53 protein-coding genes, 2 tRNA genes and 1 pseudogene (1 of these 56 running past the window's edge) are annotated in these 57,671 nt (G+C 52.7%); 19 read left to right on the top strand and 37 right to left on the bottom strand.

The annotated features are described in order from the left end of the window. The 5 genes from agaE to ACWKXT_RS22520 form a co-directional block, all read left to right on the top strand. Nucleotides 1-599, top strand: partial view of a PTS N-acetylgalactosamine transporter subunit IID gene (gene agaE / locus ACWKXT_RS22540; RefSeq protein ID WP_454533422.1) — the 3' portion only. The gene continues 280 nt to the left of window position 1, outside the view; 599 of the gene's 879 nt are visible here — the last part of the coding sequence; the start codon falls outside the window, past its left edge; the stop codon is at nt 597-599. Between the two features lie 16 nt (nt 600-615). Then, nucleotides 616-1,050: a PTS galactosamine/N-acetylgalactosamine transporter subunit IIA gene (gene agaF / locus ACWKXT_RS22535; protein WP_454533421.1), complete on the top strand. Its 435-nt coding sequence runs from the start codon at nt 616-618 to the stop codon at nt 1,048-1,050. Nucleotides 1,051-1,327: 277 nt separating this feature from the next. Continuing rightward, complete coding sequence (locus ACWKXT_RS22530) at nt 1,328-2,476, top strand: SIS domain-containing protein (RefSeq protein WP_454533420.1); 1,149 nt, start codon at nt 1,328-1,330, stop codon at nt 2,474-2,476. A 12-nt stretch (nt 2,477-2,488) separates the two neighbouring features. After that, nucleotides 2,489-3,361 carry a tagatose-bisphosphate aldolase subunit KbaY gene (gene kbaY, locus ACWKXT_RS22525; RefSeq protein WP_454533419.1) on the top strand — a complete coding sequence of 291 codons (873 nt, stop codon included), beginning with the start codon at nt 2,489-2,491 and terminating at the stop codon, nt 3,359-3,361. A gap of 19 nt (nt 3,362-3,380) precedes the next feature. Beyond that, nucleotides 3,381-5,270: an enterotoxin gene (locus ACWKXT_RS22520; protein ID WP_454533418.1), complete on the top strand. Its 1,890-nt coding sequence runs from the start codon at nt 3,381-3,383 to the stop codon at nt 5,268-5,270. Between the two features lie 53 nt (nt 5,271-5,323). On the opposite strand, the gene rsmI is transcribed toward ACWKXT_RS22520, so the two are convergent. Continuing rightward, nucleotides 5,324-6,187, bottom strand: a complete 864-nt coding sequence (gene rsmI / locus ACWKXT_RS22515; RefSeq protein ID WP_454527629.1) for a 16S rRNA (cytidine(1402)-2'-O)-methyltransferase — start codon at nt 6,185-6,187, stop codon at nt 5,324-5,326. 62 nt (nt 6,188-6,249) lie between these two features. On the opposite strand from rsmI, the gene ACWKXT_RS22510 reads away from it, so the two are divergent. The 4 genes and pseudogenes from ACWKXT_RS22510 to dolP all read left to right on the top strand — a co-directional run bounded on the left by ACWKXT_RS22510 (nt 6,250) and on the right by dolP (nt 9,946). Further along, the gene (locus tag ACWKXT_RS22510; RefSeq protein ID WP_454533417.1) at nt 6,250-8,397 is read left to right on the top strand and encodes a penicillin-binding protein activator; all 2,148 of its coding nucleotides are present in this window, start codon (nt 6,250-6,252) and stop codon (nt 8,395-8,397) included. After that, nucleotides 8,355-8,749, top strand: a pseudogene (locus ACWKXT_RS22505) (YraN family protein). Before ACWKXT_RS22510 ends, ACWKXT_RS22505 begins: the two are co-directional and overlap by 43 nt. 21 nt (nt 8,750-8,770) lie before the next feature. Beyond that, nucleotides 8,771-9,361 carry a DnaA initiator-associating protein DiaA gene (gene diaA / locus ACWKXT_RS22500; RefSeq protein WP_003861754.1) on the top strand — a complete coding sequence of 197 codons (591 nt, stop codon included), beginning with the start codon at nt 8,771-8,773 and terminating at the stop codon, nt 9,359-9,361. A gap of 9 nt (nt 9,362-9,370) precedes the next feature. Then, complete coding sequence (gene dolP, locus ACWKXT_RS22495; RefSeq protein WP_014171764.1) at nt 9,371-9,946, top strand: division/outer membrane stress-associated lipid-binding lipoprotein; 576 nt, start codon at nt 9,371-9,373, stop codon at nt 9,944-9,946. Between the two features lie 49 nt (nt 9,947-9,995). Here the strand turns inward: dolP and ACWKXT_RS22490 are convergent, their stop codons facing one another. Together ACWKXT_RS22490 and ACWKXT_RS22485 are read right to left on the bottom strand one after the other, a co-directional pair. Beyond that, entirely contained in the window at nt 9,996-11,033 is a 1,038-nt protein-coding gene (locus ACWKXT_RS22490) for a permease (RefSeq protein WP_454533416.1), read from the bottom strand. Between the two features lie 40 nt (nt 11,034-11,073). Beyond that, the gene (locus ACWKXT_RS22485) at nt 11,074-11,718 is read right to left on the bottom strand and encodes an NAD-dependent epimerase/dehydratase family protein (RefSeq protein ID WP_454527632.1); all 645 of its coding nucleotides are present in this window, start codon (nt 11,716-11,718) and stop codon (nt 11,074-11,076) included. 128 nt (nt 11,719-11,846) lie between these two features. Between ACWKXT_RS22485 and ACWKXT_RS22480 the strand changes: the two genes are divergently transcribed. Continuing rightward, on the top strand, nt 11,847-12,365 hold the full coding sequence (locus tag ACWKXT_RS22480) for a type 1 glutamine amidotransferase domain-containing protein (RefSeq protein WP_063143565.1): 519 nt from the start codon (nt 11,847-11,849) through the stop codon (nt 12,363-12,365). Here the strand turns inward: ACWKXT_RS22480 and ACWKXT_RS22475 are convergent. Beyond that, nucleotides 12,345-12,779, bottom strand: coding sequence for a YhbP family protein (locus ACWKXT_RS22475; protein WP_454527633.1), 435 nt, complete (start codon nt 12,777-12,779; stop codon nt 12,345-12,347). The genes ACWKXT_RS22480 and ACWKXT_RS22475 overlap by 21 nt on opposite strands. A 14-nt stretch (nt 12,780-12,793) precedes the next feature. Between ACWKXT_RS22475 and ACWKXT_RS22470 the strand changes: the two genes are divergently transcribed. Then, nucleotides 12,794-13,123 (top strand): GIY-YIG nuclease family protein, encoded by a 330-nt coding sequence (locus ACWKXT_RS22470; protein WP_023309323.1) that lies wholly within the window; start codon nt 12,794-12,796, stop codon nt 13,121-13,123. On the opposite strand, the gene ACWKXT_RS22465 is transcribed toward ACWKXT_RS22470, so the two are convergent. Then, nucleotides 13,110-13,613 (bottom strand): GNAT family N-acetyltransferase, encoded by a 504-nt coding sequence (locus ACWKXT_RS22465; RefSeq protein ID WP_454533415.1) that lies wholly within the window; start codon nt 13,611-13,613, stop codon nt 13,110-13,112. The genes ACWKXT_RS22470 and ACWKXT_RS22465 overlap by 14 nt on opposite strands. Further along, nucleotides 13,607-14,131, bottom strand: coding sequence for a ubiquinone anaerobic biosynthesis accessory factor UbiT (ubiT, locus tag ACWKXT_RS22460; RefSeq protein WP_454533414.1), 525 nt, complete (start codon nt 14,129-14,131; stop codon nt 13,607-13,609). Before ubiT ends, ACWKXT_RS22465 begins: the two co-directional genes overlap by 7 nt. Nucleotides 14,132-14,342: 211 nt before the next feature. Between ubiT and ubiU the strand changes: the two genes are divergently transcribed. From ubiU to ACWKXT_RS22445, 3 genes are all read left to right on the top strand, one after another. Beyond that, nucleotides 14,343-15,338, top strand: a complete 996-nt coding sequence (gene ubiU / locus ACWKXT_RS22455; RefSeq protein ID WP_454527636.1) for a ubiquinone anaerobic biosynthesis protein UbiU — start codon at nt 14,343-14,345, stop codon at nt 15,336-15,338. A 7-nt stretch (nt 15,339-15,345) separates the two neighbouring features. Continuing rightward, the gene (locus ACWKXT_RS22450; protein WP_454533413.1) at nt 15,346-16,224 is read left to right on the top strand and encodes a U32 family peptidase; all 879 of its coding nucleotides are present in this window, start codon (nt 15,346-15,348) and stop codon (nt 16,222-16,224) included. Nucleotides 16,225-16,302: 78 nt separating this feature from the next. Next, a complete protein-coding gene (locus ACWKXT_RS22445) occupies nt 16,303-17,310 on the top strand; it encodes a luciferase-like monooxygenase (protein WP_454533412.1) in 1,008 nt (335 codons plus the stop codon). Between the two features lie 95 nt (nt 17,311-17,405). Here the strand turns inward: ACWKXT_RS22445 and mtr are convergent, their stop codons facing one another. The 12 genes from mtr to ACWKXT_RS22385 form a co-directional block, all read right to left on the bottom strand. Beyond that, nucleotides 17,406-18,650, bottom strand: coding sequence for a tryptophan permease (mtr, locus tag ACWKXT_RS22440; protein ID WP_454533411.1), 1,245 nt, complete (start codon nt 18,648-18,650; stop codon nt 17,406-17,408). Between the two features lie 142 nt (nt 18,651-18,792). Beyond that, complete coding sequence (locus tag ACWKXT_RS22435; RefSeq protein WP_454527639.1) at nt 18,793-20,688, bottom strand: DEAD/DEAH family ATP-dependent RNA helicase; 1,896 nt, start codon at nt 20,686-20,688, stop codon at nt 18,793-18,795. Next, the gene (gene yrbN, locus ACWKXT_RS22430) at nt 20,681-20,761 is read right to left on the bottom strand and encodes a protein YrbN (protein WP_100122156.1); all 81 of its coding nucleotides are present in this window, start codon (nt 20,759-20,761) and stop codon (nt 20,681-20,683) included. The genes ACWKXT_RS22435 and yrbN overlap by 8 nt, the downstream gene beginning before the upstream one ends. A 107-nt stretch (nt 20,762-20,868) precedes the next feature. Continuing rightward, the gene (gene nlpI / locus ACWKXT_RS22425) at nt 20,869-21,753 is read right to left on the bottom strand and encodes a lipoprotein NlpI (RefSeq protein ID WP_061096959.1); all 885 of its coding nucleotides are present in this window, start codon (nt 21,751-21,753) and stop codon (nt 20,869-20,871) included. A gap of 108 nt (nt 21,754-21,861) precedes the next feature. Next, nucleotides 21,862-24,000, bottom strand: a complete 2,139-nt coding sequence (gene pnp, locus ACWKXT_RS22420; RefSeq protein ID WP_454527640.1) for a polyribonucleotide nucleotidyltransferase — start codon at nt 23,998-24,000, stop codon at nt 21,862-21,864. A 242-nt stretch (nt 24,001-24,242) separates the two neighbouring features. Further along, the gene (gene rpsO / locus ACWKXT_RS22415) at nt 24,243-24,512 is read right to left on the bottom strand and encodes a 30S ribosomal protein S15 (RefSeq protein ID WP_003861789.1); all 270 of its coding nucleotides are present in this window, start codon (nt 24,510-24,512) and stop codon (nt 24,243-24,245) included. 154 nt (nt 24,513-24,666) lie between these two features. After that, nucleotides 24,667-25,617 carry a tRNA pseudouridine(55) synthase TruB gene (gene truB, locus ACWKXT_RS22410; protein ID WP_454533410.1) on the bottom strand — a complete coding sequence of 317 codons (951 nt, stop codon included), beginning with the start codon at nt 25,615-25,617 and terminating at the stop codon, nt 24,667-24,669. After that, the gene (rbfA, locus tag ACWKXT_RS22405) at nt 25,617-26,021 is read right to left on the bottom strand and encodes a 30S ribosome-binding factor RbfA (RefSeq protein ID WP_454533409.1); all 405 of its coding nucleotides are present in this window, start codon (nt 26,019-26,021) and stop codon (nt 25,617-25,619) included. The genes truB and rbfA overlap by 1 nt, the downstream gene beginning before the upstream one ends. 102 nt (nt 26,022-26,123) lie before the next feature. Next, nucleotides 26,124-28,811, bottom strand: coding sequence for a translation initiation factor IF-2 (gene infB, locus ACWKXT_RS22400; RefSeq protein WP_080328310.1), 2,688 nt, complete (start codon nt 28,809-28,811; stop codon nt 26,124-26,126). A 24-nt stretch (nt 28,812-28,835) separates the two neighbouring features. Then, nucleotides 28,836-30,338 carry a transcription termination factor NusA gene (gene nusA, locus ACWKXT_RS22395; protein ID WP_014885374.1) on the bottom strand — a complete coding sequence of 501 codons (1,503 nt, stop codon included), beginning with the start codon at nt 30,336-30,338 and terminating at the stop codon, nt 28,836-28,838. 28 nt (nt 30,339-30,366) lie between these two features. Further along, on the bottom strand, nt 30,367-30,819 hold the full coding sequence (rimP, locus tag ACWKXT_RS22390; RefSeq protein WP_032639709.1) for a ribosome maturation factor RimP: 453 nt from the start codon (nt 30,817-30,819) through the stop codon (nt 30,367-30,369). 207 nt (nt 30,820-31,026) lie between these two features. Next, nucleotides 31,027-31,103, bottom strand: a tRNA-Met gene (locus tag ACWKXT_RS22385). Between the two features lie 287 nt (nt 31,104-31,390). On the opposite strand from ACWKXT_RS22385, the gene argG reads away from it, so the two are divergent. Then, on the top strand, nt 31,391-32,737 hold the full coding sequence (gene argG / locus ACWKXT_RS22380) for an argininosuccinate synthase (protein ID WP_454533408.1): 1,347 nt from the start codon (nt 31,391-31,393) through the stop codon (nt 32,735-32,737). A gap of 152 nt (nt 32,738-32,889) precedes the next feature. On the opposite strand, the gene ACWKXT_RS22375 is transcribed toward argG, so the two are convergent. The 17 genes from ACWKXT_RS22375 to rlmE all read right to left on the bottom strand — a co-directional run bounded on the left by ACWKXT_RS22375 (nt 32,890) and on the right by rlmE (nt 50,654). Next, nucleotides 32,890-32,976: transfer RNA gene (locus ACWKXT_RS22375), tRNA-Leu, on the bottom strand. Nucleotides 32,977-32,985: 9 nt separating this feature from the next. After that, nucleotides 32,986-33,318, bottom strand: a complete 333-nt coding sequence (secG, locus tag ACWKXT_RS22370; protein WP_021242256.1) for a preprotein translocase subunit SecG — start codon at nt 33,316-33,318, stop codon at nt 32,986-32,988. A gap of 207 nt (nt 33,319-33,525) precedes the next feature. Beyond that, nucleotides 33,526-34,815, bottom strand: a complete 1,290-nt coding sequence (locus ACWKXT_RS22365) for a M23 family metallopeptidase (protein ID WP_454533407.1) — start codon at nt 34,813-34,815, stop codon at nt 33,526-33,528. Then, nucleotides 34,815-35,651, bottom strand: a complete 837-nt coding sequence (locus ACWKXT_RS22360; RefSeq protein ID WP_454533406.1) for a prepilin peptidase — start codon at nt 35,649-35,651, stop codon at nt 34,815-34,817. The genes ACWKXT_RS22365 and ACWKXT_RS22360 overlap by 1 nt, the downstream gene beginning before the upstream one ends. A gap of 152 nt (nt 35,652-35,803) precedes the next feature. Further along, nucleotides 35,804-36,832, bottom strand: a complete 1,029-nt coding sequence (locus ACWKXT_RS22355; RefSeq protein ID WP_454527645.1) for a type II secretion system F family protein — start codon at nt 36,830-36,832, stop codon at nt 35,804-35,806. Next, on the bottom strand, nt 36,816-38,354 hold the full coding sequence (locus ACWKXT_RS22350; protein WP_454527646.1) for an ATPase, T2SS/T4P/T4SS family: 1,539 nt from the start codon (nt 38,352-38,354) through the stop codon (nt 36,816-36,818). The genes ACWKXT_RS22355 and ACWKXT_RS22350 overlap by 17 nt, the downstream gene beginning before the upstream one ends. Further along, nucleotides 38,351-39,079 (bottom strand): hypothetical protein, encoded by a 729-nt coding sequence (locus tag ACWKXT_RS22345; protein ID WP_454527647.1) that lies wholly within the window; start codon nt 39,077-39,079, stop codon nt 38,351-38,353. The genes ACWKXT_RS22350 and ACWKXT_RS22345 overlap by 4 nt, the downstream gene beginning before the upstream one ends. Continuing rightward, entirely contained in the window at nt 39,067-39,981 is a 915-nt protein-coding gene (locus ACWKXT_RS22340) for a hypothetical protein (RefSeq protein WP_454533405.1), read from the bottom strand. Before ACWKXT_RS22340 ends, ACWKXT_RS22345 begins: the two co-directional genes overlap by 13 nt. Before the next feature lie 3 nt (nt 39,982-39,984). After that, nucleotides 39,985-40,527: a pilus assembly protein gene (locus tag ACWKXT_RS22335; protein WP_454533404.1), complete on the bottom strand. Its 543-nt coding sequence runs from the start codon at nt 40,525-40,527 to the stop codon at nt 39,985-39,987. 11 nt (nt 40,528-40,538) lie between these two features. Further along, nucleotides 40,539-41,996 carry a type II and III secretion system protein gene (locus ACWKXT_RS22330; RefSeq protein WP_454533403.1) on the bottom strand — a complete coding sequence of 486 codons (1,458 nt, stop codon included), beginning with the start codon at nt 41,994-41,996 and terminating at the stop codon, nt 40,539-40,541. Between the two features lie 13 nt (nt 41,997-42,009). Continuing rightward, nucleotides 42,010-42,432: a TcpQ domain-containing protein gene (locus ACWKXT_RS22325; RefSeq protein ID WP_454542698.1), complete on the bottom strand. Its 423-nt coding sequence runs from the start codon at nt 42,430-42,432 to the stop codon at nt 42,010-42,012. An 81-nt stretch (nt 42,433-42,513) separates the two neighbouring features. Further along, nucleotides 42,514-44,511: a type II secretion system protein gene (locus ACWKXT_RS22320; RefSeq protein WP_454533401.1), complete on the bottom strand. Its 1,998-nt coding sequence runs from the start codon at nt 44,509-44,511 to the stop codon at nt 42,514-42,516. Nucleotides 44,512-44,589: 78 nt separating this feature from the next. Beyond that, nucleotides 44,590-45,303 (bottom strand): type IV pilus major pilin, encoded by a 714-nt coding sequence (locus ACWKXT_RS22315; RefSeq protein ID WP_454527653.1) that lies wholly within the window; start codon nt 45,301-45,303, stop codon nt 44,590-44,592. 412 nt (nt 45,304-45,715) lie between these two features. Then, on the bottom strand, nt 45,716-47,053 hold the full coding sequence (glmM, locus tag ACWKXT_RS22310) for a phosphoglucosamine mutase (protein ID WP_454533400.1): 1,338 nt from the start codon (nt 47,051-47,053) through the stop codon (nt 45,716-45,718). Continuing rightward, entirely contained in the window at nt 47,046-47,894 is an 849-nt protein-coding gene (gene folP / locus ACWKXT_RS22305) for a dihydropteroate synthase (protein ID WP_454533399.1), read from the bottom strand. Before folP ends, glmM begins: the two co-directional genes overlap by 8 nt. Before the next feature lie 96 nt (nt 47,895-47,990). After that, the gene (gene ftsH / locus ACWKXT_RS22300; protein WP_013098921.1) at nt 47,991-49,925 is read right to left on the bottom strand and encodes an ATP-dependent zinc metalloprotease FtsH; all 1,935 of its coding nucleotides are present in this window, start codon (nt 49,923-49,925) and stop codon (nt 47,991-47,993) included. Between the two features lie 102 nt (nt 49,926-50,027). Continuing rightward, nucleotides 50,028-50,654 (bottom strand): 23S rRNA (uridine(2552)-2'-O)-methyltransferase RlmE, encoded by a 627-nt coding sequence (rlmE, locus tag ACWKXT_RS22295; RefSeq protein ID WP_003861812.1) that lies wholly within the window; start codon nt 50,652-50,654, stop codon nt 50,028-50,030. A 127-nt stretch (nt 50,655-50,781) separates the two neighbouring features. On the opposite strand from rlmE, the gene yhbY reads away from it, so the two are divergent. Next, complete coding sequence (gene yhbY / locus ACWKXT_RS22290; protein WP_003861814.1) at nt 50,782-51,075, top strand: ribosome assembly RNA-binding protein YhbY; 294 nt, start codon at nt 50,782-50,784, stop codon at nt 51,073-51,075. A 151-nt stretch (nt 51,076-51,226) separates the two neighbouring features. Here yhbY and greA read toward each other — a convergent pair whose 3' ends face one another. Further along, a complete protein-coding gene (greA, locus tag ACWKXT_RS22285) occupies nt 51,227-51,703 on the bottom strand; it encodes a transcription elongation factor GreA (protein WP_275048629.1) in 477 nt (158 codons plus the stop codon). Nucleotides 51,704-51,932: 229 nt separating this feature from the next. Between greA and dacB the strand changes: the two genes are divergently transcribed. Continuing rightward, on the top strand, nt 51,933-53,366 hold the full coding sequence (dacB, locus tag ACWKXT_RS22280) for a serine-type D-Ala-D-Ala carboxypeptidase (protein ID WP_454533398.1): 1,434 nt from the start codon (nt 51,933-51,935) through the stop codon (nt 53,364-53,366). Nucleotides 53,367-53,409: 43 nt separating this feature from the next. Here dacB and opgB read toward each other — a convergent pair whose 3' ends face one another. Further along, nucleotides 53,410-55,746: a phosphatidylglycerol--membrane-oligosaccharide glycerophosphotransferase gene (opgB, locus tag ACWKXT_RS22275; RefSeq protein WP_454533397.1), complete on the bottom strand. Its 2,337-nt coding sequence runs from the start codon at nt 55,744-55,746 to the stop codon at nt 53,410-53,412. 206 nt (nt 55,747-55,952) lie between these two features. Here opgB and pmrA point away from each other — a divergent pair, with 206 nt between their 5' ends. Then, a complete protein-coding gene (pmrA, locus tag ACWKXT_RS22270) occupies nt 55,953-56,615 on the top strand; it encodes a two-component system response regulator PmrA (RefSeq protein ID WP_080328315.1) in 663 nt (220 codons plus the stop codon). After that, complete coding sequence (gene pmrB / locus ACWKXT_RS22265) at nt 56,612-57,655, top strand: two-component system sensor histidine kinase PmrB (protein ID WP_454533396.1); 1,044 nt, start codon at nt 56,612-56,614, stop codon at nt 57,653-57,655. Before pmrA ends, pmrB begins: the two co-directional genes overlap by 4 nt. Nucleotides 57,656-57,671 lie beyond the last annotated feature (16 nt).

Here is a 57,671-nt window from a genome sequence, read left to right as displayed (position 1 = left end):
TTAATACTCACCCGTTTCTGGTGACTTTTGTTATCGGCATTATCCTGGCAATGGAGCGTTCCAAGCAGGATGTAAACAGCATTCAGAGCACCAAAATTGCGGTCGGTGCCCCGCTCGGCGGTATCGGCGACGCCATGTTCTGGCTGACACTGCTACCCATTTGCGGCGGTATTGGTGCCAGCCTGGCACTGCAGGGGTCGATACTGGGCGCCGTGGTCTTTATCGTACTGTTTAACGTGGTGCATCTTGGCCTGCGTTTTGGCCTGGCGCACTACGCCTACCGGATGGGCGTTGCAGCAATCCCGCTGATTAAGGCCAACACGAAAAAGGTTGGCCACGCGGCATCTATCGTCGGGATGACGGTGATCGGCGCGCTGGTCGCTACCTACGTGCGCCTGAATACCACGCTGGAAATCAAAGCCGGGGATGCGGTCGTTAAGCTGCAAACCGACGTGATCGACAAGCTGATGCCCGCCTTTTTACCGCTGGTCTACACCCTGACCATGTTCTGGCTGGTGCGCCGCGGCTGGAGCCCGCTGCGCCTGATTGGCATCACAGTGGTGCTGGGCGTTGTCGGTAAATTCTGTCACTTCCTGTAAAAGCAAAGAGGTTGCGATGTTAGGCATTATTTTGACGGGTCACGGCGGCTTTGCCAGCGGGCTTGAACAGGCGATGAGGCAGATCCTTGGCGAGCAGCCGCAGTTCATCGCCATTGATTTTCCGGAAACCTCCACCACTGCCAGGCTGACCGCTCAGCTTGCGCAGGCGGTGAGTGAGCTGGATCCCCAGCAGGATATTATTTTTCTCACCGATCTTCTCGGCGGCACGCCGTTTCGCGTGGCGTCAACGCTCGCGATGCAAAGGCCGGGCAGCGAAGTGATCACTGGCACCAATCTGCAGCTTCTGCTGGAGATGGTGCTGGAACGCGATGGATTAAGCAGCGAAGCGTTTCGTCTGCAGGCACTGGAGTGTGGCCACCGCGGTCTGACCAGCCTGGTGGATGAACTTGGTCGCTGTCGCGAAGAAGCCCCCGCAGAGGAAGGGATATGATCCGGTTACTTTCCCAGCGCTCGCCTTTGTAGTCTTACATAGCGTGTTCCGGCGGCCTTACGGCATCAGATCGTAAGGCCTTTATTTTCCTTTCCTTAACTCTTCCCTTTCTCTTCACGATCACAGTTTTCGTTTTATTTCTTTTCTTTAATTGAAGTTTCGATTTCTTTTCTATAGATTTTATTTAACAGCTAATGTGAACAAGTGAAACGAAACGAAAGATAGCGACACGTTTGCCAGCGTCTGATGTGGATTTCACACGACTAAGGACTGAGTTATGCCACAAACCACCGCCGCCGCCACAACCGGCACCTGGACCGAAGAGGAGATCCGCCAGCAGCCTGCCAGTTGGATCCGCTCACTCAACAACATTGATAATCTGCGCACCTCGATTGTCGGTTTCCTGACGCCGCTGCTGCGTAAGGACGATCTGCGGATCGTCCTTACCGGCGCGGGCACCTCCGCGTTTATTGGCGAGATAATTGCCCCCTGGCTTGCGAGCCACATCGGGAAAAATGTTTCTGCCATACCGACAACCGATCTGGTCACCAACCCGATGGATTACTTCAGCCCGGTGCACCCGCTGCTGCTGGTCTCTTTTGCCCGCTCCGGCAATAGCCCGGAGAGCGTCGCCGCCGTTGAGCTGGCAAACCGGTTCGTGCCGGAGTGCTACCACCTGTCGATCACCTGCAACGAGGCGGGAAGCCTGTACCAGAACGCGGTCAACAGTGATAACGCCTTTGCCCTGCTGATGCCTGCCGAAACGCACGATCGCGGGTTCGCGATGACCAGTAGCATTACCACCATGATGGCAAGCTGCCTGGCCGTATTCGCACCAGAGACGATCAACAGCCAGAGCTTCCGTGACGTGGCCGATCGCTGTCAGGCGATCCTCACCTCGCTCGGGGATTTCAGCCAGGGCGTCTTTGGCAGCGAACCGTGGAAACGCGTTGTGTATCTGGGAAGCGGCGGTCTGCAGGGTGCGGCGCGCGAATCGGCGCTGAAGGTGCTGGAGCTGACCGCGGGCAAGCTGGCGGCGTTCTACGATTCGCCAACGGGCTTTCGTCACGGGCCGAAGTCGCTGGTGGATAACGAAACGCTGGTGGTGGTGTTTATCTCCAGCCATCCGTATACGCGTCAGTACGATCTGGATCTGCTGGCCGAACTGCGCCGCGATCGCCAGGCCATGCGCGTGGTCGCCATCGCCGCTGAAAACGATCCGGCCATTGAAGCGGGGCCGCATATCCTGCTGCCGCCTTCCCGTCCGTTCAACGATATGGAGCAGGCGTTCTGCTTCCTTATTTACGCCCAGGTCTTTGCACTGACCCAGTCTCTGCATGTTGGCAACACGCCGGACACGCCATCCGCCAGCGGAACGGTCAACCGCGTGGTACAGGGCGTGGTTATTCATCCGTGGCAAGCTTAAGAGGATCGTATTATGAGTATTATCTCGACAAAATATCTTCTGCAGGATGCGCAGGCAAAGGGCTATGCCGTTCCGGCCTTTAATATCCATAACGCCGAGACGATCCAGGCGATCCTCGAAGTGTGCAGCGAAATGCGATCGCCAGTGATCCTCGCCGGGACGCCGGGCACCTTTAAACATATTGCGCTGGAAGAGATCTACGCCCTGTGCAGCGCGTACTCCCTCAGCTACGACATGCCGCTGGCGCTGCATCTCGATCATCACGAATCGCTGGATGACATTCGTCGCAAGGTACATGCCGGCGTACGCAGCGCGATGATCGACGGCAGCCACTATCCCTTTGAACAAAATGTGACGCTGGTGAAAGCGGTGGTTGATTTCTGCCACCTCAACGACTGTAGCGTTGAGGCCGAGCTGGGGCGTCTGGGTGGCGTGGAAGATGATATGAGCGTCGACGCCGAAAGCGCATTCCTGACCGATCCGCAGGAGGCGAAACGCTTCGTTGAACTGACCGGCGTGGACAGCCTCGCCGTCGCCATCGGCACCGCGCATGGTCTTTATACCAAACGCCCCAAAATTGACTTCCAGCGCCTGGCAGAGATCCGGGAGGTGGTAACGGTGCCGCTGGTGCTGCACGGTGCGAGCGATGTTCCGGATGAGGATGTACGTCGCACCATCGAACTGGGCGTGTGCAAAGTTAACGTGGCAACCGAGCTGAAAATCGCTTTCTCTGACGCGGTCAAAGCCTGGTTTACCGAGAACCCGCAGGGCAACGATCCGCGCTTCTACATGCGCGTCGGGATGGACGCCATGAAAGAGGTGGTCCGAAGTAAAATCACCGTTTGCGGCTCGGCGAACAGGCTGCTGCTTCCGGCAGAAGCATAACTAAAAGGATCTTACCCTGATGAAAAAAATCCTCACCCTCTCACTGCTTGCCCTGTGCGTTTCCCCTAGCGCGATAGCGGCGAACTACGCGCTCACGAATGACAAGATTGCCCTGTCCTTTGATGACGCAAATTCAACGGTAGTGGTAACTGATAAAAAGGCCAACCACCCCATCACCCCGCAGGAACTGTTCTTTCTGACGCTGCCGGACGAAACTAAAATCCACACCGCTGATTTCAAAATCAAGCACGTCGAAAAGCAGGACAGCGCCATTGTCATCGACTTTACCCATCCGGATTTTAACGTGACGGTGAAGCTCAACCTGGTGAAGGATAAATACGCCAGCATCGATTACACTCTCGCGGCGGTAGGCCAGCCGCGTGACGTGGCGAAAATCACCTTCTTCCCGACGAAAAAGCAGACGCAGGCACCTTATGTTGACGGGGCGATCAACAGCTCGCCGATTGTCGCGGACTCGTTCTTTATTCTCCCGGACAAGCCCATCGTTAACACTTACGCTTATGAAGCGACGACCAACCTCAACGTAGAGTTGAAAACGCCGATTCAACCCGCAACGCCGGTCAGCTATACCATGTACTTCGGCACCTTCCCGGAAACCAGCCAGCTTCGCCGCAGCGTAAACCAGTTTATTAATGCCGTGCGTCCGCGGCCGTATAAGCCTTACCTGCACTACAACAGCTGGATGGATATTGGCTTCTTTACCCCCTATTCCGAACAGGACGTGCTGGGGCGTATGGACGAATGGAATAAGGAATTTATCGCAGGACGCGGCGTGGCGCTGGACGCCTTCCTGCTGGATGATGGCTGGGACGACCTCACCGGGCGCTGGCTGTTTGGCCCGGCGTTCAGCAACGGTTTTGGCAAAGTACGGGAAAAAGCCGACAGCCTGCACAGCTCGGTCGGACTGTGGCTCTCACCGTGGGGAGGCTACAACAAGCCGCGCGACGTTCGCGTCTCGCATGCAAAAGAGTATGGATTCGAAACCGTTGACGGCAAGCTGGCTCTGTCAGGGCCGAACTACTTTAAGAACTTCAATGAGCAGATCGTTAAACTGATCAAAAATGAGCACATTACCTCGTTCAAGCTGGACGGGATGGGTAATGCCAACGCGCATATCCAGGGCAGCCCGTATGCCTCGGATTTTGACGCCTCTATCGCCCTGCTGCATAACATGCGCAGCGCCAACCCGAATCTGTTTATCAACCTGACGACCGGCACCAACGCCAGCCCGTCCTGGCTGTTCTACGCAGATTCCATCTGGCGCCAGGGCGATGACATCAACCTGTACGGCCCCGGCACGCCAGTGCAGCAGTGGATGACCTACCGCGATGCTGAAACGTACCGCTCCATTGTGCGTAAAGGCCCGCTTTTCCCGCTGAACTCGCTGATGTATCACGGCATCGTCAGCGCGGAGAATGCGTATTACGGTCTGGAGAAGGTGCAAACGGACAGCGATTTTGCTGACCAGGTCTGGAGCTACTTCGCCACCGGCACGCAGTTGCAGGAGCTGTATATCACCCCTTCAATGCTCAACAAGGCGAAGTGGGATACCCTGGCGCAGGCTGCCAAATGGTCCCGGGATAACGCCAGTGTGCTGGTGGATACCCACTGGATTGGCGGAGACCCAACAGCGCTTGAGATCTACGGCTGGGCGTCATGGAATAAAGACAAAGCCATTTTTGGTTTACGAAACCCGTCGGATAAGCCGCAAAGCTATTATCTGGATTTGACGAAAGATTTCGAAATCCCGACCGGAGACGCGACGCCGTTTAGCCTGAAAGCGGTCTATGGCAGTAACGCCACGATACCGGCAGAGTACAAAAACGCGGTGGTGATTACCCTCAAACCGCTGGAAACGCTGGTGTTTGAGGCGATGCCTGTTCACTAATCGTAGGCCGGGTAAGGCGCAGCCGTCACCCGGCGAAATAAGCACGCAGGGGCTTACTCCCCCTGCTGTTCCAGCGCATATTTATACAGCGCATTTTTCTTCACGCCGTGGATCTCCGCCGCCAAAGCCGCCGCTTTCTTCAGTGGCAGTTCAGCCTGTAGCAAGGCCAGCGTACGCAACGCATCGGCAGGCAGGGCATCCTCTTCCGCTTTATGCCCTTCGACAATCAGCACCATTTCGCCTTTGCGGCGGTTTTCATCTTCCTTCACCCACGCCAGTAGTTCTCCTACCGGCGCGCCGTGAATGGTTTCCCAGGTTTTGGTCAGCTCGCGCGCCAGCACCACGTAGCGGGATTCACCCCAGACAGTCACCATGTCTTCCAGGCTTTCCAGCAGGCGGTGAGTCGATTCGTAGAAGATCAGGGTACGCGGTTCCGCTTCCAGATCCTTCAACACATCGCGACGGCCTTTAGATTTGGCAGGCAGGAAACCTTCGTAGCAGAAGCGATCGGACGGCAGACCCGCCGCGCTCAGCGCAGCAATCGCCGCGCACGGCCCCGGCAGCGGCACGACGCGAATGCCCGCTTCGCGACAGGTACGCACCAGATGGTAGCCTGGGTCATTAATCAGCGGCGTTCCCGCGTCGGACACCAGCGCAATGTTCTGCCCCTCTTTGAGCTTCGCCACCAGCGTTTCGGCTTTTTGTTGCTCATTGTGATCGTGCAGAGCAAACAGACGGGCGCTAATCGCGAAATGTTGCAGCAGTAAACCGGTGTGTCGCGTGTCTTCAGCAGCAATTAAATCAACAGCTTGCAATACGGTCAGCGCACGTTGGGTAATATCAGACAAATTCCCGATAGGAGTAGGTACAATATAAAGCTGGCCTTGAGAATTATCTGCCGTTTCGTGTTGTTTCATTGTTTCGTCCGTATTGCCGATTTAATATTGAGCATTGCGTAAAAAAAATCACTGGATACAGTATGGTACCGTTAACGTTTCTTCGAAAAAAAGCCACGCGCAGCGTGCCGCTGCTGCTCGCAGCCCTGATTTTTGCAGGCTGTGGCACCCAGGCACCTGACCAGAGCACCGCCCATCTTCAGGGCTCCGCTCAGGCTGATTCTGGCTTTTATCTGCAACAAATGTCGCAGAGTTCAAATGATACCAGGATCAACTGGCAATTACTCGCCATTCGTGCACTGCTGAAAGAGGGTAAAACCCAGCAGGCTGCCGAGCTGTTCAACCAGCTGCCGAAAGATCTTAACGATACCCAGCGTACAGAGCAGAGTCTGCTTTCTGCCGAGCTGAAGGTTGCGCAGAAAGATTATGATGGCGCGAAAAAGATCCTGGGCAACATCGACCTGAGCGCGCTGGATAAAAACCAGCAGGCGCGCTTCTGGCAGGCGGGCATTACGGCTGAACAGGGACGTCCTTCCCTGACCCTCCTGCGCGCCTTGATCGCCCAGGAGCCGCTGCTCGCCGGTGCCGACAAGCAGAAAAACATTGATGCCACCTGGCAGGCGCTTGCATCGATGACACAGGATCAGGCAAAGGCGCTGGTCATCAACGCGGACGAAAACGTGCTCCAGGGCTGGCTGGATCTGCAGCAGATGTGGTTTAACAACCGCAGCGATCCTAAAATGCTTAAAGCCGGTATTACCGACTGGCAGACGCGCTACCCGCAGAACCCGGGGGCGAAAATGCTGCCAACCCAGCTGGTGAACGTGCAGAACTTTAAGCCCGCCTCGACCAGCAAAATCGCGCTGCTTCTGCCGCTAAATGGCCAGGCGGCCGTGTTTGGCCGCACTATTCAGCAGGGCTTCGAAGCGGCGAAAAACGGCACGACTCCGGTAACCGGCAGTGCGGTACCGGTGCAGGCTGCGCAGGCGGCCAACGTGAACGACGTTGTCAGCCCGTCCGCCGCAGAGACCAGCGACCTGACCACGGCGCAAACCCCACCGCAAGGCACGATGCAAAACCCGGTGACGGCACCGACTACGCCTCCGGCTACCTCAGCACCTGCAACACAGCCACCGGCTGAGACACAAGCGACGCCTGCACCAGAGGCAACGGCAGAGCAGCCTCAACAGCAGCCTGTACAGCCAGCATCCCAACCTGCCGCACAGCCGCAGGCCGTGGCGACCACCAGCGCGAACCCCGGCGCTGAGCTGAAAATCTACGACACCAGTTCGCAGCCGCTTGACCAGGTGCTGGCGCAGGTTCAGCAGGACGGGGCGAGCATCGTTGTCGGCCCGCTGCTGAAAAACAACGTGGAAGAGCTGATGAAGAGCAACACCACGCTGAACGTGCTGGCGCTCAACCAGCCGGAACAGGTTCAGAACCGGGCCAATATTTGCTACTTCGCACTCTCTCCTGAAGATGAAGCCCGCGATGCGGCGCGCCATATTCACGAGCAGGGTAAACAGGCTCCGCTGCTGCTCATCCCGCGCAGTACGCTGGGCGATCGCGTGGCTAATGCTTTTGCCGATGAGTGGCAAAAGCTGGGCGGCGGCATCGTGCTGCAGCAGAAATTCGGTTCCGTCTCTGAACTGCGCGCGGGCGTTAACGGTGGAGCGGGTATTGCGCTTAACGGCAGCCCGGTTTCCGCCAGCCTGCCGCAGCAGCAGAGCGTGACCATTGGCGGCCTGACCATCCCTGCCCCGCCTACCGACGCGCAGATTAGCGGTGGCGGGAAAGTGGATGCGGCCTATATCGTTGCCACGCCGCAGGAGATCGCCTTTATCAAACCGATGATCGCGATGCGTAACGGCAGCCAGAGCGGCGCTACGCTCTACGCCAGCTCCCGCAGCGCGCAGGGCACCGCAGGCCCGGATTTCCGTCTGGAAATGGACGGCCTGCAGTACAGCGAAATCCCGATGCTGGCGGGCAGCAACCCGGCGCTGATGCAGCAGGCGCTGAGTTCCGTACGTAACGACTACTCTCTGGCGCGTCTGTATGCGATGGGCGTAGATGCGTGGGCGCTGGCAAACCACTTTACCCAGATGCGTCAGGTGCCGGGCTTTGAGCTCAACGGCAACACCGGCGATCTGACTGCCACTCAGGACTGTGTGATTAACAGGAAGTTATCATGGCTCAAATACCAGCAGGGGCAAATCGTCCCGGCCAGTTAAGCCGTAAAGAGACCGGCGATGCGTGGGAGTTAAAAGCGCGTCGCTGGCTTGAAGGCAAGGACTGCGCTTTATCGCCGCCAACGTCCGCGGGCGCGGCGGCGAAATTGATCTGATCATGAAAGACGGTCAGGTGATTGTGTTTGTAGAAGTCCGCTTTCGACAGTCTTCCCGTTTTGGCGGTGCTGCCGCCAGCGTGACGCTCGCCAAACAACATAAATTATTACAGACTGCCCACTTGTGGCTTGCCCGCCATAATGGGAGCTTTGATACTGTGGATTGCCGTTTCGATGTGATAGCCTTCACCGGAAATGAGATCGAATGGCTTAAAAACGTTTTTGGCGAAGACGCATAATTAAGATTTAAAAGGGATAACGTGCTCGAAAGAATTAAAGTGTGCTTCACAGAAAGCATCCAGACTCAGATTGCCGCGGCGGAAGCCCTTCCGGACGCGATCTCTCGCGCTGCAATGACGCTGGTGCAATCCCTGCTTAACGGCAACAAAATCCTCTGTTGTGGCAACGGAACGTCGGCCGCCAACGCACAGCATTTTGCTGCCAGCATGATTAACCGCTTTGAAACCGAACGCCCGAGTTTACCTGCCATTGCACTTAATACCGATAATGTGGTCTTAACAGCGATTGCTAACGATCGTCTGCATGACGAAATTTACGCGAAGCAGGTGCGCGCCCTGGGGCACGCCGGAGACGTGCTGCTGGCCATCTCCACGCGCGGCAACAGCCGGGACATCGTCAAAGCCGTGGAAGCCGCCGTTACACGCGACATGACCATCGTCGCCTTAACAGGCTACGACGGCGGTGAGCTGGCGGGCTTGCTTGGGCCGCAGGATGTGGAAATTCGCATTCCGTCTCACCGTAGCGCACGTATTCAGGAGATGCATATGCTCACGGTGAACTGCTTGTGCGATTTGATCGATAACACGCTTTTCCCTCACCAGGATGATTAAGGAGTTTTTATGAAGGCTTTATCGACCCTCGCAGTCCTTATGTCTGCACTACTGCTGCAGGGATGTATCGCTGCGGCCGTTGTGGGTACTGCTGCAGTGGGCACCAAAGCAGCGACCGATCCGCGCTCTGTGGGAACGCAGGTGGATGACGGTACGCTGGAGCTGCGGGTCAACAGTGCGCTGTCGAAAGACGAACAAATCAAGAAAGAAGCGCGTATTAACGTAACGGCTTATCAGGGCAAAGTCCTGCTGACGGGTCAGTCACCGAATACCGAGCTCTCCAGCCGCGCGAAACAGATCGCAATGGGCGTTGAGGGCACAACGGAAGTCTTTAATGAAATCCGTCAGGGTCAGCCAATTAGCCTGGGCACCGCGTCGTCTGACACCTGGATCACCACCAAAGTCCGCTCCCAGCTGCTGGGCTCAGACCAGGTGAAATCCTCAAACGTGAAAGTGACGACTGAAAACGGTGAAGTGTTCCTGCTGGGTCTGGTTACCGACCGTGAAGGAAAAGCGGCGGCGGATATCGCCAGCCGGGTGAGCGGCGTGAAGCACGTCACCACCGCGTTTACTTACATCAAGTAAACCACACCTGAGTGCAGGCCCGGTAGGCGCTAGCGCCTACCGGGCTTTTTTACATCAACGCAATACTTCCCACCATCACCCCGCTCAACGCTACCAGCCCCGCGGTCAGCCACAGCGCTTTCGCCGGGAATGACTTACGCAGCATGATAAGCGACGGCAGGCTGATCGCCGGCAGCGTAATCAGCAACGCCAGCGCCGGTGCGGTGCCCATGCCGGCCAGCATCATGGTTTGCACGATCGGGATTTCCGCCGCTGTCGGGATCACAAACAGACAGCCTGCAACGGCCATCGCAATCACCCACATCAGCGAGTTGTCGATGGCGCCATCCGCATGGGGGAACAGCCATACGCGCGCCGCGCCCAGAACCAGTACCGCCAGGATATAGACCGGAATGGTGCTCCAGAACAGCTGCCAGAGCGCCTTGCCCCAGCGCGTAAAGAACCCACCCTGCGGCTCGCTGATATCCAGCTCAACGGAAGCAGGCTCTGGCGCGTTATCCTTCACCAGCTTTTGCACCAGCGTCGCCACCGCCAGTACTGTCACCAGCCCGGCAATCAGACGGATAGCGGCAAAATGCCAGCCGAGCACGAAGCCCATAAACACCAGCGTCGCCGGGTTGAGCAGCGGGTTCCCCATCCAGAACGCCAGCGCACCGCCCATCGACACCCTTTGACGGCGCATTCCCGCCGCAACCGGCGCAGCGCAGCAGGAGCACATCATGCCCGGCAGGGAGAAAATTGTCCCCAGCAGCGTGCCCTGAAAGCGCGGCTGACCAAGCGTTTTCACCAGCCAGTTGCGCGGGATCAGCACCTGAATCAGCGAGCCCAGAATCACGCCTAACACGGCGGCTTTCCAGACGGAAAGGAAGTAGACCATGGCATAGTCCCATGCCGCCTGAAGCGGGCTGGAATCGGCCTGAGCGAGAATAGATTTACCGATGCTGTGCGTTTCTGCGGCGGTGAAGGCTTTACCGTAGTACGGCTGCCATTTCACATACCAGAGGCCAATGATGACCACGAGAAAGAAGAGCGCGGGCTTCCACCATTGGACAGGTGTCGCCGCCTGAGATGAAGACTGACCAGTCATACCATTCCCCGGAGAGTGTTATTGAATTAGCCGGGGGAGTTTACGCCTCGCCCTGCGCGATTTCACGCAGTTTTGCCGAAGGGATGATATTAACGCCCTCTTGCGACGGTGCCAGCGCCTCTTTCAGCATTGCCTGCGCGACGTCCCTCGCCTCGATGGACTTCCAGTTACCCGGCAGGATGCGAAACAGCGGGGCGAAAAAAGACTCGTTAAAACGCCGCTCGTCGCGGTGACCAATCAGCATCGAAGGCCGCGCGATTGTCAGGCGCTCCCACTTCTGCGCAATCAGCGCCTCTTCCATCTTGCCCTTCACCTGGTTGTAAAAAAACGGCGAGCCTGCGTTCGCACCGTGCGAACTGACCACCAGGAAATGTTTTGCTCCCAGCTTTTTCGCCGTCAGGGCGGTATCCACCACCAGCGTGTAATCCGCATGGACAAATGCTTCTTTACTCCCGGCCTCACGCCGCGTCGTGCCCAGGCAGCAAAAAGCGATATCAATCGGATCCTGCACCTGTGCCAGCGCGTCGGTGAGCTGCGGATCGTGCGGATTAAAAACGCCGGTGACATCCGACAGCGGGCGCCGCGTCGGTGCGGCAATGTAGTTGATATGGCGATCCTGGATCAGCAGCCGCAGCAAATGTCCGCCTACCAGCCCGGTTGCGCCGGTAATCAGTACCTGACTCATCGTATCCCCTTTACAGAATTGTCCGTTTGCGAACTCAGCGTGGTCGACCACACTTAGAAGTCTGTTACAGGTAAGTATTTACCACAAGCGGAGAAAAATCAGTCTGAAGCCAAAACAACGGAGGAAGCATGGGTAAAAAAATCGCAGTCCTGATTACCGACGAGTTTGAAGATTCAGAATTCACCTCTCCCGCAGAGGCGTTCCGCAAAGCGGGACATGAGGTTATTACCATTGAAAAAGAAGCGGGTAAAACGGTGAAAGGCCATAAGGGCGAAGCCAGCGTGACGATTGATGAGTCTATTGATAACGTCAGCCCGTCCGATTTCGATGCTCTGCTGTTGCCGGGCGGCCATTCACCGGATTCCCTGCGCGGAGACGAGCGCTTCGTGACCTTTACGCGAGATTTTGTTTCTACGGGCAAACCGGTGTTCGCCATTTGCCACGGCCCGCAGTTGCTCATCAGCGCGGAGGTGGTACGCGGGCGTAAGCTCACGGCGGTGAAACCGATCGTGATCGATCTGAAAAACGCAGGGGCTGAGTTCTACGATCAGGAAGTGGTTAACGATAAGGACCAGCTGATCACCAGCCGGACCCCGGACGATCTCCCGGCGTTTAACCGCGAAGCGCTACGCCTGCTCGGTGCGTAACCAGTGCAGCTTCTTGCCAAAGCCCAGGGTGTTGTCGGTAAATTTCAGCTCATCGAGGCGGATTTCCCACACCGGGGCTTTTAGCGCAGCGGCAACCGGGAAGCGGCGCGTGTAACGCTTACGACGCGCGTCGCTCTCTTCGCCATCCAGACGCCGGATCTCGCCTTTGAACTGCACCCCACGGATCAGCGCGACCGTTTTCGGCTGCCCATTCACCGTACCCGCCACCTTTGCCTGCAGGCCGGTCATCTGCGCATGCCGCGTTTTGTCTTCGCTCATGACGTAAAATGCCACGCGCTCGGGATCGTAGTAGTAAAAGGCGTTGGCGCACCACATTTCGCCCTCACTATACACGCACCAGGTCACGACGTGCTGCTTCGCCAGCCAGCGGTTAATGGCGGCCAGTGTTTCCATTTTCGTTCTCTCTCATGCTATGGTGCGTTCACCTTAACATACTGAATCCGTTTACCGTGTGCTGGTTTCTCTATCTTGTCCGAACCGCTGATAACGCTCTCTACACCGGGATCACCACCGATGTGGCGCGGCGTTTTTTACAACATCAAACGGGGAAAGGGGCAAAGGCGCTGCGGGGGAAAGGGGAACTGCAGCTGGCATTTTCAGCCGCAGTGGGCGACAGATCGCTGGCGCTCAGGCTGGAATACCGTATTAAGCAGCTAACGAAACGCCAGAAGGAGCGTCTCGTGACCGGAGACGGCTCCTTTGAGGCGCTACGCGAGAGCCTGATTAAAAGCGATTAAAATGGTCGTGGTAGTCCACCAGACCATTTACGCCATTAAGGGCATCATCCGCCAGGCGGTGCACCTGGAAAGCGGACTCGGTGCCCGGCCAGCGGCAGCACAGATCGTAATGCGCCGCCTGCTCAAAGCCTAACCGGCCATAGAACGCCGGATCGCCCAGCGTGACCACGGCGGCGTAGCCAAACTCATTCAGCGAGTCCAGCCCTTCATACACCAGCTGGCGCGCCAGGCCTTGCCCGCGATAGTTTTTATCAACCGCCAGCGGTGCCATACCCACCCACTGAATGTCTTCGCCCTGAACGATGACCGGGCTGAAGGCCACATAGCCGACAACCTGACCTTCATCATCGGTAGCAACCAGCCCCAGCGTGATCAGGCCGTCTTCGCGGAGATCGTGGACCAGTTGGGCTTCCGCGTCGCTCTCAAAAGAACGGCGTAATAACGCATCGATACCCGGTGCATCAATCCCAATTTCGACTCGAATCAGCATGGCTCACCTACTGAAGTGTGTTTACTGTCCGGCGGGGTTTTCAGCCCGGCCTCAACAAAATCGGCCATTTGCATCAGCATCACGCGCAGCGCTTTCGGCATCTGCTCCAGCTCAATGGCATCCATTAAATTCTTCACGTACAGGCCAAGCTCCGTGTCGCCTTCAATCACCAGACGACGCTGGAAGAAGAGTGTGTCCGGGTCCTGCTTACGCGCGGCAATCATCAGCAGGTCGCTGGCGTTAGCGCTAAAGCTCACGTCCGCCTCGGCGGACTCGCGCACGATGAGTTGGTCATTCTCTACGGAGGTAAACCAGCGCAGCCCGATATCACGCACCTCAATACTCAGCCAGCGGCCTTCCAGAAACTCCAGTTCGCCGTCCTGCAGCGCCTGACTGAACTGCCAGCTCAGGACCTGCTCCAGCACCTGGCGCTTAAGCACGAACGGTGCCAGCCTGACCGGCACGCTCAGCATTGATGGACCAAATTGTACGAGACGTGAACGCAGTTTATCCAGCACGAGCTTTACTCCCTGATATCTGTAATCCCGCTATTTTGCCACATCCACTCCAGAACATAGCGGCGTAAATCAACAAACCGTCGTCCGATGTACCTCATTATTGGTGCCATCAATACGCCATTAGCTGCCTTAAATCAAAAATTGTCGCGTATGGGTTAATTAAAATCCCAGCTCGTTAACATTTTTGCGATCGACTACATCAGGATAAATTATGGAGCTGCTCTGCCCAGCCGGAAACCTTCCGGCGCTTAAGGCGGCCATCGAAAATGGGGCCGATGCGGTCTATATCGGGCTGAAGGATGACACCAACGCCCGCCATTTTGCTGGCCTTAACTTTACGGAGAAAAAGCTTCAGGAAGCCGTTAACTTCGTTCACCAGCATCGCCGCAAACTGCATATTGCCATCAACACGTTTGCCCATCCTGATGGCTACGCCCGCTGGCAGCGCGCGGTGGACATGGCGGCACAGCTGGGTGCCGATGCGCTGATCCTGGCCGACCTCGCCATGCTTGAGTATGCCGCAGAACGCTATCCGCATATTGAGCGCCACGTCTCTGTTCAGGCATCCGCAACGAACGAAGAAGCGGTACGTTTTTACCATCAACACTTCGATGTCGCTCGCGTGGTGCTGCCGCGCGTGCTCTCTATTCATCAGGTTAAGCAACTCGCACGCGTCACGCCAGTGCCGCTGGAAGTTTTTGCCTTTGGCAGCCTGTGCATCATGGCCGAAGGGCGATGCTATCTTTCCTCTTATTTAACCGGTGAATCACCGAATACCGTCGGGGCCTGCTCCCCTGCCCGCTTTGTCCGCTGGCAGCAGACCCCGCAGGGGCTAGAGTCTCGCCTGAATGAGGTGCTGATTGACCGCTACCAGGACGGTGAGAACGCGGGCTACCCGACGCTGTGCAAAGGCCGTTACCTGGTCGACGGCGAGCGCTACCACGCGCTGGAAGAGCCCACCAGCCTTAACACGCTGGAATTGCTGCCCGAACTGCTGGCCGCCAATATTGCCTCGGTGAAAATCGAAGGTCGTCAGCGCAGCCCGGCCTACGTGAGTCAGGTGGCGAAGGTCTGGCGTCAGGCCATCGACCGCTGTATGGCAGACCCGCAGAACTATGCCCCGCAAGCGGCGTGGATGGAGACGCTCGGAGCGATGTCCGAAGGCACGCAAACCACACTGGGCGCGTATCACCGTAAATGGCAGTGAGATAACCATGAAATATTCATTAGGGCCGGTGCTTTACTACTGGCCAAAAGAGACGCTGGAAGATTTTTACCAGCAGGCCGCCACCAGCAGCGCCGATGTGATTTACCTCGGTGAAGCGGTATGCAGCAAACGCCGCGCCACCAAAGTGGGCGACTGGCTGGATATGGCGAAAAGCCTGGCCGGCAGCGGCAAGCAGGTGGTGCTCTCCACGCTGGCGCTGGTGCAGGCCTCATCCGAACTGGGAGAGCTGAAGCGCTACGTCGAAAACGGTGAGTTCCTGCTGGAAGCGAGCGATCTGGGCGTGGTGAACATGTGCGCCGAGCGTAAGCTGCCGTTTGTCGCGGGCCATGCCCTGAACTGCTATAACGCCGTCACCCTGCGCCTGCTGCTCAAACAGGGAATGACGCGCTGGTGCATGCCGGTGGAACTCTCCCGCGACTGGCTGGCTAACCTGCTGAACCAGTGCGACGAGCTGGGCATTCGCCATCAGTTTGAAGTGGAAGTGTTGAGCTACGGCCATCTGCCGCTGGCCTACTCCGCTCGCTGCTTTACCGCGCGCTCGGAAGACCGCCCGAAAGACGAATGCGAAACCTGCTGCATCAAGTACCCGAACGGGCGCAGCATGCTGTCTCAGGAAAATCAGCAGGTATTTGTCCTGAACGGCATTCAGACCATGAGCGGCTATGTCTATAACCTCGGCAACGAGCTGGCGTCGATGGACGGTATGGTGGATATGGTTCGGCTGTCGCCGCTGGATACCGGCGTGTTCGCGATGCTTGACGCCTTCCGCGCCAACGAAAACGGTGCCGCTCCGCTGCCGCTGACGGCAAATAGCGACTGCAACGGCTACTGGAAACGTCTGGCCGGGCTGGAATTGCAGGCGTAAAAAAAGCTCACTTTGTTAACAACGGTTATCATTTTTTAATGCAGTATTAAAGATTCACCGTCGACAAAGTGAGCTGTTATGACTGACAAAACCATTCCGTTTTCGGTGCTGGATCTGGCGCCGATCCCACAAGGCTCCTCCGCACGAAAAGCCTTTTCGCACTCTCTGGATCTGGCTCAGCTGGCCGAAAAGCGTGGCTATCACCGCTACTGGCTGGCGGAGCACCACAATATGGTGGGCATCGCCAGCGCCGCCACCTCAGTACTGATTGGCTATCTGGCAGCAAATACGACGACCCTGCACCTGGGCTCCGGCGGCGTGATGCTGCCGAACCACGCCCCGCTGGTGATTGCCGAGCAGTTTGGTACCCTGAATACCCTTTACCCGGGCCGTATTGATCTCGGGCTTGGCCGCGCGCCGGGGAGCGATCAGCCGACCATGCGCGCCCTGCGCCGCCATATGAGCGGTGATATCGACAACTTCCCGCGCGACGTGGCCGAGCTGGTGGACTGGTTCGACGCGCGCGATCCGAACCCGCACGTGCGCCCGGTGCCGGGCTACGGCGAGAAGATCCCGGTATGGCTGTTAGGCTCAAGCCTCTACAGCGCGCAGCTTGCCGCGCAGCTGGGGCTGCCGTTTGCGTTTGCCTCGCACTTCGCACCGGATATGCTGCATCAGGCGCTGCATCTTTACCGCACGAACTTCAAACCGTCCGGACGTCTGGAGAAGCCGTATGCGATGGTGTGTATTAACATCATTGCCGCCGACAGCAACCGCGACGCGGAATACCTCTTCACCTCCATGCAGCAGGCATTTGTGAAGCTGCGTCGCGGCGAGACGGGCCAGCTACCGCCGCCGGTAGAGAATATGCATCAGCTGTGGTCCGCCTCCGAACAATATGGCGTGCAGCAGGCGCTGAGCATGTCACTGGTGGGTGATAAGGCGAAAGTGCGTCACGGGCTGGAAGCGGTGCTGCGTGAAACGCAGGCGGATGAAATTATGGTCAACGGCCAGATTTTCGATCACCAGGCGCGTCTGCATTCGTTTGATTTGGCGATGCAGGTGAAAGAGGAGTTGGTGGGGTAGTTTTTTGCCGGATGGCGGCTTCGCCTTATCCGGCCTACGGTTTTCTCCCTCTCCCTATGGGAGAGGGGCGGGGTGAGGGGATCAGGCCGCACGGTTTAATGATAAACAGGCAGCAGGTTAAAACTCGACAGCACGTGCACCAGCGCGTTACCTACCCCAAACACCAGGATCAGTGCAATCATCGGTTTTCCGCCCCAGACGCGGAATTTCGGGCTGCCGAAGCGCTTACGTGATTTGCGTGCCAGCAGCGCCGGCACAATCGCCGCCCAGATGGTGGCCGCCAGCCCTGCATAGCCGATGGCGTACAGGAAGCCGTTAGGCCACAGCAGACCGCCCACAACCGGCGGCAGGAAGGTCAGCAGCGCGGTCTTGAAGCGCCCCATTGCAGAATCATCAAAGCCGAACAGATCCGCCAGGTAGTCAAACAGGCCAAGCGTTACGCCGAGGAATGAACTCGCCACCGCAAAGTTGGAGAAGACCACCAGCAGCAGATCCAGGCTGCGGCTGTTCAGCACGCCGCTCAGGGCCTGCACCAGCACGTCAATGTTACCGCCCTTCTGTGCAATGCCGATAAACTCCGGGCGCGGGATGTTGCCCATCGTCCCCAGCAACCAGATGACGTACAGCCCCAGCGCCAGCAGCGTGCCGTAAACCAGGCACTTCACGATGGTGCGAGGATCTTTGCCGTAATACTTCATCAGGCTCGGCACGTTGCCGTGGTAGCCGAATGACGCCAGGCAGAACGGCAGGGTCATCAGCAGGTACGGAGTATAAGAGGTATTCGTTTCGGCGACGTTAAACAGCGTGGCGGGGGTCACGTGCCCCAGCAGGCTACCAAAGGTCAGGAAGAAAGTAATGACCTTCGCGCCCAATACGATAGCCGTCATCCGGCTCACCGCCCTGGTACTCATCCAGACGATAAACGCCACGCCCAGTGCAAAACAGAGCCCCGCCAGACGCGCCGGAACGTTAAGTGACATCTCCGAGAACGTGTGATGCAGAATCGAGCCGCTCGCCGAGATATATGCGTAGGTCAGAATGTAGAGCACAAACGCAATGGAAAGCCCGTTCACCAGGTTCCAGCCTTTGCCCAGCAGATCTTTGGTGATGGTGTCGAAGCTGGAGCCAATGCGGTAGTTCAGGTTTGCTTCAAGGATCATCAGACCGGAATGGAGCATACAGAACCATGTGAACACCAGCGCGGCCAGCGACCAGAAGAACCACGCACCGGACATGACCACTGGCAGGGAAAACATCCCGGCACCAATAATGGTTCCGCCGATGATCACCACGCCGCCAAGCAGCGAAGGTGACGTTTGGGTGGTGGTTAGTGTCGCCATACAGCCTTTTCTCCAGTCAATCATGCGGTTCTGCATTTTAATGTGACGCACTGTACCAGTACAAGAGTACAAAGGGAATAAAAAAAGCCCCGATAGCGAGTATCGGGGCTGTATATTTTACTTTACGTCAGAAGCGAAAGGCTTATGCGTCACCGAAACGACGGCGGCTGGTGCCTTCTTCACGACGTGGGCCACGGTTTTCGCGACGCTCGCCGGAGAAACGACGACCTTCACCACCGCGACCTTCAGGACGCGCGCCTTCACGACGTTCGCCACCGAAACCGCGACCGCCGCCACGACGTTCACCGCCACGGTCAGGACGTGGCTGTGCATCGCCCAGCAGCTGCATGTTCATCGGCTTGTTCAGGATGCGGGTGCGAGTAAAGTGCTGCAGTACTTCTCCCGGCATGCCTTTTGGCAGCTCGATGGTGGAGTGGGATGCGAACAGCTTGATGTTACCGATGTAACGGCTGCTGATGTCGCCTTCGTTAGCGATCGCGCCAACGATGTGACGAACTTCAACACCATCATCACGGCCCACTTCAATGCGATACAGTTCCATATCGCCCGCGTCACGACGTTCACGACGTGGACGGTCTTCACCACCACGCTCTGGACGATCGCCACGTGGGCCACGATCGTTACGGTCGCCACGACGTTCGAAACGATCGTCACGGTCACGGAACTCACGCTTAGGACGCATCGGTGCATCCGGCGGCACGATCAGGCTACGTTCGCCCTGAGCCATTTTCAGCAGAGCTGCAGCCAGGGTTTCCATGTCCAGCTCTTCGCCTTCAGCGACAGGCTGGATCTGCGACAGCAGTGCACGGTACTGATCCAGATCGCTGCTTTCCAGCTGCTGCTGTACTTTTGCGGCGAATTTTTCCAGACGGCGTTTACCCAGCAGGTCTGCGTTTGGCAGGTCCGCTTCTGGAATGGTCAGCTTCATGGTGCGTTCGATGTTACGCAGCAGACGACGCTCGCGGTTCTCAACGAACAGCAGCGCACGACCAGCACGACCCGCACGACCGGTACGGCCGATACGGTGAACGTAAGACTCGGAGTCCATTGGGATGTCGTAGTTTACAACCAGGCTGATACGCTCAACGTCCAGACCACGTGCTGCCACGTCGGTTGCAATCAGGATATCCAGACGACCGTCTTTCAGACGCTCCAGAGTCTGCTCACGCAGGGCCTGGTTCATGTCGCCGTTCAGCGCTGCGCTGTTGTAGCCGCTACGCTCCAGGGCTTCAGCCACTTCCAGGGTCGCGTTTTTGGTACGCACGAAGATAATCGCCGCATCAAAATCTTCCGCTTCCAGGAAACGTACCAGCGCTTCGTTTTTGCGCATGCCGTACACAGACCAGTAGCTCTGGCTGATGTCCGGCCGAGTGGTCACGCTGGACTGAATACGCACTTCCTGCGGCTCTTTCATAAAGCGGCGGGTAATGCGACGGATCGCTTCTGGCATGGTTGCAGAGAACAGAGCGGTCTGGTGACCTTCCGGGATCTGCGCCATGATGGTTTCTACGTCTTCGATGAAGCCCATGCGCAGCATTTCATCTGCTTCATCCAGTACCAGGCCGCTCAGTTTAGAGAGGTCCAGAGTACCGCGCTTCAGGTGATCCAGCAGACGGCCCGGCGTACCGACGACAATCTGTGGGCCCTGGCGCAGGGCGCGTAACTGCACGTCATAACGCTGGCCGCCGTACAGGGCTACCACGTTTACGCCGCGCATATGTTTAGAGAATTCCGTCATGGCTTCAGCAACCTGAACAGCCAGTTCACGGGTTGGAGCCAGGACGAGGATCTGCGGTGCACGCAGGTCCGGATCGATGTTGTTCAGCAGCGGCAGCGAGAATGCTGCAGTTTTACCGCTACCAGTCTGGGCCATGCCCAGCACGTCACGACCAGAAAGCAGGTGTGGGATACACTCAGCCTGGATCGGAGATGGTTTTTCGTAACCCAGATCGTTAAGGGCTTCAAGGATAGGAGCCTTCAGGCCCAGATCTGCAAAAGTGGTTTCGAATTCAGCCATGTAGTACGAGTGCCTCAATGTCAATGGCGGCCAGTCTACTTAGCTCATCGTGAAAATGATTAGCAATTTTCATTGAAAAGTGTGAACCGGCTCAAAGTAGGTGTATTGACGAACAACAACGCCCTCACCAGTTAAGGTGATGGCAATCAAAAGATTACGGGCTGATGTTTATGTCGTCAGCTATTGCTGGTCCGATTCTGCCAGGTCGTCTTGCTCCTGGCCCAAGAGCGATAATTCCAACAATGCATAACGGTGCTCAACGAAATTGTGTACGTTGTTAGCAACCGCTAATTTGAACAGTGCCGTAGCGCTGTCCATATCCCCCAGACTTAGGTAGTACTTACCTAAATAGAAGTTGGTTTCACTGAGATGCTCAGCGAGCGAGGTGTTATCCGTTGCGTCCGCCTTGAGGCGTTCCATCAGCGTTGCTTCGCTAATGTTGCCCAGGTAGAACTCGACAATGTTCCATCCCCACTGTTCCTTGTCCGATTTATCGAAGCGCTGTTTCAGGGCTTCTTTTGCCTGCTTCTCATCGAGCTTCCGCTCAACGATGTAAAGCCACAGGCTACGGAAAGGATCATTAGGATCGTCTTGATAAAACGCCAGCAGATCATCTTGCGCTAACTTATCACGACCGCCGTAATACAATGCGATACCGCGATTCAAGTGCGCGTAGTTGTAAGTTGGATCAAGCTCAAGTACAGAATCAAACGCTTCATAGGCAGCATCAAAATTGCCTGCCTGCGTTAAATAAATGCCTAAGTAATTGAATACTTCAGGCATATCAGGTCGGATAGCCAGCGCTTGTGAAAAATCATTTCGCGCTAATGCCCTCAGACCGAGACTATCATACAACACTCCGCGCTCATATAAAAGCTGTGCGCGTTCGTCATCGGTTAAAGCCCGACTGGCAAGTATTTGTTCCATGCGTGCCAGAATCACTTCCTGTTGCAAAGTCGGTTGCAATGGCACTGCGAGGACTTCGCTCTTACGCCAGGCAGAGTTGCTGCATCCTGCCAGCGTTAAAGCTGTCGCAACGAAACACCAGCGCAAAAAAGGCTTCATTTCCCACTCCCGAAGACAACTATTGGATGAACGTCCTGTCCCCCGGCGGCTTAACAAGGCGTCCTGCCTGATAACAGGCCCTCCGCAAAGCGGAGGGCAAATGGCAACTTACTCGCCTTGCTGTTCAGCAGCCGGAGCTTCCGGTGCCGCAGCAGGTTGAGACTGCTCGGTTGCTTCTTTAATGCTCAGACGGATACGGCCCTGGCGATCAACTTCCAGAACTTTAACCGGCACTTCCTGACCCATCTGCAGGTAATCGGTCACTTTCTCAACGCGCTTGTCAGCGATCTGAGAGATGTGAACCAGACCTTCTTTACCGCCACCGATGGCAACGAACGCACCAAAGTCAACGATACGGGTCACTTTACCCGCATAGACGCGGCCCACTTCGATTTCAGCAGTGATTTCTTCGATGCGACGGATAGCGAATTTCGCTTTCTCGCCGTCGGTTGCTGCGATCTTCACAGTACCGTCATCTTCGATTTCGATGGTGGTGCCAGTTTCTTCGGTCAGCGCGCGGATTACGGAACCGCCCTTACCGATAACATCTTTGATCTTGTCTGGATTGATCTTGATGGTGTGAATACGCGGAGCGAATTCAGAGATATCACCGCGTGGCGCGTTGATAGCCTGTTCCATCACGCCCAGGATGTGCAGACGCGCACCTTTAGCCTGGTTCAGCGCAACCTGCATGATCTCTTTGGTGATACCTTCAATTTTGATATCCATCTGCAGGGCAGAGATACCGTCGCGGGAACCCGCAACTTTGAAGTCCATATCGCCCAGGTGGTCTTCGTCACCCAGAATGTCAGACAGAACAACGAAGTTGTCGCCTTCTTTCACCAGACCCATTGCGATACCCGCAACAGCGGCTTTGATCGGCACGCCTGCATCCATCAGCGCCAGAGAAGCACCACATACGGAAGCCATGGAAGAAGAACCGTTGGATTCGGTGATTTCAGAAACCACGCGAACGGTGTACGGGAATTTGTCAGCTTCTGGCATCACTGCCAGCACGCCGCGCTTCGCCAGACGACCGTGACCAATTTCACGACGCTTCGGTGAGCCAACCATACCGGTTTCGCCCACAGAGTACGGAGGGAAGTTGTAGTGGAACAGAAAGTTGTCAGTACGCTCGCCCATCAGTTCGTCGATGATCTGCGCGTCACGTGCGGTACCCAGGGTTGCGGTAACCAGCGCCTGCGTTTCACCACGGGTGAACAGCGCGGAACCGTGAGTACGTGGCAGTACGCCGGTACGCACGTCCAGACCACGGATCATGTCTTTTTCACGGCCATCGATGCGCGGCTCGCCTGCCAGTACGCGGCTACGAACAACGTTTTTCTCGATAGCGTGCAGGATTTCGCTCAGCTCGTTAGCGTCCAGCGTTTCGTCTTCAGCGATCAGGGTGGCGATGGTTTCATCTTTGATCACGTCAACCTGAGCATAACGCTCCTGTTTGTCAGTAATGCGGTATGCATCGCTCAGACGAGATTCTGCCAGTGCTGCAACGCGTGCGTTCAGCGCGTCGTTTGCCGCTTCTGGCTGCCAGTCCCAACGTGGCTTACCGGCTTCTTTCACCAGGTCGTTGATGTTCTGGATAACAATCTGCTGCTGCTCATGACCGAACACCACAGCGCCCAGCATCTGGTCTTCGCTCAGCAGTTCAGCTTCGGATTCAACCATCAGCACCGCTGCTTCAGTACCGGCAACAACCAGGTCCAGCTTACTTTCTTTCAGCTCTTCCTGAGTTGGGTTCAGCACATACTGGTCGTTGATGTAACCGACGCGCGCGGCACCGATTGGACCATTGAATGGAATACCAGACAGTGACAGGGCAGCGGAAGCACCGATCATCGCAACGATGTCCGGGTTAACCTGTGGGTTAACGGAAACAACGGTCGCAATAACCTGAACTTCGTTAACGAAGCCTTCCGGGAACAGCGGACGAACCGGGCGGTCAATCAGACGCGCAATCAGGGTTTCGCCTTCGCTTGGACGGCCTTCACGACGGAAGAAACCACCCGGGATTTTACCGGCAGCGTAGGTACGCTCCTGGTAGTTAACGGTCAGCGGGAAGAAGTCCTGACCTGGTTTAGCTTTTTTCTGGCCAACTACGGTAACGAATACAGCAGTGTCATCCATGCTTACCATAACGGCAGCAGTAGCCTGACGCGCCATCATGCCGGTTTCCAGCGTGACGGTATGTTGACCATACTGGAATTTACGAACGATCGGATTCAGCAAAATTCTGTCCTTTCTTAAATGTATGACAGCACACCACCGGCGTGCTGTCGATTTAACCCGACCTTCTTCGCATCCTCGCGACTAATGACAACCGACACCCCCATGGGTGAAGCCTCTCATTAGCCGCGCGAACCTCTGCAATGAAGATCATTTATAGCAACAATACAATAGTTTCCCTTGAATTGCTGCCGTCTGGTTGAAAAAAGGGGCCATCAGGCCCCCTTTTCTGAAACTCGCAAGACTTAGCGACGCAGACCCAGACGCTCGATCAGCGCGGTGTAGCGTGCAACATCTTTACGTTTCAGGTAGTCGAGCAGTTTACGACGCTGAGAAACCATGCGCAGCAGACCACGACGGCTGTGGTGATCTTTTTTGTGCTCTGCAAAGTGACCCTGCAGGTGGTTAATCTGTGCAGTCAGCAGTGCAACCTGAACTTCGGTAGAACCGCTGTCGTTAGTACCACGACCAAACTCAGAAACGATTTTAGCTTTAGCTTCAACGCTTAGAGACATTTTCAAACTCCAAAGTATAAAGAATGTAAGGGTGCCGATCTCTAATTCAGCGACCCCATGTACGCCCCGCAGATTGTTAAACAATTTACCGGGCGTTAAGCGGCGATATTCTACTCGTCTCCCCTGCTTATCGCAAGGTGAGGCGTAATCACCGTCATGCGTCGACCGGATATTCGACGACCAGACGACGCGGCGCAACGCGCCCTTCACCGTCCATTTCGCCCATACCGATGAATTTCCCTTCGTCACCTTCCGTCACGCGTACCAGTCCATCCAGCGGCGCATCCGCCGTACGAACCGGGTTTCCGTTCTTAAAGTAAACGGACGATGTTAAAGGAAGATTAACGATCGGGAAGTCCGCTGCCGGACTATCCATTGGCATCAGCAAAGGATCCAGCAAATCTGCTGGCGCGATCCCCTGCGCTTGTGCCTGTTCAGCCAGCGCGCGCAGCTGCTCAAGCGTCACCATGCGCTCGACCGGATATTTACTGACCGCCAGACGACGCAGGTAAATAACATGCGCGCCGCAGCCCAGCTTTTCACCGAGGTCATCAATGATGGTACGAATATAGGTCCCTTTCGAACAGTGCACTTCCAGCTCCAGCTCATCGCCTTCGTGGCGAATAAACAGCAGCTCATACACGGTAATCGGACGGGCTTCGCGAGGGACGTCAATTCCCTGGCGCGCATATTCATAGAGCTTCTTGCCCTGATATTTCAGCGCCGAATACATCGACGGCACCTGCATCGTGTCTCCGCGGAAGCTTTCCAGCGCAGCATCAAGCTGTTCCGCGCTGAAGGTCACCGGACGCTCTTCTACTACCTGGCCGTCCGCGTCAGAGGTATCCGTGCGCTGGCCCAGTTTAGCGATAACGCGGTAGCGTTTATCGGAATCGAGCAGGTACTGGGAAAACTTTGTCGCTTCACCCAGGCAAATCGGCAGCATGCCGGTCGCCAGCGGATCCAGCGCGCCAGTGTGGCCCGCACGGTTAGCGTTAAAAATACGCTTCACTTTTTGCAGCACGTCGTTGCTGGATGCCCCCTGCGGTTTATCCAGCAGCAGCACGCCATGCACGTCGCGACCGCGACGACGAGGACGACTCATCAGTCCTCCTTGCTGTCGTCCGTCGAGTTAACACGACGCTCGTCGTCATGTTTCACCACGCTGGTCACCAGGTTGGACATGCGCATACCTTCGACCAGCGAGTTATCGTAGAAGAAGGTCAGCTCTGGCACGATGCGCAGGCGCATCGCTTTGCCGAGCAGAGAGCGGATGAAACCAGAGGCTTCCTGCAGTGCTTTAATGCCGTTCTTCACCGCCGCTTCGTCCTGATCGTTCAGGAAAGTCACGAACACTTTGGCATAGGCCAGATCGCGGGACATTTCTACGCCGGACACGGTAGTCATCATACCGATACGCGGGTCTTTAATTTCGCGTTGCAGGATGAGCGCAATCTCTTTCTGCATCTCCTGCGCCACGCGCTGCGGGCGACCAAATTCTTTCGCCATAATAAATTCTCCAGACAAAAAAGGGGCTAAAAGCCCCTTTTAAAATTATTGCCGGGTGGCGCGAGGCGATCCCGGCCTACATATGGACTTAACCCGACAGGATTAGTCGATGCTGCGTTGGATCTCGATGATTTCGAACACTTCGATCATATCGCCAACGCGAACGTCGTTGTAGTTCTTCACGCCGATACCACATTCCATGCCGTTACGGACTTCGTTAACGTCATCTTTGAAGCGACGCAGGGATTCCAGCTCGCCTTCGTAGATAACCACGTTGTCACGCAGTACGCGGATTGGGTTGTGACGCTTGATGGTACCTTCGGTAACCATACAGCCCGCGATCGCACCGAATTTCGGTGATTTGAACACGTCACGCACTTCAGCCAGACCGATGATCTGCTGTTTCAGCTCAGGAGACAGCATACCGCTCATCGCCGCTTTCACTTCGTCAATCAGGTTATAGATGACGGAGTAGTAGCGCAGATCCAGGCTTTCCGCTTCGATTACGCGGCGAGCAGACGCATCAGCACGCACGTTGAAGCCAACCAGAATAGCGTTGGATGCCGCAGCCAGGGTTGCGTCGGTTTCGGTGATACCACCTACGCCAGAACCGATGATCTTCACTTTCACTTCGTCGGTAGACAGTTTCAGCAAGGAGTCGGAGATCGCTTCCACAGAACCCTGAACGTCCGCTTTCAGAACAACGTTCACTTCGTGAACTTCGCCCTCGGTCATGTTGGCAAACATGTTCTCGAGTTTAGATTTCTGCTGACGCGCCAGTTTCACTTCACGGAATTTACCCTGACGATACAGAGCAACTTCACGCGCTTTCTTCTCGTCACGCACTACGGTCACTTCGTCACCGGCAGCCGGAACACCGGACAGACCCAGGATTTCCACTGGAATGGACGGACCGGCTTCCAGCACTTCCTGACCCAGTTCGTTACGCATCGCACGAACGCGACCGTATTCGAAACCGCACAGAACAATGTCACCCTTGTTCAGGGTACCTTCGCGAACCAGAACCGTTGCAACCGGACCACGACCTTTATCCAGGAAGGATTCGATAACCGCACCGCTCGCCATACCATTGCGAATCGCTTTCAGCTCCAGAACTTCAGCCTGCAGCAGGATAGCGTTCAGCAGGTCATCAATACCGGTACCCGCTTTTGCAGATACAGGGATGAACTGCGCTTCGCCGCCCCACTCTTCCGGCATCACGCCGTACTGAGACAGTTCGTTCTTCACACGATCCAGATCGGCTTCTGGCTTATCGATTTTGTTGACCGCAACAACCAGAGGCACCTGCGCCGCTTTCGCGTGCTGGATAGCTTCGATGGTCTGTGGCATGACGCCATCGTCTGCTGCAACAACCAGAACAACGATATCCGTAGCCTGAGCACCACGAGCACGCATTGAGGTGAACGCTGCGTGGCCTGGGGTATCCAGGAAGGTGATCATGCCGTTTTCGGTTTCTACGTGGTAAGCACCGATGTGCTGGGTAATACCACCCGCTTCGCCGGAGGCAACCTTAGTAGAACGAATGTAGTCAAGCAGAGAGGTTTTACCGTGGTCAACGTGACCCATGATGGTCACAACCGGCGCACGCGGTTCTGCCGCAGCACCAGTGTCACGGTCGCTCATGACTGCTTCTTCCAGCTCGTTTTCACGACGCAGGATAACTTTGTGGCCCATCTCTTCGGCAACCAGCTGTGCGGTTTCCTGGTCGATAACCTGGTTGATGGTTGCCATTGCGCCCAGCTTCATCATCGCTTTGATGACCTGAGAGCCTTTAACCGCCATCTTGTTCGCCAGATCGCCAACGGTGATGGTTTCGCCAATCACAACGTCACGGTTAACCGCCTGAGCTGGCTTCTGGAAGCCCTGCTGCAGAGAAGAACCTTTACGCTTGCCGCCTTTACCACCGCGAACCGCTGCACGTGCTTCTTCGCGGTCAGCTTTAGATTCAGCGTGTTTGTTACCTTTCTTCGCCGGGCGAGCCGCTTTTGCATTACGACCACGGCCACGGCCGCCTTCTACTTCACGGTCGTTATCATCTTCAGCCTGACGCGCATGCTGAGAAGTGGTTACGTGATAGTCGCTGGTATCTTCAGTCGGTTCAGCGGTGTTCACGCCATTCTTCTCGTTTTCTTCAGCCATACGGCGCGCTTCTTCAGCCACGCGGCGAGCTTCTTCTTCCAGCTTACGGCGGGCTTCTTCTTCCGCTTTACGCTTCAGCTCGGCAGCTTCATTTTCACGGCGGGCTTTTTCAGCTTGGGCGGTTTTGGTCATTTCGTCTGTCTGTTGATTGCTCACTTTGTCTTTTTCCGCAGCGTCACGCTTCACTTTATCACTGGCGTCGCGTTTCGCTTTTTCTGCGGCCTCACGTTCAGCTTTTAATTCTGCTTCACGTTTGGCGGCAGCTTCCGCCTCACGCTGAGCTTGTTCTTCCGCTTCACGCTGTGCCTGCTCTTCCGCGGCAAGGCGCTCTGCCTCTTGCGGATCACGTTTTACAAAGGTGCGCGTCTTGCGGACTTCAATTTGTACCGATTTGCTTTTGCCACCGGTACCAGGGATGTTTAACGTGCTGCGCGTTTTGCGCTGCAGCGTTAACTTGTCAGGCGTAGAACCGTGTTCGCGGTTCAGATGCGTTAACAAGGTTTGTTTTTCTTGCGCGGTCACCGAGTCATCAGCGGACTTCGGGATCCCTGCATCAGCAAATTGCTGTACCAGGCGGTCCACGGAGGTCTGAATCTCAGCAGCCAGCGATTTTACAGTTACATCAGTCATGCTGTTCCTTCCTGCTACAGTTTATTACGCTTCGTCGCCGAACCAGCAAATATTACGTGCGGCCATGATGAGTTCGCCGGCTTTCTCGTCGGTTAAACCTTCGATATCGGCCAGGTCATCAACGCCTTGCTCAGCGAGATCTTCCAGCGTACAAACACCACGGGCAGCCAGCTTGAACGCAATCGCACGATCAAGACCTTCCAGATTCAGCAGGTCATCAGCCGGCTTCTTATCGCCAAGGCTTTCTTCCTGAGCCAGTGCCAGGGTGGTCAGTGCGTTTTTAGCGCGTTCACGCAGGGCTTCAACGGTTGGCTCATCCAGACCGTCAATTTCCAGCAGCTCTTTCATTGGCACATAGGCCAGTTCTTCCAGCGTAGAGAAACCTTCTTCTACCAGAACAGTGGCGAAATCTTCGTCAATGTCGAGGTATTTGGTGAAGGTATCGATCGCCGCATGGGCTTCAGCCTGATGCTTAGCCTGCAGGTCATCAACGGTCATGACGTTGAGTTCCCAGCCGCTCAGCTGCGAGGCCAGACGTACGTTCTGACCGTTACGGCCAATCGCCTGCGCCAGGTTGCCCGCTTCTACAGCGATATCCATGGTGTGTTTGTCTTCGTCAACGACGATAGACGCGACATCAGCCGGAGCCATTGCGTTGATCACGAACTGCGCCGGGTTGTCGTCCCACAGAACGATATCAATACGTTCGCCGCCCAGTTCGGTAGAAACCGCCTGAACGCGCGCACCGCGCATACCGACGCAAGCACCGACCGGGTCGATACGCTTGTCGTTGGTTTTCACCGCAATTTTCGCACGAGAGCCTGGATCGCGAGCTGCTGCTTTGATCTCAATAACTTCTTCGCCGATTTCCGGTACTTCGATGCGGAACAGTTCAACCAGCATTTCTGGTTTAGAACGGGTCACGAACAGCTGCGCGCCACGCGCTTCAGGGCGCACGGCGTACAGAACACCACGAATACGGTCGCCTGGACGGAAGTTTTCACGCGGCAGCATGTCTTCACGCAGGATCACGGCTTCAGCGTTGCCCGGCATCCCTTCGGATTTAATTTCCAGAGAGATGTTGTCACGGTTCACTTTCTTCACCACGCCAGTGATGATTTCGCCTTCCTGATCGCGGAACTGATCGACAACCAGCGCGCGTTCGGCTTCGCGCACTTTCTGCACGATAACCTGCTTAGCGGTCTGAGTCGTGATACGGTCGAAGGTCACAGATTCAATCTGATCTTCAACGTAGTCACCCACGTTCAGACTTTCGTCTTCAAAACGTGCTGCTTCCAGCGTGATCTCTTTGGTCGGCTGGGTCACTTCTTCAACGATTACCCAACGACGGAATGTATCGAAGTCACCGCTTTTACGATCGATTTCTACGCGAACATCGATCTCTTGTTCGTATTTTTTCTTGGTTGCTGTAGCCAGTGCACTTTCCAGCGCTTCGAAAATCTTCTCACGCGGCAGTGATTTCTCGTTGGAGACGGCTTCAACAACAGCCAAAATTTCTTTGTTCATCGCGGGCTTTTCACCTCAATCCAGACTGTTAAAAGTGGGGAACCAGGTTCGCCTTCTGGATATTACTCAGCGCGAACACTTCATCTTTGCCGTCGACTGTCACCGTGATCATTTCACCATCAACGGCTTTGATAATTCCCTGCCATTTACGGCGGTTCTGTACGGCCATACGCAGAACGAGAGCCACTTCTTCACCGGTAAAGCGCACATAGTGCTCGGCCGTGAACATCGGGCGATCCAGGCCAGGTGAGGAAACTTCCAGGTTGTACGCAACGGTAATCGGGTCTTCAACATCAAGAACCGCACTCACCTGGTGGCTGACATCAGCACAATCATCAACATTGATGCCATCTTCACTATCAATATAGATGCGCAGCGTCGATGTACGGCCGCGAACGAATTCGATGCCGACCAGTTCGTAGCCCAGTGCTTCGACCGGTGCAGTAATCATCTCTGTTAATTTTTGCTCTAATGTGGACAAGCCCACCCCCAAGACATAAAAAAAGGGCGTAAAGCCCAGTTATTCTGTAGTCAGATAACAAAAAACCCCGATAAATCGGGGCTTTAGATAACTGAACCCTATAGCCACAACTGTGGCCTGGAGCACTCTCCGAAAGAATTTTTTCAAATCCAGCTACGAAGGCTCTAAGTCTTCACAGTATATTTGAAAAAGAACTTTATGGGAAAGTGGTTGCGGGGGCCGGATTTGAACCGACGACCTTCGGGTTATGAGCCCGACGAGCTACCAGGCTGCTCCACCCCGCGCCTGAAACGTGGCAAATTCTACGCGTTTTGGACAGAATTTGCAAATAATGCTGGGATTTGGTACCGAAGACGGGACGTAAAATCGGCGTTTAGTATATTGATAGTTGACCCCACCTGTCAACCCAGCTTCCGCCAGACAGAACAGACCAAATTTTTTACAAAAAACGCACGTGTCTCTTTCGGTCTTCGACAAAAGATGATTAAATGAATACTCACTTATTTTGCATAAAAATGCACAAGAGAGCGAAAGCGGTCTCTAATCAGTCAATCAAGCAGGGTTTTATTCTATGACGACGATTCTCAAGCATCTTCCGGTAGGACAACGTATTGGCATCGCTTTCTCGGGCGGCCTGGATACCAGCGCTGCACTGCTGTGGATGCGCCAGAAGGGAGCGGTTCCGTATGCATATACAGCGAACCTGGGTCAGCCGGATGAGGACGATTATGACGCGATCCCTCGTCGTGCCATGGAGTATGGCGCAGAGAACGCACGTCTGATTGATTGCCGTAAGCAGCTGGTCGCTGAAGGGATTGCTGCGATCCAGTGCGGTGCGTTCCATAACACCACCGGCGGCCTGACCTATTTCAACACCACCCCTCTGGGCCGTGCCGTCACCGGTACCATGCTGGTTGCCGCTATGAAAGAAGATGGCGTGAATATCTGGGGCGATGGCAGTACCTATAAAGGCAACGATATTGAACGTTTCTATCGTTATGGTCTGTTGACCAACGCCGAGCTGCAGATCTACAAGCCGTGGCTGGATACCGACTTCATCGACGAACTGGGTGGCCGCCATGAAATGTCCGAGTTTATGATCGCCTGCGGCTTTGACTACAAAATGTCCGTTGAGAAAGCCTACTCTACCGACTCCAACATGCTGGGCGCGACACACGAAGCGAAGGACCTGGAATTCCTGAACTCCAGCGTGAAGATCGTCAACCCGATCATGGGCGTGAAGTTCTGGGATGAGAATGTGAAGATCCCGGCAGAAGAAGTGACCGTGCGTTTTGAGCGTGGTCATCCGGTTGCCCTGAACGGCAAGACCTTCGCTGATGACGTTGAACTGATGCTTGAAGCTAACCGCATCGGCGGCCGTCACGGTCTGGGCATGAGCGATCAGATTGAAAACCGTATTATCGAAGCGAAAAGCCGCGGCATCTATGAAGCTCCGGGGATGGCGCTGCTGCACATCGCTTACGAGCGTCTGCTGACCGGTATTCACAACGAAGACACCATTGAGCAGTATCACTCTCATGGCCGTCAGCTGGGCAAACTGCTGTATCAGGGTCGCTGGTTCGATCCGCAGGCGCTGATGCTGCGTGACGCCCTGCAGCGTTGGGTAGCGAGCGCGATCACCGGTGAAGTGACGCTGGAACTGCGTCGTGGTAACGACTACTCCATCCTGAACACCGTGTCTGACAACCTGACCTATAAAGCAGAGCGTCTGACCATGGAGAAAGGTGAATCCGTGTTCTCACCGGACGATCGTATTGGCCAGCTGACCATGCGTAACCTGGACATCACCGATACCCGCGAGAAGCTGTTCAACTATGTTGAGAATGGCCTGCTCTCCGCGAATTCCGGTAACGGTCTTCCTCAGGTTGAGAACCTGGAACACAGCGATAAGAAATAATCGACATAAGACATGCAAAAGGCGCCCAACAGGCGCCTTTTTTGTTTGGTGTTTGTAGGGTGGGTAAGCGCAGCGCCACCCGCCATTTAGCCCGCCACCACATTGTACAGACGAAAAAAAAGACGTCTTTCGACGTCTTTCTTCTGGAATATTGGTACCGAGGATGGGACTCGAACCCACAAGCCCGTTAGGGCACTACCACCTCAAGGTAGCGTGTCTACCAATTCCACCACCTCGGTACGGAATACTTACTGCGGGATATCGCTGGTTGGCTTAGCCGGTGCAGCTGGCTGAGTCTGCTCAGTTTTTGCTGGCGCACTCAGATTTTCCCACTCGCTTCCTTTGCTGGTCTTGTTGCTGTTGATATTGCCAAGCACCAGACTGATGATGAAGAACAGCGTAGCCAGAATCGCCGTAGTGCGGGTCATGAAGTTCGCAGAACCACTTGAACCAAACAGCGTACCGGAAGCGCCTGCTCCGAAGGAGGCTCCCATATCAGCGCCTTTACCTTGCTGCAGCATAATCAGCGCTACGAGAGCGATCGCTACAATAAGGAAAACAACTAAAAGAGCTTCGTACATAATCAACCTGTTCCTTGCGGATTTGCCGCATACCAATGCTTCGACCAATTAGCAGGATTTTTGTTTCCCACTGAAGCGGGTGTGAATACTAACCAAAGCGAATCACCTTCGCAAGGTCATTTTCGTTCCATTTTATCAAGTGAGGAAAAAATCATCAAAATGATTTTAAAACAACCATAAAACAACGAACTAAAACGAAAAGTATCATTATTTTGCTTTGGAAATAGCTTGATCCATCTTTTGCAGCTTGTACTTTCCAAATTTTTTCACGATTCGCCACTCGCCTTCATCTGTTTCTATGATCTCCCGAGGAGAATACATGGCCATTTTTCGCCCGATTCGCACGCCAATTTGTAAAGAATCACCTTCTCCCGCAATCACCGCAATTGTTGGCGTCATATCGATAGGTTCTGGTGCTGGCTCAGGTATAACGGCTTCCTGCGCCTTCACCCGCTCACGTTTTTCACCTGCCGGTTCAAAAAGCAGCGTCATCGGATCAAGCATTTTATCATCATGAATGATCTCAAGATGCAGGTGAGGACCATCGGTGCGGCCTGTGTTACCCGACAGCGCTATCACATCCCCTTTTTGTACATACTGATTTTTAAACATCAGCAACTTATTAAGATGCAAATATCGACTACTCCAGCCGTCGGGATGGCGAATCGTCATGTACAGACCAGTGACAGGTCCATAACCCGTTTCGACTACCATGCCGTCTGCAATGGACATAACCTCACTGTTCAATGCCGCACGGAGATCAACGCCCTCATGACGCATAAAAGTATGCATGATAGGGTGATAGCGCATACCAAACGGAGAAGTAACCACTGGCTCAGAACGTAACGGGAAGACGAACTGTTGCCCCCTCGCCTTTTGGCTGAGTAACGGCTTCCAGACAGGTGCAGGTGCACTACTGGTTGGAATCGAAGCATTCATTACCGAAAACACACTACTTACGGCCGCTCCCCCGTCCACAGGTAGAATGTCATCACCTGAAGTTTCATCAGGCATTACCTCCATCGATTCCGGTTCATCGGCTTTTACAATGAGCGAAGCAGGATCGAATGGCACAACAATCAGCTCGTCTTCTGTCTCTTCAGGTTCGGGAGAAACACTTGTTTCACAACGAATTATCCCAAAATAATTTAACTCAGCTGCATGTTTCCATCGCCCCAGTAGAGAACGAATATAGGCCTGCGAAAAGCAGATTTCAGAGTCATCAGGTTTAGGATGACGATGAAATATATGCTGTGCTGGCGGCAGATACGGTGCCAGCCAGGCGACGGTATCTGATACGGAGAGATAGCGAATACGCTCAGGAGCATCATCACAAGTCGTCCGCATTGTCGGTTCAATCACCCGAAAATCGCGAGAATACGTTTTCGCGTTAAATGAATGCAACAACTGCTGAGACGCTGAGTAATAGCACTCCGGCCCAATAGTAGAAGTGGGGGGCAGGGTTAACAGCACACCGGATAACAGTAAATAAGACATTACGTCAGCACCTCCATGTGCATAATGATGACAGCAGTAATCGCAATTGCGGGGCCGAACGGAATATATTGTCCGGAGTTCTCTTTGTCTTGTGAACATGCGCTAATAATCCAGCGCATTAAAAAGAACACGGCCCCCAGTGACGCGGACCCCAGCATTAAATGACCGATATTGTCGCTGCCAATCCACGCGGCGCAGGCCGCGAAGAGTTTAACGTCACCATTACCAAATCCTTCACGTCGTGTTACCCACGTAAATCCTTTTGCCATTACCCAGCTAAAAGACCAAATAAAAGCAGCACCGATAACACTGTCACGCGGAGATACAGGAATAATGTTTCTGACAGACGCGATTAACCCTGCCCAGAGCAGCAAATACACGAGGCTATCTGGCAGAAGAAAGGTCTTCAGATCGATCATTGCCAGGGTGTAAAGCAGACTTAAAAATAATGCAATAAACGCGATTTGGATCAGGCTATGCTGAGGGTAATAGCAGAAAACCAGTAAGAAATAGCCGCCCCCTATTAACGCTTCACTCAAGGGATATTGAAACGGAATTGTGCTCTTACAGCAGCGGCATTTACCACGCAAGAACACCCAGCTTAAAACCGGAATATTATCCCACGGCTTAATGGGTGTCTGACAAAGAGGGCAGTGCGATGGCGGCCACCAAAGATTAACATTCGGCAATGTTTTCAACGTTTCGTCGTCAGCCGTCTCCCGGAAAAGCATGATTGGCAGACGGTAAATTACCACGTTAAGAAAACTACCAATCAACAACCCTAATACTAACGCCAGCCATGGGTAGTAAGGGGCAAAAAACGCTTCCAGGCGCATTTAAACATCCTTATTAATTACAACCAATGCATCTTTTACGACGAGAACCGGACATACATCGTAGAGATGTATTTTCCACGATGTACGCCAATGAGATCAACGATGCCAAATGGATATTTTTCACTGAAATACCATTTGACATCGCGTTTTGATTAACCGCCAGCAGTTTTAGAGAGCGTATCCATCAATGCGAACAATGATATAAATACCCATACTACGCATCCACCCAGAATTACCGTTGCCAGGTTTTTTAATAAACCGGCCAGTTTCTTGATGTACTCCTGTATATGGTCGCGGGAACGATCGGACACCGAGCGTAATACCTCATTAAACGAGGGCAGTTCAGCGTACAGACTGATGTTCAGCAATTCCTCTTTACCGAGTAGTCCTGTCGACAGCGCCTTACTATAGTGGATCCCTTGCGCCATTTTGTCATTCATGACATCAATGTGCCAACGTAACCACCGGTTAGCGTTAAGGCGCACAATATGTAAAGAGTCGGTAAGAGGGATGTTGTTACTAAGCATCAACGCAAGGTTATTCAGAAACACGGATGACGCCAGCTGTCTGTAAGTGGAAAACGGCAAAACTTTGTCAAAAATTTTATTGCGCACGTTACCGTTCAAATTTGCCATGGCAAATTTTACAACGAAAACAAAAATGATAAAACCCAACAAAATCTTCAGCCATAACCCTTGATAGAGGGCAGTACCAAAATTATATAAATTCTGGGTCACCCCTGGCCATTTTTCCACGGGAACCACCGATGCGAAAGCCGGGAAGACTTTTTGCGAATATCCCGCAATAACGATCAGTGACAGGCTTATCATTATGAGCGGGAAAATGAGCGCACCAACAATTTTTTTTCGCAGTTCGTCATTATATTTAATGACCGCTACCAGCGTCAAAAAACCATCGGCGAGGCTTCCGCTTTTTTCTGCTGCCGTAATCACGCTGAGCTCTGAGTTAGGTACGACATCAGAGAATACAGCAGACACTGAAACCTCCTGCTTCATTTGCAGGATGACCTCACCCAGTTTATTACTGAATCCTTTCCCAAGAAGCGTACGCCCTTCTGTTTGCAGCTTTTGCAATGAATCGAATAGCGGTAACCCTGCGCTAATCATATCGGCGCAAAACTGGTAAAGGTATAAGCGCTGTTTTTTACCGAATTTTTTCAACGATCATCTCCAGATCTTCTTCAGCCATTTCGCCAAACTCCATGGCAAACCACGCGGCATCAATGCGCCCTTTCAGCACATGTGACATCACTTTTTCGCGGATTTCGAAACCTTCTGTCAAACCAGGCGCAGTAGCTCGTTTTTTACGCCACAGCGTATAAACGTTGAGCCATTCTTGCCTGGAGATAGCAGCAAGCTCGTCATAGGTTGGCAGGAAGTATTCCATCGCCAGCTGTCGTCCTTTGATACCGCTCTGACGACACTGCTCACAGCCACCTTCACCAGCGGTGTAAAGAGTAAACTCACGACCGGAAATGGTTTTTGTACCCATAACGGTTTTACAGTTTTCACATAGCACCGGAACCAGCTTCTGACACTGCAGCCCCGCAACGAACCCCGGAGTTGAGAGTTTGTCACTGCCGATCCCCAGGGCCGACATACGCTGCAGCAGCGAAACAATATTACCGGCGTGCACGGTGGTGAAGCAGTAGTGACCACTCTCTACAGCCCCTGCCAGCGCGTTAGCGGAAATGTTGTCTCGAATTTCCCCTACCATCAGGACATCGGGATCGCGGCGCAGGGCCGACTTAATAGCGGCATGGAAACCACCGCCAGAAACATCCACCACGGAGCTCTGCTTCGCGCCGTAAATCTGATACTCAACCGGGTCCTCTACCGTCAGAAAACAACCGCGATCTTCATAGCGGTTGATTTGCAGCCACTCCATCAGGTTTTTCAGAGTGGTCGATTTACCTGAACCCGTCGTACCCGCAATGACGTAAGCACCGTAGGGGTTGCTGAGGATTTTTTTTAGATCCGCCACTTCCTCTTCAGAAATGCCGATTTTATCCAGCGAGCCGATATTCCCCTTCTGCAAACCTGAGGGAATAATACGCAGAACCGCATGGTAACAATCCGCCGTTTCACCAAATATCGGAAAGTGAGCATAGCGGAAGCGATAAGGCTTACCGGACAAGTTGTAGAGAATATTGGCGTTTTGCGGGATAGCACGGTTCCACGTGGTATCGCGTGTCGTCGCTTCTACGTTGTAAAGCACGAACACCAGCTCATCGCAGAGCTGAGACTTAAGTTGCATAAACGGCATCAACACGCCGTTTACGCGAGCCTCAAAGAGTGCCAGCACATCGTTACGCGTGATGTGCAAATCGCTTGCGCCCATGTTGACCACGCGCTGAAGAATCGCTGCCAGCCGCTTCTGTGTATCGGTAATATCGATGTTTTTATTCGCATCGCTGAGCAGCTTTAATGAGACGTGCTCAACGATACGGTAATAGTCTTCTTCAGCGACAAGCGCCAGGCCCACGACCTGACGTTTGTGCTGAGAAGTCAGCCTCGACACCTGTATCTGATATTCAAATAAGCTGCCGATACTGAGCGTACTCACCACGAGGTAATCGTGCTCCTCGACCGTAGCCGTGAAACCAATCCCTTCGAATTCCTGGTAAGTCCATTTTCCAGCGAGCAATTCGTCGGCTGATATACGCGTAAAATCCAATGTCACTGCACTGTTTCCTCTGCCATTACGACTGACTTCCTGTCTTTAGCGAGCTTAAACTTTCTGCCCCCCACGTCGAACGTTTCGCCCGGGCGAACATAACGAAGCGTATCTCCGCTCTGCACCGCAACGCGATTTGTGCCACCGATATCGGCTTCCAGCACCACACGCGGCATGACAATCGCTGCAGCGACTGGCGCCTGCGGTTTGGATACCGCTGCCGGGGCTTCCACCCGCGGCGCAGCCTTCATCTTGTCTTCGCCACGGAGTTTACGAATCTGGCTGCGTAGTTTTTCAAGCTCCACCTCGTTAGCCAGTTTTCTGCGCTGCTGTTCAAAGGCGTAATCATCTTCAACAATTGACGCCAGCTGATCCTGAACTGACGCTGTATTGGCTGCGTCTTCCTGCTTAGCCTCTTCTGACTGCTTTTCTGTTGTTTGAGGCTTAATTTTGTTCTTTTTCTCATCATCCGGTGGGGCTGATACCAGGTTTGAAGCAGCCAGCGCAGGCTTTTCAGCCGCCTTTTGCTGAGCAGGTACAGCCGGAGCTGACACGAGTTTTGCCTCAACATCGTGAAGCTCTTTTTTCATTGCCTCTGCGCCAGTTTTCACGAGAACGGGCTGCGTTTTTTTTGCCGGAACCTGCGGTAAGTCAGTTGTCGGGGCGGCTTCTGCACTCCCAACCAAAAACGTTAGCGCACTGGCCATTACCATCGATTTTATTTTTTGCATACCAGTCCTCCTGAAACTTTCATTCCTTTGTTTTTCGTCTCTAATTTATTAACTATAAAAGCATCGCGATACGCTTGCTTATAAAGTAACAACTGCATGTTAGTCATATCGTCTGATGATAACGGACTCTCACCTGATTTTATTTCCAGCTCCCATTTACCTACCTGCAACCCATAACTTTTTACTTTTCCAGAAAGCGTGGATTCAAGGTCACCAAGGCTGGAGCCGGGCATTTTTTTAATCACAATCTGGCCAAGATTTTTACCATTTTCACCCTGACCTTTAACCATCGAGTTGAAGGTCATAATATATGAAACCACATCGCTACATGCGTGTAATTCAAGTGGTTTCTTATGGTCATAAGCTTCCTGATACTTATTTTTATTCAGACGTGACTCTATCTTATCGTACTCGAAATCCATCTTATTTTTTGCAGATGACTTTCCTTTCCCTTTTGCAATAACAGTAGGTTTATACCATTTACCCCAAAAAGGTTTTTCCGGCAAAACCCACAAAGTCCTTTTACTAAAAGTATAACTGAACTTACAGGATTTGTTATCACAGTAAAACGCATAATTATCCTTCGGAATGATCTCAAGTGTCTTATCACTTCTTTTCATTTCATCAAGTAATAATACAGTTTCATCAATACCACCGCCGGCCAAGGAACTTGTGTAGAAACTCTTAACCTTTGCGATATCATCCCGCAGTTTTTGGGCAGCCTGCTGTTGACGTGCAATCGCCTCTTCTTTCGCCTTCGTCTCGGGAAGCATGACGAAGTAATACCAGGATCCCCCGCTACCGCCAACGATAAGAATAAGAACAATCAAAATCCCTATAATCAGCTTTAGCTTTGAAACCATGCCGTTTTTATCTTTCCAGAAATACATTCCTTCCAGCATACGTTATCCCGTCACAAAAAAATGAAGCAACAGTGCCAAAACAGCCAAAAGCGCAACACCGCCCGAAAAAATAGTACCGATGATGATGCGACGGCGTCGCTTCAGACGTGCCTGTCGGGCACAGCAGCGCTCGACAACGGCAGTAATCTGAGTCTCTTCCAGAGGCGTGATTTCCAGATGACTGTATTCATCGGTATGCTTCATTAACTCATCAAAAAGCGCTTTGTTGATAAAGCAGTCCGTTCCGCTGACGATCCGACCGTCATTAATAATCAGAAAATATGTTGCCTGATTAGATTCATGAGAGAAATAGATACCATCGCCATAGAGTTCTTTCACATAAAGTGCAAACGGTTCGTAAAGTGTAGATATTTTCGTGCTATAGCCAATGGCTAACTCACCACCTGAATCTTTATAAACCAGGCGGCGATAGGCTTTCATCATCCCGCGGAATGAGGCCTGCTCCGCCGGTTGCAAGTGCTCCAGGCTTTGTGGCTCCCAATAGAGCCCGGTTAAAATGTTATTCTTAAATAAAATATCATTCATAGCGAAGCCACTTATTCATCGCGCGAAGTAATTGGCTGACGATAATAGTCAACCCCGATCACCATCAGGACCGTTGCGACGCCGTCTGAGTGAGTGTCATTGGCCCCCAACACTTCATACTGGAGTCCATCTTTCGATGCCTTCACTTCAAATTTGCCTACAACCAGTAAATCTCCCGGCTTGATAATGGAAGAGTTAAACGACTCGGTAGTGCTGACGTTTGGCAGCTGTACGTCTTCATACTCGTCAATAGAGTTGAGGAAACGCTTGGTGAAACCGCTGACCACTTCGATACGACCATCGGACAACACGCGCGGGGTGATGATAAAGCTGGTACCGGTGACAATTTCATCAGTATCAATTTCAACGTTAACTTCACCGTTATCATCCGTTGTACGCGTTCTTCCGGATACATAGTATTGAGACTGCGTCATGTTGATCGGAATCGCCATATTGTTGCGCGTGATGAATGAACCACTTTGCAGCGATTCGCTACCCGTTAATTTATATAACGCATCCAGACCCGTACTGATATCAACATGGCTGTTTTTCCAGCCCGCGGTGATACCGCCGCCCAGGTTATTCAGGATACTGCTGCTGATATTGATGGTGTTATGTGCATCGGCGAAATTAAGATTTAACCCGCCCCCCAGATTCTTCTCTTTTGTTTTATCAAGTAAATAAATGCGATACGTGACAATAAACTGACGGCTGTTATCTGCTTTATACTTATCCAGCGCTTTACTCAACGCTTCATGTTCCGATGGACGTGAGTTCACCATCAGAATTGAAGAATCCTTAAACAGGGTGTAGTTACCCGACGTGACGTAGTTTTTCGCCATATCTTCTACGTCATCCCAGAAAGAGGACTCAAACTTCGTCTCGGATTTTCCGGTCAGGCCGCCGCCAGACGTCGCTTCGTTACCTGACAGATCCAGGTTCGTTTCCGTTTTGTTATTTTCGCCATAGAAGTCAAGACGCATAACATAGGTTTCGAAGACATTAATTTTTAGAATGTTGCTGGCGTCCAGCTCGGTGCTGACGTCATAAAGCGAACCGATATACTTCATGAAGTCTTCGAAGTTACCGTCAAACTGCACGGAGCGCGGAGTGTCCCACGAGTCATCGGTACTTGTTTTTTTCTCACCCATCGCAGACGCGTTGATACGGAAGCTAATCCCGGTTTGTGCGGAAACGACCTCCATCAGAGCCGACAGCGTAGTAGGCTCATAGGAGGTAATTTTCACATGTTTGCCCATTACCTTCTGCTGTTCAACGCTGTACTGTACTTTTTTTCCTAAATAGGCAGAGTCATACTTAATATAGGGTTTGGTCTTCGCGTCATCAATGGAGGTTGAATCGGAAGTATTTTCTGTTATTTTTTTAGGAATATCGTATTTTTTTTCAAAGTCACTTACGCATCCTTGCGCAAGGAAAGCCAGCAATAATATACCTGTTTTCAGTTTCATGGGTTCCATCCACTTACATTTCATCAATAACAATAACGTGGTTTTTTTCGTATTTTTTAACGACTAAACCATAATTTTCGGAGAAAAAGAGTTCACCCAACGATTGTAAAATATCGTCGTCACTTTTCCCACTAAACGTAATAGTATTATAAATCAGATAATCTTTTTTACTATTCCAAAACAATTTGTAATGTTTACTTTCCGCCCACTGCTTTAATGCCTGGCTTAATAATATATTTTCCGGCAGCACCAGCGAATCTACACGGGATGTCGAGGGTACTGCTGTCGCACCCGGCGCTATTGAAGCATACGCCGGCGAAACAACATTTTCTTCCGAGAAAGGATTGCGTGGTGTCGTTGTGCCCGAAGATGCCGTAGTATTCGCCGCCAATGCCACCTCCGGAGAGGTGTTCAAAGATGCATAGGTATTACTCATGCAGGACAGTAATATGCCTGCCATAGTCCATTTGTTAAGTTTACTTAGATTCATATTATTTATATTCCATTATCATAATATTTATTGATACTGCTGTGTGTCTAATATATCAGCAGGTGTACCATCTTGCGGTATGGTGCTACACCATGTATGAAAAACATAGGAAACCGTTCCAGGGTTAAATACGTTATACCCTTCACCTGTCGCTTCATCATACATACCCATTATTGCGGAGACTACCCATACATATTTTGTTTTATCATAAAGGTGATGCCCCCCCATATTCACGTTGGGACCTCCATAGCCTGTATTCTGCTCAGCTATTTCAACCTGAACAGCAAGACCTGCTAAAGATCCAACCGTTTCTTCTTCGGTCAATGCATTCCTGGTTTTATCTGAATATCGAAATGATAGATTAGCCTGGCTGCCTGGGCGGTATGCTGCCACCGATGAAATAGATGCTGTCATCCGAGGATACAGACGCCTTTTATATTTATACTTCCTGACATTGCCTTCTTCATCTAAAAGTGGTTTTCCACGGCTATCACGAAGTGTAATGTCCTGCTCAATTTGAGGACAGGTTTGTACAGCATAACGGTAGCCGCCACCATTAGCATCATAATATGGCTGACCTGAACCACTTAATTCGTTCACAGAATTAGTGTCAGAATTATTTGCATCATCTGAATATGGAGTGATTTTGATATCATCACCATTATCGCCGTCTTTCCAAACCTGACCATCATTTGTCCTATGGTCGAGATTTAAACCCGTATTGTCATTAGCAATGGCGCCCTTTTCACTATAAAACGTCACTGAGGGGGTAACCAGTTCATAGGCATCAAATGTTGCATCAGGATAATCCGGGCCATCTAACTCAAACCCGCCGTCTCCACCGCTACTTGGATTATACACTGTGTTCGAATCATTCCCGGTAAGCTCTACCGCATAAAGATTGCCATCAGCATCCTTACGATGAATAGGTAATGGGTTACCTTCACTATCAAATATCAAATACCCACCTGAACGCTGGAATAGATTCACGCGTGTCGCAGTATTTTCCATTACAACGTTTGCTTTTAGTGTTCCCGTCATCACTTTTTCACCACGCGTATTATTCGGATCCGTCATGGTCAGGGCAAGCACGGTGTCTTCACCACGATCGCCAGTTCCCACATTATCGTCGTAGCAAAGCTTCACGCCGCTATCGCCGCGGGTCCAACAGACCTTACCGCCCGCATTGCTGCTGTTGCCCGAATTATCATTAGTATCAATAGTAAAACGCACACCAAACTCATCTTTCTTATACTGGTCCAGTGCATCCAGGTTGCTGGCCATGCTGCTCAACTCAATCGGCGTTTTTTTATCTTTCTTATTCAGAACCAGCTGCCAGTTCGATGAACTATTAGTGCGATGCACAATCATTGAATGCGATACTGTAAAACCGGCTTTTGAGAACGCTTCAGTAAAATGGGGCGCGAAATCGGCAAAATGATAATCGCTGTTTTGTTCTTCTTTTTCGAACCGGACGATCGTATCAATGCGATTGATATCATATTGACGATCAGAATCTTTACCACCGCCGGCAAAGCCGACGCGATCGATTACTGCAGTGGAGTTGGTTGCCACATTGCGCATAAAGCATGGCAGATACTCTTTTTCAAAAGCAAACTCTGATTTCAGCGATGATTTACAATTGCTGCTTAAGAACAGATAGCGCTGTTGTTTGGTTTTATTATTGTCATCACCCCACAGATAATAGTTATCTTTGCTGCCCGTGTCGGTGGTATCAATTTCATTCGTGATGCGCGTATGATAAACCTCATACTCACTCTTTTCATCGCTATAGAGTGGGCTGTCTGTTTCATTTTCCTTGCCAACCAGCGCAATGGTGTCATCATCAATAAATTCCAGCACTCCCTTCATTTCCTGGGCAAGGGCATCGGCGACATTCTGCTGAGCAATATTCTCGGCTTTTTTACGCGCATAATGCGTGTACATCACCATAACGCCGCCAGCAATAGCCAGCACGATAATGATTTCCAGCAAACTGAAGCCTGAATCCTTTCTGATGCGCATCGTTCAAGTCCTGTTTAGGCAATTAACAAAGCCCCCAACAGCAGGGGGCTCACTAAATAACAAGTATTAAGTACTTAATTATTTGCTTCCGAAGATCACGCCGTTAGCAGCACCTGGGCCATCACAGATTCCGGTTTTAGTGATATCGGCAGCAGCGATTTCGCCAGAAGTCAGAGTCTTCAGAATTGCGCCAGATTTAGCAACGCTCAGATTACGACCGTCAACGCTCGCAACGGTAGCACCCGCATTAGCACCGGTCTTCAGCGCTTCAACGTAATCCCACTGGTTACCCATTTCAGAGATCAGGTTACGACATTCTTCTGTTTCCAGGCCGTTTACAACCAGCACGAATGCTTTGTTCTGAGAGCTGGTATCATCCAGTTTTGCACTGGTGATCTGGAATGCATCGTTGGAAATGCCGTTGAAGGATTCGTCAGGAGAAATTTTACCCAGTTTAACCAGGGTAACAATTGGCGTATCCAGGGAGGAAGTAGAAATATTAGATTTGGTCAGACCAACAATACCGCCTGCATCAGCAGGATAGCTGCCTTCATCTTTAAACGCTTCAGTCATAGAAGTACGAATGCTGTTTGCGTTGTTCTGAATATCAGACAGATCCTGTGCGGTAAATGCACGCTGCGCCAGAATAACAACGCCTGCTGCGATAACACCGATAATGCCCAGTACAATGATGATTTCCAGCAGGGTTACACCGCGCTGTTTACGCATCTCCTGTAATTTCGCAGCCTTGCGATTCAATTTCCCTTTCAGATTCCAAACCATGGTATTCATTCTATTTCCCTTTAAAAAATATTTAAATTCCCAAGACCGTTCCTGAGAACGTAGCGCATTATAGGAATGCACATCACGTTTTTATAGCCCCATACAATCACTATAGGAATATATTTAGAGTCAGAAACATAATGCAGATAAATTTCATTTGCACATTATAGTCAAACGAAATCTTCTTAATTCCGCTTTAAGAGAATTTAAAATTGATATAATGGAAAAAACAGAAAATGGGTATAAATTTGAAACACATATTATTAAATGTGTATCTTATTATTAATAGTTACACTTTTTCATAAAGCTTTCAATATTAATATACTAAGAGTTGAACCGACTTCTCATAAACATGTCCATTCACCATATAAATAAAAAGGGCGATGTTCATCGCCCTGAAACATAAAAGAGAGTGGTTTACTTATGCCATTTTCACGGCATCCGCAATGCGGTGCGCAAATTCCGTTACCTGCGCTTCGTCTTCCCCTTCCACCATCACGCGGATTAACGGCTCGGTACCCGACTTACGCAGCAGGACACGGCCACGGCTGCCCAGAGCCGCCTCAACGTCAGCCATCACCGCTTTCACGTTGTCATTTTCAAGCGGATCGCCTTTACCCGCTGTGAAACGCACGTTTACCAGGATCTGCGGGAACATTTTCATGCCGCTGCACAGGTCCTGCAGGCTCATATGGTTGCGCGCCATCGCGGCAACCACCTGAAGCGCGGCAACAATGCCGTCGCCGGTGGTGGTTTTGTCGAGCAGGATCACATGACCGGAGTTTTCCGCACCGATGCGCCAGCCCTTCTCCTGCAATTTTTCCAGCACGTAGCGGTCGCCCACTTTCGCGCGGACAAACGGAATTCCCAGCTGTTTCAACGCCAGCTCCAGACCCATGTTGCTCATCAGGGTACCGACAGCACCGCCACGCAGCTGCCCCTGACGCAGCCCTTCACGGGCAATGATGTACAGGATCTGGTCGCCGTCAACTTTGTTACCTTCGTGGTCAACCATGATCACGCGGTCGCCGTCGCCGTCCAGCGCAATACCCAGATCGGCTTTTTCTTCCAGCACGCGCGCCTGCAGAGCACGCACGTCCGTCGCCCCGACCTGCTCATTAATGTTCAGGCCATCCGGCTCGCAGCCGATAGCGATCACTTTCGCCCCCAGCTCGCGGAAAACATTCGGCGCAATGTGATAAGTCGCACCGTTCGCACAGTCCACCACAATTTTAAGATGCGCCAGGCTCAGCTCGTTCGGGAAGGTGCCTTTGCAGAATTCGATATAACGACCCGCTGCATCGACGATACGGTTCGCTTTACCCAGCTCTGCAGAATCAACACAGGTGATCTCTTTTTCCATTTCGGCTTCAATGGCCTCTTCCACTTCGTCCGGCAGCTTAGTGCCGTCGATGGAGAAGAACTTGATACCGTTGTCATAGAACGGGTTATGTGAAGCAGAAATCACGATTCCGGCCTCAGCCCGGAAAGTGCGGGTCAGGTAAGCGACCGCAGGCGTTGGCATTGGGCCAGTAAAGGAAGCAGAAAGCCCCGCCGCCGCCAGACCGGCTTCCAGCGCAGATTCGAGCATATAGCCCGAAATACGGGTATCTTTACCAATGATGATCTTACGTGAGCCATGACGCGCCAGAACCTTACCCGCAGCCCAACCCAGCTTCAGAACAAAATCAGGGGTGATGGGGGCATCGCCAACACGCCCACGGATGCCATCGGTACCAAAATATTTACGATTACTCATAGCGTTTGTTTTCCTTCGCTGCCAGTGTGGCTTCCACCACACGCATGGCTTCTACTGTTTCTTTGACGTCATGGACACGAATGATATGCGCGCCTTGCATAGCGGCAATCACCGCGCAGGCAAGACTGCCGCTCAGGCGCTCGCTCGGCCCAACATTCAGCAACTGCCCAATCATCGATTTCCTCGACATCCCCACCAGCAGGGGCAGGCCGAAATGATGAAATTCCGATAAGCGCGCAAGCAACGCGTAATTGTGAGAGAGATTTTTACCGAAACCGAACCCCGGGTCGAGTAGCAATTTCTCTTTTGGGATGCCTGCACGTTCACAACGTTCAATATGCTCAATAAAGAAGCGATTTACATCGTCGTAAACATCGTCATACTTCGGCGCTTCCTGCATCGTTTTCGGCTGCCCTTGCATGTGCATCAGGCATACCGGAAGACCCGTCTCTGCGGCTGCTTCAATCGCTCCCGGCTCGGTCAGAGAGCGGATATCATTGATGATGTGAGCGCCCACTCTCGCCACTTCACGAATCACTTCTGGTTTGGACGTATCGACGGAGATCCACACCTCGAAACGTTGCGCGATTGCCTCAACCACCGGCACCACGCGCGCCAGCTCTTCTTCCACAGAAACGTCCGCCGCGCCGGGACGCGTCGATTCGCCGCCAACGTCAATGATGGTGGCGCCTGCATTGATCATTAAATTTGCGTGCTTAACCGCGTCAATAAGCGTGTTATGCGTGCCGCCGTCAGAGAAGGAGTCAGGGGTAACATTCAGGATCCCCATCACATGTGGATGTGAAAGATCGAGATGCGAGTCCTGGGCGAATAATTTCATGGCGAAATCCCTGGTATAGATGGTTGAACAGAAATGAAAAACCCCGGAGCAAGCTCCAGGGTTTGAGGTACAGACAAACGCTTCAACAGCAGTGACTTACTTGTCGCCCAACTGCTCTGACATGGTGTTGCCCGGGTTTGGCGTACGCGGTTCATCGACCGGACGCGGCGCACGCGGGGTGCCATTGTTGTCAGAATTGTTAGACGCACCTGGGTCTTCCCAGCCTGCTGGCGGACGCACTTCGCGGCGAGCCATCAGGTCGTCAATCTGCGGTGCATCGATGGTCTCATATTTCATGAGCGCATCTTTCATCGAATGCAGGATGTCCATATTGTCATTCAGGATCTGACGTGCGCGACCGTAGTTACGTTCAATCAGCGCTTTCACTTCCTGGTCGATGATACGTGCCGTTTCATCGGACATATGTTTTGCTTTCGCCACGGAACGTCCCAGGAATACTTCACCCTCTTCCTCTGCATACAGCAGCGGACCGAGTTTGTCGGAGAAGCCCCACTGAGTCACCATGTTACGCGCCAGGTTTGTCGCCACTTTAATGTCGTTCGACGCACCGGTAGAAACATGTTCAGGACCGTAGATGATCTCTTCCGCCAGACGACCGCCGTACAGGGTCGAAATCTGGCTTTCCAGCTTCTGACGGCTGGCGCTGATCGCGTCGCCTTCAGGCAGGAAGAAGGTCACACCCAGCGCACGACCGCGCGGAATAATGGTCACTTTGTGCACCGGATCGTGTTCCGGCACCAGGCGACCAATAATTGCGTGGCCTGCTTCGTGATAGGCCGTGGACTCTTTCTGCGCTTCCGTCATCACCATGGAGCGACGTTCCGCACCCATCATGATTTTGTCTTTCGCTTTCTCGAACTCCACCATGGACACGACGCGTTTGTTGCCGCGAGCAGCGAACAGCGCAGCTTCGTTGACCAGGTTAGCCAGATCCGCACCAGAGAAGCCTGGGGTACCGCGCGCGATGATTGCCGCGTCGATATCTGGCGCCAGCGGTACGCGACGCATATGGACTTTCAGAATCTGTTCACGACCGCGAACATCCGGCAGACCGACCACAACCTGACGGTCGAAACGGCCTGGACGCAGCAGCGCAGGGTCAAGTACGTCCGGGCGGTTAGTTGCCGCGATAACGATGATACCTTCGTTACCTTCGAAGCCGTCCATCTCAACCAGCATCTGGTTCAGCGTCTGCTCACGTTCATCGTGACCACCGCCCAGGCCTGCGCCACGCTGGCGGCCCACGGCGTCGATTTCATCGATGAAGATGATGCACGGTGCTGCCTTCTTGGCCTGCTCGAACATGTCACGCACACGAGATGCACCGACACCCACGAACATTTCGACGAAGTCAGAACCTGAAATAGTAAAGAACGGCACCTTCGCTTCACCTGCAATCGCTTTCGCCAGCAGGGTTTTACCGGTACCCGGAGGGCCGACCATCAGGACGCCTTTCGGGATCTTACCGCCCAGTTTCTGGAAACGGCTCGGCTCACGCAGGTATTCAACCAGTTCACCCACTTCTTCTTTTGCTTCGTCACAACCGGCGACGTCAGCAAACGTGGTCTTGATCTGGTCTTCCGTCAGCATACGCGCCTTGCTCTTACCAAACGACATGGCACCTTTGCCACCGCCGCCCTGCATCTGGCGCATAAAGAAGATCCAGACGCCGATAAGAAGCAGCATCGGGAACCAGGAAATGAAGATAGAAGCCAGCAGGCTTGGTTCTTCTGGCGGCTCGCCTACCACTTTGACGTTTTTGGTCAGAAGGTTATCAAGCAGCTTAGGATCGTTCACCGGGATGTAAGTCGTGTAACGGTTACTATCTTTCTTGGTAACGTTGATCTCACGTCCGTTGATACGCGCTTCGCGAACCTGGTCCTGATTGACCTCCTGCAGGAAGGTAGAATAATCCACCTTGCGGCCATTCGACTCGCTGGGCCCAAAGCTCTGGAATACTGACATCAGCACAACGGCAATGACCAGCCAGAGTATTAGGTTTTTCGCCATGTCACTCAAGGGATTAACCTCATATTACAACTGTGTTAAAAACAGCGTCAGGATACTCTATATCCAGTTTCATTCAAACTTTCGCCTGAAATCTACCGGTTATCATTTTCGCCCGGTCGCTACAATATACACTTCTCGGGAACGGGCCCGGGAAGAGTCCGGCTTACGAACTTTGACCTTCGCAAACAGGGAGCGAATTTCCTTAAGATACTCCTCGAAACCTTCGCCCTGAAACACCTTCACAACAAAACTACCACCAGGCGCTAGTACATCACGACACATTTCTAACGCTAGCTCCACCAGATACATGGCGCGGGGGATATCCACCGCCGGTGTTCCGCACATATTTGGTGCCATATCCGACATGACAACCTGGACCTTACTGTCACCTACACGATCAAGTAACGCTTTCAGCACTAATTCATCACGAAAGTCGCCCTGAAGGAAGTCGACACCGACGATGGGATCCATTGGTAAAAGATCGCACGCGATGATTCGGCCCGTTCCGCCGATCTGCGTTACCGCATACTGGGACCATCCGCCAGGTGCCGCACCGAGGTCGACAACCGTCATCCCCGGCTTAAAAAGTTTGTCACTTTGCTGTATTTCATCAAGTTTAAACCAGGCACGGGAACGCAACCCCTTTTTCTGTGCCTGTTGAACATATTTATCGCTAAAGTGTTCCTGAAGCCAGCGGCTGGAGCTGGCAGAACGCTTTTTACCTGTCATTTAACATTTCCGTCCTGGTTCATCGTTGCTTGCCTGTGACGTAAATTTCTACGCAGCTATTTGGCGATATAAGGGAGATGGCGGTAGAATGAACCGTTTTCAATCCCAACGTAAGCAAAAATATACGATGAATCTGAGTACTAAACAAAAACAGCACCTTAAAGGTCTGGCACATCCGCTCAAGCCGGTAGTAATGCTTGGCAACAATGGTTTGACCGAAGGGGTGCTTGCCGAGATTGAACAAGCGCTGGAACACCACGAGCTGATCAAGGTGAAAATCGCCTCTGAAGACAGAGACACTAAAAACCTGATCGTGGAAGCCATCGTGCGCGAAACCGGCGCCTGTAATGTACAGGTCATCGGTAAAACGCTGGTGCTCTATCGCCCATCTAAAGAGCGTAAAATCTCGCTGCCACGCTAAGGATATCCTGAATCAATCACATTTTCTGTGTGAAACGAGGGATTTCTTTCAGCAGGCGAGCAAAATGCCATGCTCCTTGAGTTGATAAAAGGCCGCTATGCGGCCTTTTTCTTTTCTTTACAATGTATCAACATCTTAGTAGAGAAGCGAATTACAGGTATTCAACCTTAATAATTTCGTATTCCACTTCGCCACCTGGCGTGCGGATGGTGACAACATCGTCCTGCTCTTTGCCAATCAGGCCACGAGCAATCGGGGAGTTCACTGAAATCAGGTTCTGCTTAAAGTCAGCCTCATCGTCACCCACGATGCGATAGGTCTGCTCTTCGTCGTTGTCCAGGTTCAGAACGCTGACGGTAGAACCAAAGATCACGCGGCCATTGTTAGGCATTTTGGTGATATCGATAACCTGCGCGTTAGACAGTTTCGCTTCGATATCTTTGATGCGTCCCTCACAGAACCCCTGCTGTTCACGCGCGGCGTGGTATTCAGCATTCTCTTTCAGGTCGCCATGCTCACGCGCATCCGCGATAGCGGCGATGATTTCAGGGCGACGCACGGATTTCAGGAAATCCAGTTCTTCGCGCAGTTTTTCGGCACCACGTAAGGTCATCGGAATAGCTTGCATTTGTTATACCTCTTAAACATTCCTGTTGGGAGCAGTGTTCCCTGCTCCTGCCCCCCTAAAGCGGGCAAGAAGCAAAAAGAAAACCGACCCGGGAGCAACGTCCCAGGTCAGCAGCAATTTTTCAATTTGATACGCATTTTACCGCGAAGTTCACTATGGGTCATCGTTTACTTTGCAGTGCTATGCACCGTAGTATGACGGTTTGTTTTCGGGTTGTTAGCGCGAGATTATGCGATTTTCCAGTTTTATCATCGGATTGACTACCAGTATAACGTTCACCGCCAAGGCCGCGAATGTTGATGAGTACATTAATCAGCTCCCCGCAGGCGCGAACCTCGCCCTGATGGTGCAGAAGGTTGGCGCACAAGCTCCCGACATTGACTATCACAGTCAACAGATGGCGCTGCCTGCCAGTACCCAGAAGGTGATCACTGCCCTCGCCGCCCTGCTCCAGCTCGGGCCTGACTTCCGTTTTACCACCACGCTTGAAACCAAAGGTAACGTCGATAATGGCGAACTGAAAGGCGATCTTATCGCCCGTTTCGGCGGCGATCCCACCTTTAAGCGTCAGGATATCCGCAACATGGTGGCGGCGCTGAAAAAATCCGGCGTGACAAAAATCGATGGCAACGTGCTGATCGATACCTCCATTTTTGCCAGCCATGATAAAGCCCCTGGCTGGCCATGGAACGACATGACGCAGTGCTTTAGCGCGCCGCCAGCGGCCGCGATTGTTGACCGTAACTGCTTCTCCGTGTCGCTCTATAGCGCGCCAAAACCGGATGATTTAGCGTTTATCCGCGTAGCGTCCTACTATCCTGTCACCATGTTTAGTCAGGTGCGTACGCTGGCGAAAGGGTCTCCGGACGCGCAGTATTGCGAGCTGGACGTGGTGCCGGGCGATCTTAACCGTTATACCCTCACCGGCTGCCTGACGCAGCGCGCCGATCCGCTGCCGCTGGCCTTTGCTATCCAGGACGGTGCGGGGTATGCCGGTGCGATTCTCAAGGATGAACTGAAGCAGGCGGGAATAACCTACACCGGCACGCTGCTTCGTCAGACGCAGGTCAACCAGCCCGGTACGGTCATTGCCAGCAAACAGTCGCCACCGCTGCACGATTTGCTGCGAATTATGCTGAAAAAGTCGGATAACATGATTGCCGACACGGTATTCCGCATGATCGGGCACGCGCGCTTTGGTGTGCCGGGCACCTGGCGCGCGGGCTCAGACGCTGTTCGTCAGATCCTGCGTCAGCAGGCGGGAATCGATCTGGGTAACACTATCGCCGTCGATGGCTCGGGATTATCGCGTCATAACTTGATCGCCCCGGCCACGATGATGCAGGTGCTTCAGTACATTGCACAACATGACACTGAGCTAAACTTTATTTCTATGCTGCCGCTTGCCGGGCATGACGGTTCGCTGCAGTACCGCGCCGGGCTTCACGCGGCGGGTGTCGACGGCAAAGTATCCGCTAAGACAGGTTCACTGCAAGGCGTTTACAACCTGGCTGGCTTCATCACGACCGCCAGCGGACAGCGCATGGCGTTCGTACAGTATCTGTCCGGCTATGCCGTCGAACCGACCGACCAGCGCAATCGCCGTATACCACTTGTTCGCTTCGAAAGCAGACTTTATAAAGATATTTATCAGAACAATTGATGTTCGTGATGGCCTGCAGTAGATCGCAGGCCATCCCTCACCGTTACTTCTTATCAGTAGTCTGAATGACTGGCACAATTTTCACTTCAATCAGCCCGATACCTATCTTTCTCACTGGCGAAGTAAACATTTGTCCTAATATGCTTCCCTCTCGGCTAAGAGTGGGTTCAGGCGGGGTAATAGTCAGCAAACGCGAATAGAGATCCCCTTTATAGTGAAGGGTAACCCTGGTTGCCTTCTCACCAAAACGCATATATTGCGTCTGTTCACCAATTGTTATGGCAACGGGGGCATTAATATTCTTGCCATAGGCTTTCGCTTCAATCTCAACATTAAATTCGCGTGGGAACGGTGACGTATAGAGCAGCATGACTGAAGGAGAAGTCAACGCGTCTGACCATCGTCCCCAGGATTCCTGGCGACCGATACCCATCATATTTTCGATAAACATAGGTCTTCCGTCTAAGGAAAATTTGAATGTATTCGAGACATAACGAATATCGTCAGGAGCCTGTTTCAGTAACCCTTGCTCACGTTGATAGGTCACAGTGTCTGTTGGGCTATCATCAATGCTTACCTTGCCTTCATATACACCACTGTCTACTTTATCGACCGTAATCTTTCCTCCGGCCTTACCCTGTGTGACGCACCAGTCTTCAGAATGCATAAGCTCATTCCGCCAGATAGTCGCAGGTCGAAAACATTTATCGACCCAGATAAATTTTTCGCCTTCGGCTAAAAAAGCGAGAGATTGTCTTAAAGAGGTATTTTTGCTGCCGTCATCAATAACAGGTAGAACTGTATTGGGTTTAATGTCCAGCACAATTGGCAAGCTAAAGGTGTGGCCGCTAAAAGAAATTTCGTTTTTACGCGTATTGATGGTGAAACGTTCAATATGGTCCGGCGTTCCCCATAATGCACGGATGCTGTCACCCCATGCGTAAACCTTATTTTTGAAATCAGGCACACTCTCCGCGAGCGTTTTTTCACTGACAGAACTCCGTCCCAGTCCTATTTTTTTCGCGCCACCCAGCAGATCCAGCACGGTTGCCCCATTATCAAGCGTACTCCTTGGCTGCGATTTCAGGCCTGGCTTCACCTGTGGCCCGAGAATAAAAAACAGATCGCGGCGCTCCATCTTGTTGAGATAATCAACTGAAACCGCCGTGCTGGGCATTGCCAGATGATCTGACGAAAGCACAACCAGTGTATTCTCGGCCCAGGGGGAAGACTGAATTCTCTGAACAAACCGCGCGATGTCTTCCTGACTGCAAAGCACTGAGCTCAATGCTTCGACAGAACGGCCATCAATCGTGTAATTGTTCTGACGACATGCGGGAGAGATATATCCTCTCGGTGGATGTGTATCGACTGTCAGCGTAAACAGCGCGAAACGCTGACCGGAGGCGGAAAGTTCGCTAAATTTTTCCCAGGCTTTGTCCAGCACCACGTTATCATAGAGTCCCCAGTTATTCTGCACGTCAAAATTATCCTGCAGACCTGATTCGGTTAACCCCCACGTATGCTTTATGCCATGCGCCCTGAAAAAAGCATCCTTGTCAGCAAAATGCAGGTTTGCGCCTTGATAAAAGTAGGTTTCGTAGCCGGATGCACTGAGTATATCTCCCAGACAATGGCTCTCGGGATAAAACGTTCCTACCGTGTTTTCTCCATTAAATGCGGTTGGTTTGAATAATGGTATTCCACATTGGGAAGCAACGATACCCGCGATAGTGAAATCAGTGGCTGGCATTTGTAGCGTATTAGAAAAATCAAGGCTTTTTTCACGAAACTTATTTAAATCTGGTAACAAATCAGGAAAAACTTTGCTATCAAAATAGGTACGCTCAAGACTTTCCCCATAAATATATACCAAATTGTATTTTGGTTTTTCAATTGTGCTGGGTTCATTTATGAAGTATTCATTAAAATCGGAGCCATCAACTTTATTTGAAAGTGCCATCGTACCGCTCAGTTGCGAAAAGGCGGGTGAAATAACCAGCGCCAGCACGCTGCAGCAGAGGGAAAAAAATGCAAAAATCCAGCTTTGATGTTTACGCGACTCCCCTCTGAATAAAGCCATATGAATAATGACAATTACCGCTACACAGAATAAAATAGCTAATACTGATGGCCAAATGTAATCATTTATTTCTCCCCCCTCCATTGTCGTAGTCAATGTGTAAAGAACTGACTCATTTACTCCATCTCCAGTGAAATACTGGCAGACCGTCCAGAAACCATCGAGTAAAACAGAGCCAACAATCACTACAAAAATGAGTACTGAAATGTAAGCGTTTTGTTGAGATTTATACCGATAAATAAATGTTGCAACAACAATAAAAATTATTGAAAGCATTAATAAATAAAGAGATTCCATTCTTTTACTCGTTTATCCTAGAACATTAATGACAACAACCGGGCCAGAAAAAGACTACTATTATATCGGTTGGCTTATAATCCCACTATCCAATTAAAGTTAATTAGGATTTTAATAAGATTAACGACACAAAACGCACGTGCACCTCTGCACTGCTTTCTGCCATAATCAGGATATCGCATGGATACAGGACCAAATAAACAGAGATGAAACTACTCATAGTTGAAGACGATCTGTTATTGCAGGAAGGGCTCGCACTCGGGCTCGCCAACGAAGGCTATGCCCTGGACTGTGCCGGAACCGCGGCAGAAGCAGATGCCCTGATCCAAAGCGGCGAATACAGCCTTGTGATCCTTGACCTGGGCCTGCCGGATAAAGACGGCGCCACGCTGCTCAGTCAATGGCGACGCCGCGGCATCGCCAACCCGGTATTGATCCTGACGGCACGTGACGCCATTGAAGATCGTATTACCGGCCTTGATGCCGGTGCAGATGATTATCTGGTGAAGCCCTTTGCGCTTGCGGAGCTGCAGGCTCGGGTGCGGGCGTTAATACGCCGCTATCTGGGGCACAGCGATAACTTATTGACTGACGGGGATATTACCCTGAATCTGCAAACCCAGCAGGTATTGCGCCAGTCCCAGCCTGTCGAAGTCACGCCAAAAGAGTTCGCCTTGCTTACGCGTCTGATCATGCGCAGCGGACAAACGGTGCACAGAGAAACGCTCCAGCAGGACATCTACTCCTGGCAGGACGATCCTGGCTCCAATACCCTGGAAGTCCATATTCACAACCTGCGCCGTAAGCTCGGCAAAGATCGGATTAAAACCGTCCGTGGCGTGGGCTACCGCCTGGAGAGCCAGAAATGAACAGCATGCGTCGGCGATTAATGGTTTTGCTGGCGGTCATTCTGTTATTTTTCCAGCTGATAAGCGTGATTTGGTTGTGGCATGAAAGCCGTGAACAGATTGGCTTTCTGGTGAATGAAACGCTGTCGGCAAAATCACGTAATAACCACGTCGAGAAAGAGATCCGCGAAGCGATTGCCTCGCTGCTGGTCCCTTCTCTGGTGATGGTCGGCTTTACGTTGTTTTTCTCATTCTGGGCAGTCACCTGGATAACCCGACCGCTGAATAAGCTGCGCGTCAGCCTGGCTAACCGTTCGGCGGATAACTTAACCCCGCTGCCTATGTATTCCGACATGGAAGAAATCGGCGCCGTTACCACCTCGCTCAACCAGCTGCTCGCCAGGCTGGATAATACCATTCAACAGGAGCGTCTCTTTACGGCGGACGCCGCCCACGAACTGCGAACACCGCTTGCCGGGATCAGGCTCCATCTGGAGCTGATGGCCCAGTCAGGCTCTCCTCAGGCCACGACGCTCATCAGCCGTATCGACCAGCTGATGCACACGGTTGAACAACTGCTTATGCTGGCCCGTGTCGGACAGGCAATGGCGAGCGGTCATTACGAAACCGTGAGCTGGACGGAAAATATCATTGAACCTCTCGGCCTGGGACAAGAAGCCAAAGAGCATAAGGTGATTTGGCCCGCTAAAAGCGCGCTCACGGTACAGGGAGACGCCGTGCTCCTGCGCCTGATGCTGCGCAACCTGCTTGAGAATGCCGGGCGTTACAGCCCATCTGGGACAACGATTACGGTGACATTAACCGAGGTCGAGGGTGGAACGCAGATCAGCGTTATCGATCAAGGTCCTGGTATTGATGAAGCGCACCGACAGTCAATTACCGAGCCATTCCGCCGTCTTGACCAGCGCTACGGCGGCAGCGGTCTGGGTTTGAGTATCGTACAGCGCATCGTGCAGTTGCACCACGGCAAGTTGACGCTGGAGAATGGTGCTGAAGGCGGCTTAATCGCCAGTTGCTGGTTGCCATCAACGCTGGAATAAAAAAAAGCCCCCATAA

Source organism: Enterobacter sp. UPMP701, from assembly GCF_053709515.1.
The sequence above is the reverse complement of the archived record's forward strand: the minus strand, read 5'-3'. Positions and strand labels throughout refer to the sequence as shown.

What these genes read in the sequence shown, in the direction of transcription:
- ACWKXT_RS22480 (WP_063143565.1), top strand. Translation starts at nt 11,847, where the DNA reads ATGGGTAAAAAAATCGCAGTCCTGATTACCGACGAGTTTGAAGATTCA.
- rlmE (WP_003861812.1), bottom strand. Translation starts at nt 50,654, where the DNA reads ATGACAGGTAAAAAGCGTTCTGCCAGCTCCAGCCGCTGGCTTCAGGAA.
- ACWKXT_RS22335 (WP_454533404.1), bottom strand. Translation starts at nt 40,527, where the DNA reads ATGAATGATATTTTATTTAAGAATAACATTTTAACCGGGCTCTATTGG.
- ACWKXT_RS22345 (WP_454527647.1), bottom strand. Translation starts at nt 39,079, where the DNA reads ATGCAAAAAATAAAATCGATGGTAATGGCCAGTGCGCTAACGTTTTTG.
- ACWKXT_RS22445 (WP_454533412.1), top strand. Translation starts at nt 16,303, where the DNA reads ATGACTGACAAAACCATTCCGTTTTCGGTGCTGGATCTGGCGCCGATC.
- kbaY (WP_454533419.1), top strand. Translation starts at nt 2,489, where the DNA reads ATGAGTATTATCTCGACAAAATATCTTCTGCAGGATGCGCAGGCAAAG.
- nlpI (WP_061096959.1), bottom strand. Translation starts at nt 21,753, where the DNA reads ATGAAGCCTTTTTTGCGCTGGTGTTTCGTTGCGACAGCTTTAACGCTG.
- ACWKXT_RS22325 (WP_454542698.1), bottom strand. Translation starts at nt 42,432, where the DNA reads ATGAGTAATACCTATGCATCTTTGAACACCTCTCCGGAGGTGGCATTG.
- ubiU (WP_454527636.1), top strand. Translation starts at nt 14,343, where the DNA reads ATGGAGCTGCTCTGCCCAGCCGGAAACCTTCCGGCGCTTAAGGCGGCC.
- ACWKXT_RS22365 (WP_454533407.1), bottom strand. Translation starts at nt 34,815, where the DNA reads ATGTCTTATTTACTGTTATCCGGTGTGCTGTTAACCCTGCCCCCCACT.
- ACWKXT_RS22490 (WP_454533416.1), bottom strand. Translation starts at nt 11,033, where the DNA reads ATGACTGGTCAGTCTTCATCTCAGGCGGCGACACCTGTCCAATGGTGG.
- ACWKXT_RS22330 (WP_454533403.1), bottom strand. Translation starts at nt 41,996, where the DNA reads ATGAAACTGAAAACAGGTATATTATTGCTGGCTTTCCTTGCGCAAGGA.
- ACWKXT_RS22320 (WP_454533401.1), bottom strand. Translation starts at nt 44,511, where the DNA reads ATGCGCATCAGAAAGGATTCAGGCTTCAGTTTGCTGGAAATCATTATC.
- pmrA (WP_080328315.1), top strand. Translation starts at nt 55,953, where the DNA reads ATGAAACTACTCATAGTTGAAGACGATCTGTTATTGCAGGAAGGGCTC.
- mtr (WP_454533411.1), bottom strand. Translation starts at nt 18,650, where the DNA reads ATGGCGACACTAACCACCACCCAAACGTCACCTTCGCTGCTTGGCGGC.
- nusA (WP_014885374.1), bottom strand. Translation starts at nt 30,338, where the DNA reads ATGAACAAAGAAATTTTGGCTGTTGTTGAAGCCGTCTCCAACGAGAAA.
- ACWKXT_RS22435 (WP_454527639.1), bottom strand. Translation starts at nt 20,688, where the DNA reads ATGGCTGAATTCGAAACCACTTTTGCAGATCTGGGCCTGAAGGCTCCT.
- folP (WP_454533399.1), bottom strand. Translation starts at nt 47,894, where the DNA reads ATGAAATTATTCGCCCAGGACTCGCATCTCGATCTTTCACATCCACAT.
- ACWKXT_RS22360 (WP_454533406.1), bottom strand. Translation starts at nt 35,651, where the DNA reads ATGCGCCTGGAAGCGTTTTTTGCCCCTTACTACCCATGGCTGGCGTTA.
- yrbN (WP_100122156.1), bottom strand. Translation starts at nt 20,761, where the DNA reads ATGAAAATTGCTAATCATTTTCACGATGAGCTAAGTAGACTGGCCGCC.
- glmM (WP_454533400.1), bottom strand. Translation starts at nt 47,053, where the DNA reads ATGAGTAATCGTAAATATTTTGGTACCGATGGCATCCGTGGGCGTGTT.
- ACWKXT_RS22530 (WP_454533420.1), top strand. Translation starts at nt 1,328, where the DNA reads ATGCCACAAACCACCGCCGCCGCCACAACCGGCACCTGGACCGAAGAG.
- pmrB (WP_454533396.1), top strand. Translation starts at nt 56,612, where the DNA reads ATGAACAGCATGCGTCGGCGATTAATGGTTTTGCTGGCGGTCATTCTG.
- opgB (WP_454533397.1), bottom strand. Translation starts at nt 55,746, where the DNA reads ATGGAATCTCTTTATTTATTAATGCTTTCAATAATTTTTATTGTTGTT.
- truB (WP_454533410.1), bottom strand. Translation starts at nt 25,617, where the DNA reads ATGAGTCGTCCTCGTCGTCGCGGTCGCGACGTGCATGGCGTGCTGCTG.
- ACWKXT_RS22485 (WP_454527632.1), bottom strand. Translation starts at nt 11,718, where the DNA reads ATGAGTCAGGTACTGATTACCGGCGCAACCGGGCTGGTAGGCGGACAT.
- rsmI (WP_454527629.1), bottom strand. Translation starts at nt 6,187, where the DNA reads ATGAAACAACACGAAACGGCAGATAATTCTCAAGGCCAGCTTTATATT.
- ACWKXT_RS22510 (WP_454533417.1), top strand. Translation starts at nt 6,250, where the DNA reads ATGGTACCGTTAACGTTTCTTCGAAAAAAAGCCACGCGCAGCGTGCCG.
- rbfA (WP_454533409.1), bottom strand. Translation starts at nt 26,021, where the DNA reads ATGGCGAAAGAATTTGGTCGCCCGCAGCGCGTGGCGCAGGAGATGCAG.
- greA (WP_275048629.1), bottom strand. Translation starts at nt 51,703, where the DNA reads ATGCAAGCTATTCCGATGACCTTACGTGGTGCCGAAAAACTGCGCGAA.
- rpsO (WP_003861789.1), bottom strand. Translation starts at nt 24,512, where the DNA reads ATGTCTCTAAGCGTTGAAGCTAAAGCTAAAATCGTTTCTGAGTTTGGT.
- dacB (WP_454533398.1), top strand. Translation starts at nt 51,933, where the DNA reads ATGCGATTTTCCAGTTTTATCATCGGATTGACTACCAGTATAACGTTC.
- yhbY (WP_003861814.1), top strand. Translation starts at nt 50,782, where the DNA reads ATGAATCTGAGTACTAAACAAAAACAGCACCTTAAAGGTCTGGCACAT.
- ACWKXT_RS22315 (WP_454527653.1), bottom strand. Translation starts at nt 45,303, where the DNA reads ATGAATACCATGGTTTGGAATCTGAAAGGGAAATTGAATCGCAAGGCT.
- ACWKXT_RS22450 (WP_454533413.1), top strand. Translation starts at nt 15,346, where the DNA reads ATGAAATATTCATTAGGGCCGGTGCTTTACTACTGGCCAAAAGAGACG.
- dolP (WP_014171764.1), top strand. Translation starts at nt 9,371, where the DNA reads ATGAAGGCTTTATCGACCCTCGCAGTCCTTATGTCTGCACTACTGCTG.
- ACWKXT_RS22465 (WP_454533415.1), bottom strand. Translation starts at nt 13,613, where the DNA reads ATGCTGATTCGAGTCGAAATTGGGATTGATGCACCGGGTATCGATGCG.
- argG (WP_454533408.1), top strand. Translation starts at nt 31,391, where the DNA reads ATGACGACGATTCTCAAGCATCTTCCGGTAGGACAACGTATTGGCATC.
- agaF (WP_454533421.1), top strand. Translation starts at nt 616, where the DNA reads ATGTTAGGCATTATTTTGACGGGTCACGGCGGCTTTGCCAGCGGGCTT.
- infB (WP_080328310.1), bottom strand. Translation starts at nt 28,811, where the DNA reads ATGACTGATGTAACTGTAAAATCGCTGGCTGCTGAGATTCAGACCTCC.
- secG (WP_021242256.1), bottom strand. Translation starts at nt 33,318, where the DNA reads ATGTACGAAGCTCTTTTAGTTGTTTTCCTTATTGTAGCGATCGCTCTC.
- ACWKXT_RS22340 (WP_454533405.1), bottom strand. Translation starts at nt 39,981, where the DNA reads ATGCTGGAAGGAATGTATTTCTGGAAAGATAAAAACGGCATGGTTTCA.
- ftsH (WP_013098921.1), bottom strand. Translation starts at nt 49,925, where the DNA reads ATGGCGAAAAACCTAATACTCTGGCTGGTCATTGCCGTTGTGCTGATG.
- ACWKXT_RS22520 (WP_454533418.1), top strand. Translation starts at nt 3,381, where the DNA reads ATGAAAAAAATCCTCACCCTCTCACTGCTTGCCCTGTGCGTTTCCCCT.
- ACWKXT_RS22470 (WP_023309323.1), top strand. Translation starts at nt 12,794, where the DNA reads ATGCTATGGTGCGTTCACCTTAACATACTGAATCCGTTTACCGTGTGC.
- ACWKXT_RS22475 (WP_454527633.1), bottom strand. Translation starts at nt 12,779, where the DNA reads ATGGAAACACTGGCCGCCATTAACCGCTGGCTGGCGAAGCAGCACGTC.